The organism is Sporotomaculum syntrophicum (assembly GCF_009932395.1).
In the GTDB taxonomy this organism is placed as follows: domain Bacteria; phylum Bacillota; class Desulfotomaculia; order Desulfotomaculales; family Desulfallaceae; genus Sporotomaculum; species Sporotomaculum syntrophicum.
The window spans coordinates 420741-478411 of sequence record NZ_LSRS01000001.1 but is presented as its reverse complement, the minus strand read 5'-3'; the positions used below and the strand labels follow the sequence as shown (position 1 = coordinate 478411).

General features: G+C 49.0%; 59 protein-coding genes, 2 pseudogenes and 1 riboswitch (1 of these 62 only partly in view). Of the genes and pseudogenes, 47 read left to right on the top strand and 14 right to left on the bottom strand.

Annotated elements, in window-relative coordinates; translation table 11 throughout:
- The 15 genes from def to SPSYN_RS02325 form a co-directional block, all read left to right on the top strand.
- Nucleotides 1-400: the 3' portion of a peptide deformylase gene (def, locus tag SPSYN_RS02395; protein ID WP_161820890.1), read on the top strand. The gene continues 53 nt to the left of window position 1, outside the view; the window shows 400 of its 453 coding nt (coding positions 54-453); its start codon lies off the left edge, out of view; its stop codon occupies nt 398-400.
- Nucleotides 401-435: 35 nt separating this feature from the next.
- Entirely contained in the window at nt 436-1407 is a 972-nt protein-coding gene (gene fmt / locus SPSYN_RS02390) for a methionyl-tRNA formyltransferase (RefSeq protein ID WP_161820889.1), read from the top strand.
- Nucleotides 1408-1465: 58 nt separating this feature from the next.
- On the top strand, nt 1466-2284 hold the full coding sequence (locus SPSYN_RS02385; RefSeq protein ID WP_423828271.1) for a DUF116 domain-containing protein: 819 nt from the start codon (nt 1466-1468) through the stop codon (nt 2282-2284).
- Nucleotides 2181-3542 (top strand): 16S rRNA (cytosine(967)-C(5))-methyltransferase RsmB, encoded by a 1362-nt coding sequence (rsmB, locus tag SPSYN_RS02380; protein WP_161820888.1) that lies wholly within the window; start codon nt 2181-2183, stop codon nt 3540-3542. The genes SPSYN_RS02385 and rsmB overlap by 104 nt, the downstream gene beginning before the upstream one ends.
- A gap of 70 nt (nt 3543-3612) precedes the next feature.
- Nucleotides 3613-4659, top strand: a complete 1047-nt coding sequence (gene rlmN, locus SPSYN_RS02375; protein WP_161820887.1) for a dual-specificity RNA methyltransferase RlmN — start codon at nt 3613-3615, stop codon at nt 4657-4659.
- A 14-nt stretch (nt 4660-4673) separates the two neighbouring features.
- On the top strand, nt 4674-5423 hold the full coding sequence (locus tag SPSYN_RS02370) for an FhaA domain-containing protein (protein ID WP_161820886.1): 750 nt from the start codon (nt 4674-4676) through the stop codon (nt 5421-5423).
- A 2-nt stretch (nt 5424-5425) separates the two neighbouring features.
- Nucleotides 5426-5962: an FHA domain-containing protein gene (locus tag SPSYN_RS02365; RefSeq protein ID WP_161820885.1), complete on the top strand. Its 537-nt coding sequence runs from the start codon at nt 5426-5428 to the stop codon at nt 5960-5962.
- Entirely contained in the window at nt 5913-6629 is a 717-nt protein-coding gene (locus SPSYN_RS02360; protein ID WP_161820884.1) for a Stp1/IreP family PP2C-type Ser/Thr phosphatase, read from the top strand. The genes SPSYN_RS02365 and SPSYN_RS02360 overlap by 50 nt, the downstream gene beginning before the upstream one ends.
- A gap of 1 nt (nt 6630) precedes the next feature.
- The gene (locus tag SPSYN_RS02355; RefSeq protein ID WP_161820883.1) at nt 6631-7887 is read left to right on the top strand and encodes an FtsW/RodA/SpoVE family cell cycle protein; all 1257 of its coding nucleotides are present in this window, start codon (nt 6631-6633) and stop codon (nt 7885-7887) included.
- Complete coding sequence (locus SPSYN_RS02350) at nt 7884-9266, top strand: peptidoglycan D,D-transpeptidase FtsI family protein (protein WP_161820882.1); 1383 nt, start codon at nt 7884-7886, stop codon at nt 9264-9266. The genes SPSYN_RS02355 and SPSYN_RS02350 overlap by 4 nt, the downstream gene beginning before the upstream one ends.
- 144 nt (nt 9267-9410) lie before the next feature.
- Entirely contained in the window at nt 9411-11282 is a 1872-nt protein-coding gene (pknB, locus tag SPSYN_RS02345; protein ID WP_161820881.1) for a Stk1 family PASTA domain-containing Ser/Thr kinase, read from the top strand.
- Between the two features lie 10 nt (nt 11283-11292).
- Nucleotides 11293-12171 (top strand): ribosome small subunit-dependent GTPase A, encoded by an 879-nt coding sequence (gene rsgA / locus SPSYN_RS02340; protein WP_161820880.1) that lies wholly within the window; start codon nt 11293-11295, stop codon nt 12169-12171.
- 1 nt (nt 12172) lies between these two features.
- Nucleotides 12173-12835 carry a ribulose-phosphate 3-epimerase gene (gene rpe, locus SPSYN_RS02335; RefSeq protein WP_161820879.1) on the top strand — a complete coding sequence of 221 codons (663 nt, stop codon included), beginning with the start codon at nt 12173-12175 and terminating at the stop codon, nt 12833-12835.
- Nucleotides 12836-12939: 104 nt separating this feature from the next.
- Nucleotides 12940-13587 (top strand): GntR family transcriptional regulator, encoded by a 648-nt coding sequence (locus SPSYN_RS02330; RefSeq protein ID WP_161820878.1) that lies wholly within the window; start codon nt 12940-12942, stop codon nt 13585-13587.
- Nucleotides 13588-13876: 289 nt separating this feature from the next.
- Nucleotides 13877-14554, top strand: coding sequence for a hypothetical protein (locus SPSYN_RS02325; RefSeq protein WP_161820877.1), 678 nt, complete (start codon nt 13877-13879; stop codon nt 14552-14554).
- Nucleotides 14555-14700: 146 nt separating this feature from the next.
- Here SPSYN_RS02325 and SPSYN_RS02320 read toward each other — a convergent pair whose 3' ends face one another.
- Both SPSYN_RS02320 and SPSYN_RS02315 read right to left on the bottom strand, forming a co-directional pair.
- Entirely contained in the window at nt 14701-14946 is a 246-nt protein-coding gene (locus SPSYN_RS02320) for a hypothetical protein (RefSeq protein ID WP_161820876.1), read from the bottom strand.
- A gap of 85 nt (nt 14947-15031) precedes the next feature.
- Nucleotides 15032-15301, bottom strand: a pseudogene (locus SPSYN_RS02315) (DUF6449 domain-containing protein); the annotation flags it as partial.
- Between the two features lie 282 nt (nt 15302-15583).
- A riboswitch (FMN riboswitch) is annotated at nt 15584-15710 on the top strand.
- Between the two features lie 164 nt (nt 15711-15874).
- On the opposite strand from SPSYN_RS02315, the gene ribD reads away from it, so the two are divergent.
- The 4 genes from ribD to ribH all read left to right on the top strand — a co-directional run bounded on the left by ribD (nt 15875) and on the right by ribH (nt 19748).
- Nucleotides 15875-16978, top strand: coding sequence for a bifunctional diaminohydroxyphosphoribosylaminopyrimidine deaminase/5-amino-6-(5-phosphoribosylamino)uracil reductase RibD (gene ribD / locus SPSYN_RS02310; protein WP_423828270.1), 1104 nt, complete (start codon nt 15875-15877; stop codon nt 16976-16978).
- A 167-nt stretch (nt 16979-17145) separates the two neighbouring features.
- Complete coding sequence (locus tag SPSYN_RS02305) at nt 17146-17814, top strand: riboflavin synthase (protein WP_161820874.1); 669 nt, start codon at nt 17146-17148, stop codon at nt 17812-17814.
- Nucleotides 17815-18019: 205 nt separating this feature from the next.
- Nucleotides 18020-19237, top strand: coding sequence for a bifunctional 3,4-dihydroxy-2-butanone-4-phosphate synthase/GTP cyclohydrolase II (locus SPSYN_RS02300; RefSeq protein WP_161820873.1), 1218 nt, complete (start codon nt 18020-18022; stop codon nt 19235-19237).
- 40 nt (nt 19238-19277) lie between these two features.
- Nucleotides 19278-19748 (top strand): 6,7-dimethyl-8-ribityllumazine synthase, encoded by a 471-nt coding sequence (ribH, locus tag SPSYN_RS02295; protein WP_161820872.1) that lies wholly within the window; start codon nt 19278-19280, stop codon nt 19746-19748.
- A gap of 163 nt (nt 19749-19911) precedes the next feature.
- Here the strand turns inward: ribH and rpmB are convergent, their stop codons facing one another.
- Entirely contained in the window at nt 19912-20103 is a 192-nt protein-coding gene (gene rpmB, locus SPSYN_RS02290; protein WP_161820871.1) for a 50S ribosomal protein L28, read from the bottom strand.
- Between the two features lie 122 nt (nt 20104-20225).
- Here rpmB and recG point away from each other — a divergent pair, with 122 nt between their 5' ends.
- Nucleotides 20226-22313: an ATP-dependent DNA helicase RecG gene (recG, locus tag SPSYN_RS02285; protein ID WP_161820870.1), complete on the top strand. Its 2088-nt coding sequence runs from the start codon at nt 20226-20228 to the stop codon at nt 22311-22313.
- A gap of 113 nt (nt 22314-22426) precedes the next feature.
- Nucleotides 22427-22672, top strand: a complete 246-nt coding sequence (locus SPSYN_RS02280) for an alpha/beta-type small acid-soluble spore protein (RefSeq protein WP_161820869.1) — start codon at nt 22427-22429, stop codon at nt 22670-22672.
- Nucleotides 22673-22825: 153 nt separating this feature from the next.
- Here SPSYN_RS02280 and gpr read toward each other — a convergent pair whose 3' ends face one another.
- Nucleotides 22826-23752, bottom strand: a complete 927-nt coding sequence (gene gpr, locus SPSYN_RS02275) for a GPR endopeptidase (protein ID WP_161820946.1) — start codon at nt 23750-23752, stop codon at nt 22826-22828.
- 231 nt (nt 23753-23983) lie between these two features.
- Between gpr and rsmD the strand changes: the two genes are divergently transcribed.
- Genes rsmD through SPSYN_RS02260 form a run of 3 tightly spaced genes read left to right on the top strand, consistent with a single transcriptional unit; the run spans nt 23984 to nt 25525 of the window.
- A complete protein-coding gene (gene rsmD / locus SPSYN_RS02270) occupies nt 23984-24535 on the top strand; it encodes a 16S rRNA (guanine(966)-N(2))-methyltransferase RsmD (RefSeq protein ID WP_161820868.1) in 552 nt (183 codons plus the stop codon).
- 41 nt (nt 24536-24576) lie between these two features.
- Nucleotides 24577-25059: a pantetheine-phosphate adenylyltransferase gene (gene coaD / locus SPSYN_RS02265; RefSeq protein WP_161820867.1), complete on the top strand. Its 483-nt coding sequence runs from the start codon at nt 24577-24579 to the stop codon at nt 25057-25059.
- A 13-nt stretch (nt 25060-25072) separates the two neighbouring features.
- Complete coding sequence (locus tag SPSYN_RS02260) at nt 25073-25525, top strand: ATPase (RefSeq protein WP_161820866.1); 453 nt, start codon at nt 25073-25075, stop codon at nt 25523-25525.
- 46 nt (nt 25526-25571) lie between these two features.
- Here the strand turns inward: SPSYN_RS02260 and ylbJ are convergent, their stop codons facing one another.
- Nucleotides 25572-26810, bottom strand: coding sequence for a sporulation integral membrane protein YlbJ (ylbJ, locus tag SPSYN_RS02255; protein WP_243152875.1), 1239 nt, complete (start codon nt 26808-26810; stop codon nt 25572-25574).
- A gap of 256 nt (nt 26811-27066) precedes the next feature.
- Between ylbJ and SPSYN_RS02250 the strand changes: the two genes are divergently transcribed.
- From SPSYN_RS02250 to ftsY, 12 genes are all read left to right on the top strand, one after another.
- On the top strand, nt 27067-27582 hold the full coding sequence (locus SPSYN_RS02250; protein ID WP_161820865.1) for a YceD family protein: 516 nt from the start codon (nt 27067-27069) through the stop codon (nt 27580-27582).
- A gap of 21 nt (nt 27583-27603) precedes the next feature.
- The gene (gene rpmF / locus SPSYN_RS02245; protein ID WP_161820864.1) at nt 27604-27780 is read left to right on the top strand and encodes a 50S ribosomal protein L32; all 177 of its coding nucleotides are present in this window, start codon (nt 27604-27606) and stop codon (nt 27778-27780) included.
- Nucleotides 27781-27919: 139 nt separating this feature from the next.
- The gene (gene fapR, locus SPSYN_RS02240) at nt 27920-28510 is read left to right on the top strand and encodes a transcription factor FapR (protein ID WP_161820863.1); all 591 of its coding nucleotides are present in this window, start codon (nt 27920-27922) and stop codon (nt 28508-28510) included.
- Nucleotides 28494-29498, top strand: a complete 1005-nt coding sequence (gene plsX / locus SPSYN_RS02235) for a phosphate acyltransferase PlsX (RefSeq protein ID WP_161820862.1) — start codon at nt 28494-28496, stop codon at nt 29496-29498. Before fapR ends, plsX begins: the two co-directional genes overlap by 17 nt.
- Nucleotides 29499-29502: 4 nt before the next feature.
- On the top strand, nt 29503-30525 hold the full coding sequence (locus SPSYN_RS02230; protein WP_161820861.1) for a beta-ketoacyl-ACP synthase III: 1023 nt from the start codon (nt 29503-29505) through the stop codon (nt 30523-30525).
- Nucleotides 30526-30527: 2 nt separating this feature from the next.
- Nucleotides 30528-31475, top strand: a complete 948-nt coding sequence (fabK, locus tag SPSYN_RS02225) for an enoyl-[acyl-carrier-protein] reductase FabK (RefSeq protein ID WP_423828269.1) — start codon at nt 30528-30530, stop codon at nt 31473-31475.
- Nucleotides 31475-32410, top strand: coding sequence for an ACP S-malonyltransferase (fabD, locus tag SPSYN_RS02220; RefSeq protein WP_161820860.1), 936 nt, complete (start codon nt 31475-31477; stop codon nt 32408-32410). The genes fabK and fabD overlap by 1 nt, the downstream gene beginning before the upstream one ends.
- A gap of 4 nt (nt 32411-32414) precedes the next feature.
- Nucleotides 32415-33158, top strand: a complete 744-nt coding sequence (fabG, locus tag SPSYN_RS02215) for a 3-oxoacyl-[acyl-carrier-protein] reductase (RefSeq protein ID WP_161820859.1) — start codon at nt 32415-32417, stop codon at nt 33156-33158.
- Between the two features lie 22 nt (nt 33159-33180).
- The gene (gene acpP / locus SPSYN_RS02210) at nt 33181-33414 is read left to right on the top strand and encodes an acyl carrier protein (protein WP_161820858.1); all 234 of its coding nucleotides are present in this window, start codon (nt 33181-33183) and stop codon (nt 33412-33414) included.
- A gap of 92 nt (nt 33415-33506) precedes the next feature.
- A complete protein-coding gene (fabF, locus tag SPSYN_RS02205; RefSeq protein WP_161820857.1) occupies nt 33507-34760 on the top strand; it encodes a beta-ketoacyl-ACP synthase II in 1254 nt (417 codons plus the stop codon).
- Nucleotides 34738-35472: a ribonuclease III gene (gene rnc, locus SPSYN_RS02200; protein WP_243152873.1), complete on the top strand. Its 735-nt coding sequence runs from the start codon at nt 34738-34740 to the stop codon at nt 35470-35472. Before fabF ends, rnc begins: the two co-directional genes overlap by 23 nt.
- 45 nt (nt 35473-35517) lie before the next feature.
- Nucleotides 35518-36453 (top strand): signal recognition particle-docking protein FtsY, encoded by a 936-nt coding sequence (gene ftsY / locus SPSYN_RS02195; RefSeq protein ID WP_161820856.1) that lies wholly within the window; start codon nt 35518-35520, stop codon nt 36451-36453.
- Nucleotides 36454-36606: 153 nt separating this feature from the next.
- Here ftsY and SPSYN_RS02190 read toward each other — a convergent pair whose 3' ends face one another.
- Together SPSYN_RS02190 and SPSYN_RS02185 are read right to left on the bottom strand one after the other, a co-directional pair.
- A complete protein-coding gene (locus tag SPSYN_RS02190; protein WP_161820855.1) occupies nt 36607-37986 on the bottom strand; it encodes an S-layer homology domain-containing protein in 1380 nt (459 codons plus the stop codon).
- 490 nt (nt 37987-38476) lie between these two features.
- The gene (locus SPSYN_RS02185) at nt 38477-38791 is read right to left on the bottom strand and encodes a putative quinol monooxygenase (RefSeq protein WP_161820854.1); all 315 of its coding nucleotides are present in this window, start codon (nt 38789-38791) and stop codon (nt 38477-38479) included.
- 340 nt (nt 38792-39131) lie between these two features.
- Between SPSYN_RS02185 and SPSYN_RS02180 the strand changes: the two genes are divergently transcribed.
- Nucleotides 39132-40247 carry a DUF5050 domain-containing protein gene (locus SPSYN_RS02180; RefSeq protein ID WP_161820942.1) on the top strand — a complete coding sequence of 372 codons (1116 nt, stop codon included), beginning with the start codon at nt 39132-39134 and terminating at the stop codon, nt 40245-40247.
- 99 nt (nt 40248-40346) lie between these two features.
- On the opposite strand, the gene dtd is transcribed toward SPSYN_RS02180, so the two are convergent.
- A complete protein-coding gene (dtd, locus tag SPSYN_RS02175; protein WP_161820853.1) occupies nt 40347-40799 on the bottom strand; it encodes a D-aminoacyl-tRNA deacylase in 453 nt (150 codons plus the stop codon).
- Between the two features lie 396 nt (nt 40800-41195).
- On the opposite strand from dtd, the gene SPSYN_RS02170 reads away from it, so the two are divergent.
- The 3 genes from SPSYN_RS02170 (at nt 41196) to SPSYN_RS02160 (ending at nt 43908) form a co-directional block, all read left to right on the top strand.
- Complete coding sequence (locus SPSYN_RS02170; protein WP_161820852.1) at nt 41196-42389, top strand: Ger(x)C family spore germination protein; 1194 nt, start codon at nt 41196-41198, stop codon at nt 42387-42389.
- 90 nt (nt 42390-42479) lie between these two features.
- Nucleotides 42480-42926 (top strand): hemerythrin domain-containing protein, encoded by a 447-nt coding sequence (locus tag SPSYN_RS02165; RefSeq protein WP_161820851.1) that lies wholly within the window; start codon nt 42480-42482, stop codon nt 42924-42926.
- Nucleotides 42927-43149: 223 nt separating this feature from the next.
- The gene (locus SPSYN_RS02160; RefSeq protein ID WP_161820850.1) at nt 43150-43908 is read left to right on the top strand and encodes an NRDE family protein; all 759 of its coding nucleotides are present in this window, start codon (nt 43150-43152) and stop codon (nt 43906-43908) included.
- Nucleotides 43909-44038: 130 nt separating this feature from the next.
- On the opposite strand, the gene SPSYN_RS02155 is transcribed toward SPSYN_RS02160, so the two are convergent.
- Together SPSYN_RS02155 and trkA are read right to left on the bottom strand one after the other, a co-directional pair.
- On the bottom strand, nt 44039-45481 hold the full coding sequence (locus tag SPSYN_RS02155) for a TrkH family potassium uptake protein (RefSeq protein ID WP_161820849.1): 1443 nt from the start codon (nt 45479-45481) through the stop codon (nt 44039-44041).
- On the bottom strand, nt 45478-46830 hold the full coding sequence (gene trkA / locus SPSYN_RS02150) for a Trk system potassium transporter TrkA (RefSeq protein WP_161820848.1): 1353 nt from the start codon (nt 46828-46830) through the stop codon (nt 45478-45480). Before trkA ends, SPSYN_RS02155 begins: the two co-directional genes overlap by 4 nt.
- A 539-nt stretch (nt 46831-47369) precedes the next feature.
- On the opposite strand from trkA, the gene SPSYN_RS02145 reads away from it, so the two are divergent.
- Both SPSYN_RS02145 and SPSYN_RS15835 read left to right on the top strand, forming a co-directional pair.
- Nucleotides 47370-48329, top strand: a complete 960-nt coding sequence (locus tag SPSYN_RS02145; protein ID WP_161820847.1) for a polysaccharide deacetylase family protein — start codon at nt 47370-47372, stop codon at nt 48327-48329.
- A 143-nt stretch (nt 48330-48472) separates the two neighbouring features.
- The gene (locus tag SPSYN_RS15835; protein WP_207708544.1) at nt 48473-48739 is read left to right on the top strand and encodes a hypothetical protein; all 267 of its coding nucleotides are present in this window, start codon (nt 48473-48475) and stop codon (nt 48737-48739) included.
- A gap of 160 nt (nt 48740-48899) precedes the next feature.
- Here the strand turns inward: SPSYN_RS15835 and SPSYN_RS02140 are convergent, their stop codons facing one another.
- Complete coding sequence (locus tag SPSYN_RS02140; RefSeq protein ID WP_161820846.1) at nt 48900-50009, bottom strand: 4Fe-4S binding protein; 1110 nt, start codon at nt 50007-50009, stop codon at nt 48900-48902.
- Nucleotides 50010-50416: 407 nt separating this feature from the next.
- On the opposite strand from SPSYN_RS02140, the gene pstC reads away from it, so the two are divergent.
- The 5 genes from pstC to SPSYN_RS02115 all read left to right on the top strand — a co-directional run bounded on the left by pstC (nt 50417) and on the right by SPSYN_RS02115 (nt 54597).
- Nucleotides 50417-51316 (top strand): phosphate ABC transporter permease subunit PstC, encoded by a 900-nt coding sequence (pstC, locus tag SPSYN_RS02135; RefSeq protein ID WP_161820845.1) that lies wholly within the window; start codon nt 50417-50419, stop codon nt 51314-51316.
- Nucleotides 51313-52161, top strand: a complete 849-nt coding sequence (gene pstA / locus SPSYN_RS02130; protein WP_243152872.1) for a phosphate ABC transporter permease PstA — start codon at nt 51313-51315, stop codon at nt 52159-52161. Before pstC ends, pstA begins: the two co-directional genes overlap by 4 nt.
- 25 nt (nt 52162-52186) lie before the next feature.
- The gene (gene pstB, locus SPSYN_RS02125; RefSeq protein ID WP_161820844.1) at nt 52187-52948 is read left to right on the top strand and encodes a phosphate ABC transporter ATP-binding protein PstB; all 762 of its coding nucleotides are present in this window, start codon (nt 52187-52189) and stop codon (nt 52946-52948) included.
- A gap of 13 nt (nt 52949-52961) precedes the next feature.
- Nucleotides 52962-53657, top strand: coding sequence for a phosphate signaling complex protein PhoU (gene phoU / locus SPSYN_RS02120; protein ID WP_161820843.1), 696 nt, complete (start codon nt 52962-52964; stop codon nt 53655-53657).
- 64 nt (nt 53658-53721) lie between these two features.
- Nucleotides 53722-54597, top strand: a complete 876-nt coding sequence (locus tag SPSYN_RS02115; RefSeq protein WP_161820842.1) for a phosphate ABC transporter substrate-binding protein — start codon at nt 53722-53724, stop codon at nt 54595-54597.
- Between the two features lie 125 nt (nt 54598-54722).
- On the opposite strand, the gene pnpS is transcribed toward SPSYN_RS02115, so the two are convergent.
- The 3 genes and pseudogenes from pnpS to SPSYN_RS02100 form a co-directional block, all read right to left on the bottom strand.
- The gene (gene pnpS / locus SPSYN_RS02110; RefSeq protein ID WP_161820841.1) at nt 54723-56501 is read right to left on the bottom strand and encodes a two-component system histidine kinase PnpS; all 1779 of its coding nucleotides are present in this window, start codon (nt 56499-56501) and stop codon (nt 54723-54725) included.
- Between the two features lie 9 nt (nt 56502-56510).
- On the bottom strand, nt 56511-57221 hold the full coding sequence (locus tag SPSYN_RS02105) for a response regulator transcription factor (protein WP_161820840.1): 711 nt from the start codon (nt 57219-57221) through the stop codon (nt 56511-56513).
- Nucleotides 57222-57351: 130 nt separating this feature from the next.
- Nucleotides 57352-57671, bottom strand: a pseudogene (locus SPSYN_RS02100) (IS1634 family transposase); the annotation flags it as partial.

Genomic DNA, 57671 nt, shown 5'->3' with positions numbered 1-57671 from the left:
GATTACGGTTACCAAGTTGGGTCCCCATATTGATAAATTGCTGGATAATATGCGCGATACCATGTACGCTAATCAGGGTGTGGGACTAGCTGCTCCGCAAATTGGGGTACCTAAGCGAGTGATTGTGGTTGATATAGGCAAAGGTTTAGTTGAGTTTATCAATCCTGTACTGGCGGAAAAAGATGGCCAGCAAATTGATAGCGAAGGATGCCTGAGTATTCCCGGCTTGGTGGGCGATGTTGTCCGGGCTGAGTGGGTTAAGGTAAAAGGCTTAAACCGGGCTGGAGAAGAAACTGAGCTTGAGGCAACCGGCTTTTTGGCCCGGGCTCTGCAGCATGAGATAGATCACTTGGACGGAATTTTATTTATTGATAAGGCAAAGAATTTAAAAAGAGTGTAGTTATCTTGGTGGGGTTTTGAAGGGGTTTAATGAATATGCGAGTTGTGTTTATGGGTACACCGGATTTTGCAGTGCCGGCGCTGCAGGCCTTGTTGCAAAATAATTATGAAGTGGTCGCTGTGGTAACTCAGCCGGATAAGCCGGGCGGGCGGGGGAAAAAACTGCGCCCTTCACCGGTTAAAGCGGCTGCCCTCGCGTCGGGATTAGCGGTTTATCAGCCGGAAAAGGTGCGTGAGCCCGATTTTATTGAAGTGCTTAAGGAGCTTAATCCGGATATCATTGTAGTGGCCGCCTTTGGGCAGATATTGCCGGCGGAGATTTTAGACCTGCCCCCGTATGGCTGTATAAATGTACATGCTTCGCTTTTACCTGCTTACCGGGGGGCGGCACCTATTCATCGGGCCATTATCAATGGGGAGCGGCAAACCGGAGTTACCATTATGCAAATGGACCGGGGACTGGACACCGGTGCCATGCTGCTGCAGGGCGAGTTGCCGATTGGCTCGGAGGACACGGTAGGGCTGGTGCATGACCGGCTGGCTGAGCTGGGCGGGCGCCTGCTGGTGGAAGCGCTGGAACTGATAAAAAACGGCCAGGTCCAGTTTGTACCTCAGCAAGATCACCTTTCCTGCTATGCTGCCATGCTTACCCGGGAGGATGAACTGATTGACTGGAAACAGGATGCGATGGCCATCAAAAACCAGGTCCGGGGTTTAAATCCCTGGCCTGGCGCTCGTACCTCCTTGGCGGATAAGCTGCTAAAAATATGGCGTGTATCCGTGATGGAGGATTACCCGGCAAGCTCTGCCGAGCCTGGCCAGGTGCTGGTTGCCGGCGGCAACCAGGGTATTTTTGTACAGACCGGCAATGGCGTGCTGAGGATTGATGAATTGCAGCTGCAGGGTAAAAAACGGATGCAGGCGGCCGAATTTTTACGGGGAAACCAGCTGGCTGCCGGCAGCAAGCTGGGCGAAGAAGAGTCATCGGCAGGTGGCGGTGGTGTATAACGTGGTACCGCTCCACACGCACAAACGGTTGTTTATTGGTTTACTGGTGGCTAGCCTGATGGTGGTGGGTTTACTGGCCTTATCCATTTGGTTCCTTATTTTTAGCCCCGAACGCTCTTTTGTCTATAAACTAGTGCTGTTAGCGGTGGCCCTAATGCTGCTGGTTATTATTATGCTGGCAGGCTTTGGTCTAACCGCTATAGTTTTAACCATCATCCGTGCAAAACCGTTTGCCCTGTTACAAGGCCCCACACGGGTGGCACTAAATACCTTTTTCCCTCTGGTCTTAATGCTGGGCAGACTTTTAAAAATAGACATGGATCGGATAAAAAGTTCATTTATTGAAGTGAACAATAACCTGGTGCGGGTTAAGCAAATTACTGTTGCACCGGAACAATTGCTGCTGTTGGCTCCGCATTGCTTGCAAAACAGTGACTGCGTGCATAAAGTAACGGGTAATGTGGATAATTGCCGGCGCTGTGGCGGCTGCATGGTTAACGATCTATTGCAGTTCCGAGACCGGTATGGTATTGGCGTAGGGGTAGCTACCGGGGGCACCCTGGCCCGCAAATATGTACAGGATTACCGTCCCAGGGCTATCGTGGCCATAGCCTGTGAGCGGGATTTAACCAGCGGTATTCTAGATGCCAACCCCATTCCGGTGCTGGGCGTCACTAATTTAAGGCCTTACGGTCCCTGCCAGGACACGCGGTTTTCGATACAGTGGGTAGAAGAAGCGATACAATATTTTATAAACACGGAAGTGATCGCAATTGAATCATCAGACAAGCCCCAGGGAGGCGGCTCTTCAAGTACTGTTGGCGGTGGAAGAACGGGAAGCTTATGCCAATCTGGCGCTGGGCGTGTTGTTGGATAAGCTAGAACCAGGAAAATTAGACCGGTCGTTTATCACCGAACTAGTTTACGGGACCTTACGTGCTCAAAATACACTGGACTGGGCTTTAAGCCACTATCTGCGGCGGCCGCTGTCCGGCCTGTCTTCAGCAGTGCGCAATATTTTGCGCTTAGGCGCTTACCAGCTTATATTTATGGACCGGGTACCCGATTCGGCTGCTGTTAATGAATCGGCTAAGCTAGCTCGCCGGCATGGGCATGAAGGCATTGTAAAATTTGTCAACGGTGTGCTGCGTAATTTAGCCCGGGGCAAGGAGCGTTTAAGCTACCCTGACCCGGGTGATGATCCGGTGCGTTATATCGCCTTGCGCTACTCGCATCCGGATTGGCTAGTGCGCCGGTGGCTTAAGGATTTTGGTTATTCGGAAACAGAGGCCTTGTGTGCCGCCAACAATCAACCCGCGCCTAACACCGTGCGGGTTAATACATTAAAAACCAGTGCAGCCGAGTTGATGGAACGGCTGACCGGCCTGGGCGTAACATCACAAAGAGGCCAATATGCTGCTGACTGCCTTCAGCTGCAGGGTTTTGTCTCCCTGGGTTCCCTAGCGCCCTTTAAAGAAGGGCAGTTCCAAGCCCAGGATGAAAGCTCTATACTTGTGGGACAAGCCGTAAATCCAACACCAGGTTCCCAGGTACTGGATGTGGCCAGCGCCCCCGGCGGTAAAGCCACCCACCTGGCCCAGCTGATGCAAAACCAGGGCGAAATCCTGGCTTTGGATGTGCACGAGCATAAAATAAAGCTGATTACCGAAAACTGCCGGCGGTTGGGTGTTGAAATCGTGCAGCCAGTGCTGGCCGATGCCCGGCAGATACCAGCCCGGTACACCGGATGGGCTGATTACGTGCTTGTGGACGCCCCCTGCTCAGGGTTGGGCGTATTACGCCGACGCCCGGATGCCAGGTGGCGCAAGCAAGAAGAACAAATTGCCGCTTTAGCTGAGCTGCAAGCACAAATTCTAGCATCGGCAGCGGCGGCGTTAAAGCCCGGCGGGGTTTTAGTCTACAGCACCTGCACCATTACACGGGAAGAAAACCTGGGGCAGGTGGAGTTGTTTTTAGAGCAACATCCGGAATTTAAATGGGATACCCTGGCTGGATTATTACCTGGCGCACTTGATCAGGATGAAACCTTAGACCGGGGTTACCTGCAAATACTGCCACATGTCCATGGTCTGGACGGGTTTTTTATGGCCAGGCTGGTCAAAAGCGGTAATTAGCGATTAACCCGCTAAGCAGGATTTGGCTAACGTAATGTAGAATAGCAAAACATGTCGACGGGGGATTTTTATGCCTGGATTAGTCAATATCAAAGATTTATCGCTGGAAGAGCTGGGAGGGGAGGTAACCGCTCTTGGCCTGGCTAAATTCAGAGCCGCACAGATAGCTGACTGGATGCACCGCAAAGGGGCGGCCTCTTTTGACGAGATAACCAACGTGCCTAAAGAAATGCGGGAGAAGTTAGCCGGTAAATTTAGTCCGGGCGGGCTGGTGGTGCTGGATAAAAAGGTTTCCAGTGGCGGCGAAGCGGTCAAGTTTCTGCTGCAGCTGGGGGATGGCCAGGCCGTAGAAAGCGTGTTGATGTTATATCATTATGGTTATACCGCCTGCCTCTCTACCCAGGTAGGCTGCCGCATGGGCTGTAAGCTGTGCGCCTCAGGACTTAACGGGCTGGTCCGTAACCTCACCCCGGGTGAATTAATTGACCAAATTTGGGCTATGCAAAAGGCATCTGGCCAGCACATCGGTCGTATAGTATTAATGGGTTCAGGTGAACCCCTGGATAATTATGCTAACACAATTAAATTTTTAGGGCTGGTTAGCGCACCCTACGGGCTGGGTATTGGCCAACGACACATTACCTTATCCACCTGCGGTATTGTGCCGCGCATTTACGATCTACTGCAGCTGCATCTGGCCATTACCCTGGCGGTTTCTTTGCACGCCCCCAATAATGCGCTGCGCAATCAACTGGTGCCGATTAACCGGGTTTACCCGCTAGAAAAACTGCTACCGGCCTGTCGCGCTTATGCTAAAGGTACCGGACGGCGGGTTTCCTTTGAATATGCTTTACTGGGCGGGGTTAATGATCAAGCAGCCCAGGCTAAAGAACTGGCCGGTATCTTGCGTGGCATTCACTGCCATGTGAATTTAATTCCGGCTAACCCGGTGCCCGAGCGCGGAATCGCGAGCAGCGGAGCCAGGGAAGTACAAGCTTTTAAGCAGATTCTGGAAAAAGCCGGTTACCCGGTCACTGTGCGACGAGAAATGGGCCTGGATATTGATGCAGCCTGCGGCCAGCTGCGCCGGCGAATAATGGGGAGCGATAAACCTTAACGAGGTGATCTACAGTGGGGTTTTTTTCAGAGCTGGAAGGTAACCTGGAGAAATATATTGAGGGTTTTTTTAAGGATAAATTTGGCAGCGGTGAATTGCAGCCGGTTGAAATAGCCAAAAAACTGGCGCGGGAAATGCGTGACCGGCGACGGTCCGGACTTAAAAATATTTTCGTGCCCAACCGGTTTGAAATCTCTCTGGCACCAGGGGACTTTGCCACAATTGAACCGCTGCTGGACCGGTTTACCGCCGAGATGAGCGAGTATGTAAAAAACAAGGCGGTTGAAAAAAAATATACCATGCTGGGGCCGGTGGCAGTATCCTTTATGGAACACCAGGATTTGCCCCAGGGAGAGCTGCAGATAAAAAGTTTTTTTGATGAGAGCGTGGAAGCAGCGCCGGACCAGGAGCAGTTGGAAGTTGAGGATACGCTGCGTTTTACCCCGGTGCGCGATGTACCTGAAGTAATTCCAAAAACCGGTTTGCTGGAGGTAGTAGAGGGCACGTTTATTGGTCAACGTTTTGTGCTATCCGGCAACCAGCTAGTCATTGGTCGCGGAGAAATTTGCGATATTTGTCTGCCGGACAGCAGTATATCCAGACGTCACGCTGTAATTACCCGTACCGGCCGGAAGCTTATGATTAGTGATCGTTCCAGCACAAATGGGACCTATGTTAACGGAGTGAAAATTGCCCAGCACGAGCTGGCCGATGGGGATATGATTAAAATGGGCAATACGGTATTGATCTTTAAGGTGGAATGATTTTGGATATTATTTTATTTGTATTGCGCACCTCTTTTACGGTCTTAATTTACGTATTTATATGCATAGTTTTAACTTATTTAATTAAGGATTTACATAACACTGCAAAGCATCAAAAAACAGCCCATGCTTTTACGCTGGATGACGGTGAGCAAATTTACCTCCCGGCTGCTACTGAACGAAATGGTCCGGGACTGTTGCGGGTTGAATCTGCGCCGCAAGAATATGCTCTTGAGGGTTTGGAGTTTGCCCTGGACAGGGAGCTTAAGTTAGGTCGTGGGCCGCAAAACGAAATTATTTTGCCTGACCGGTTTGCTTCAAACAACCATGCCAGGTTGTATAACCGGGACGGACAGTACTGGCTGGAAGATCTGGGCAGCAAGAATGGTACTTATTTAAATGGTAAGCCCCTTGCCGAGACCACTGTACTGGCCAATGGTGATCAAATTAGAATCGGTGAGATTATTTTCAAGTTTGTGAGGTGGGGTTATGAAGTGGAGTCAGATCACCGAGTGCGGCCCGGTGCGCCGGAGGAATGAAGATTGGCTCTGTGTTTATCCTGATTTAGGTTTATTTGCTGTGGCGGACGGTATGGGCGGCCACCTGGCCGGAGATGTCGCCAGCCGGATGGCCCTTGAGGTACTGGAACGGTATTTGAGAGAAAACCAGGCTAATATTAAGTCCGGTCGTGAAAAGCTGGCCAGAGCGATCCAGCAGGCCAATGACGCCATTTACCAGGCGGCCAGGGAAAACCCCCAGCGGCAGGGGATGGGCACCACGATCACCGCCTGTTTGATCGAAGGTGCTAAGATCATTGTGGCCAATGTGGGTGACAGCCGGGCATTATTACTGCGGTCAGGTAAAATTAATAAATTAACTATCGACCACTCGCTGGTACAGGAGCTGATTGATTGGGGCGGCATTTCCGAAAAGGAAGCCATGCAGCATCCCCGGCGCAATGTTTTAACCAGAGCGCTGGGTATCGGCCCCCGGTTGGTTGCCGATATCTTTGAATATGAACTGGCTTGGGGTGACCGGTTGCTCATTTGTACTGATGGACTAACCGGCTTTGTCCCGGAGCAGCGTATTGGCGATTTAATGCTGCAGGCCTTAGACCCTGAAGAAGGTGTGCATCTGCTACTGAAGGAAGCCATTGCCTGCGGGAGCAACGATAATATAACCATTATTTTTCTGGCGGTGGATTAATTTGTACAGGCGTGGTAAAGAGCGTATATTGCTGGCAATGGTTTTTCTGTATACCTTGACCGGGGGGAGCATCCTCTACCTGAAGGAACCCACCGGAACGGATGGAAAATGGGCTATAGCCGCAGCACTGCTCATGTTTACCGGATTTATGCTGCTCAGTGTGCTTTGGCAGTGGCGTCGGGTCAATTTTGACCAGTACATCGTACCTTTAATCAGCTTCCTGGCCGGCACCGGGGTGGTCTTTCTGTTTCGTTTAAATCCTGGTTACGGGTACAGGCAGTTGTCCTGGGTGGTTATTGGCCTGGCTGCCTTGTACCTGACCACCACCTTGCTGCGCCGCTACCGGGAATTGGCAGACTACAAGTACTTGGTGGCTTTAGCTGGTATTTTAGCTTTGCTGCTGCCGATATTTTTTGGTATTGAACAGGGTGGGGCGAAAAGCTGGTTAGACCTGGGTCTGTTCCACTTTCAGCCATCAGAATTTGTAAAGCTGCTGCTGGTTTTTTTTCTGGGCAGTTATTTAATGGAAAGCCGCATGCTATTGCAGGGAGGTGAGCAGCGGGTCTATATTTTACCCGGTGTTCAGCAATGGGGACCGCTGGTTGGGATGTGGCTGACTGCGCTGTTAGTGTTGGTGTTTCAAAAAGACCTGGGCACAGCGCTGATATATTTTGGCACCTTTCTCGCTATGGTTTACATTGCTACAGCCAGGTGGATGTATAGCCTGTTGGGTGCTTTAATGTTTTTGGCCGGGGCGGCAGCGGCCTACCTGCTGGTGGATCACGTACATACCAGGGTAGCTATCTGGCTGAACCCCTGGGCTACTGCCCAGGAATCAGGATATCAAATTATCCAGTCCCTTTATGCGATCAAAAATGGCGGTATTTTAGGCGCCGGGCTGGGGGCCGGATATCCCGGCTTTATTCCGGCGGTGCACACTGACTTTATTTTCTCAGCCATTTGTGAAGAAACCGGCTTGCTGGGCGGGGTTGGTATTTTGATTTTGTACATGCTGCTGATTTACCGAGGCTTTAAAATCGCTCTGGCAGCAAGGGATGAATATGCCGGGTTGATGGCGGCCGGCTTTACGGCCATTTTAGGTTTACAGGTATTGATTATCATTGCCGGTGTTACTAAATTGTTACCCATGACGGGGATCACTTTACCATTTATCAGTTACGGAGGTAGTTCAATGGTGGCCAATTTTATTTTGGCCGGGATGCTGCTTAACATATCAGGTGAGGCTGATAGCCTATGAAGGGTAATGTGTGCAAGTTGGCCTATGTCATCCTGGCGGGCCTGGTTGTGATCTGTGTGTACCTGGGCTGGATTCCGTTTTTTATTGACCGTGTGTCCAGCAGCGGCCTTGCGCCGGCGGACCCGCGCATAGCTGTCCTAGAAAGCCAAATTAAGCGGGGGAATATTGTGGATAGGCAGGGCACAGTACTGGCCCGCAGCGTAAAGATGGTTGATGGTTATGCCAGGGAATACCCGCTGGGCAATGCTGCTGCGCATATTGTGGGCTATCAATCCAGTAAATATGGGGCTGCCGGTATTGAAAAGTCTATGGCCAAAATTTTGCTGGGTCTGAAGGAAGATAGTGTATCTACTCTGCGGGATCGAATACTAGGCCACCCTGGTATTGGTAATGATGTGAGCCTGACAGTTGATGCCGGACTGCAACAAAAGGTCACCAGTTTGTTGGCTGGTAAAAAAGGAGCCATAGTAGTGCTGGAACCTTCTACCGGTGCAGTACTGGCTATGGCCAGTTACCCGGACTATGACCCTGTCAAGTTGGAAAACTATATGGACCGCTCAGATGCACCGATGCTAAACCGGGCTACCCTGGGTGCTTATCCGCCAGGTTCTGTTTTTAAAATTGTTACCGCAGCGGCGTACCGGTCCAGTTTACCTGATCGGGTGGGGGATACTATAAACTGTGCAGGGCAGTTAAAGATCACCGGTTTTACCCTGCGTGATAATGGGGTACATGGTAGGGTGGATTTCCGGGAAGCCTTTGCCAAGTCGTGTAACGTAGCTTTTGCGCGATACGGGTTGGCTGTAGGCACGGAGGAATTTACCAGGCAGGTGCAGGCCTTTGGCATTGGCAAAAATTTTACTTTTTCACTGCCGATATATCCTGGTAGTATTACCGCAGCCGGTAAAATGGACGGCCCGAACCTGGCCTCCAGTGCCATCGGGCAGGGCGAAGTATTGATTAGCCCTCTTCAGGCCGCTGTGCTGGCTGCAGCTGTGGCTAACGATGGTGTCATTATGCAGCCGTATATCGTATCAGGATATAGTGGCGAGGCCAACGGTCAAGTAGAAATACAACCGAAGGAATGGCTGCAGGCCATGGATCCGTTGGTGGCTGCTGCGATCAACGAAGACATGGTGGCTGTGGTCAGACAGGGTACTGGCAAGGCGGCGGCGCTGCCTGGCATCACGGTGGCCGGTAAAACGGGCTCTGCGGAAAACCCGCATGGTCAGAGCCATGCTTGGTTTGTTGGTTTTGCGCCGGCCCAGGATCCTCGGGTTGCGGTAGCGGTGTTGCTGGAAAATGCCGGCGGAGGTGGAGCCGTGGCTGCCCCGCTTGCCCGTGAGGTTATCCGGCAGGCGCTGGAGCTATCTATCTAATTCTGCTTTTTTTAAACCGCAAGATTAATCTTCGGGCACGTGATGGCTCAGCGTCTTGAGCACAATAGCTTAGCTGCAAGTGAGGCAAAAACCTCATCACTAAAAAGCGCTAATCGAACAGTAGAATGTTGAGGAGAAATAATTATGATAGGCAAAATGCTGGGAAACAGGTATGAGATACTGGAAAAACTGGGTGGCGGAGGTATGGCCATTGTATACAAGGGCCGGGATACTTATTTAAACCGTTATGTAACCATAAAGGTTTTACGCCCTGAGTTTACCTCAGACGAGGATTTTATACGGCGTTTCAAACGCGAAGCCCAGGCCGTGGCCAGCCTGTCCCATCCCAACATTGTCAATATTCATGATGTGGGCCAGGAAGAGAATATTCACTATCTGGTCATGGAATACGTCCAGGGTGATAACCTAAAGAACGTTATTCGTAAAAACGGCGTACTTGCACCTGAGCAGGCTGTGCGTTTCGCTATGCAAGTTTGTGAAGCGCTGGAACATGCCCATGAAAACCATATTGTGCACCGGGATGTTAAACCCCACAATATTTTAATTACCGAAGGTGGGCGGGCTAAGCTAACCGATTTCGGTATTGCCCTGGAAGCTACCGCGTCAACAATCACCCGCACGGATACAATTGTAGGCTCGGTTCATTATTTAAGTCCTGAACAGGCTAGGGGTGAGATTCCTACCACCCAATCAGATATTTACGCTGTGGGTATTTTGTTATACGAAATGCTAACCGGCCGGCAGCCTTATAGCGGTGATAGTCCTATAGCTATAGCCATCAAGCACATTCAAGAAACCCCGCAGCCAGTTAATGAAGTTAACCAAGACGTACCTGCGGAATTGGCGGCGGTAGTGATGAAGGCCATGGAGAAGAAGCCTGAAGACCGGTATAAAAGTGCCGGGGAGATGGCCCGCTATTTGGAACTCGCGCTGGAGGATACAGGGCAGGCCACAATGGTTTTGCCCACCGAAGAAATCATTGCCATGGCGGGAGCCGGGGCAGCCAACAAAAAGAATATCGATGAGCCGCCCACTAAAACTGGAGGACGAGATCGGCGATACTGGCTTTGGGTTGTGGTAGTAATGCTGGCCGGCCTGCTGGCCGGCGGTCTATATGGTTTATATGATTTATTGAATACTCCGACCTTAAAAGTACCCAGTGTCGTTAATATGACCAAAGAAATGGCCAAGTCGAAGCTGGAAGCGCTGGACCTAACGGTTAGCTTTATTGAAGCCTATGACCCGGAAATAGAAAAGGGCAAAGTTATTGCCCAGAGCATTGGACCGGAGGATGCTGCCGTTAAACCGCCCCGGGAGGTTATCCTGACAGTCAGCAAAGGCCCGGAAATGAGGGAAGTGCCTGATTTATACAATGTGAGTGATTTTGAGGCGGAATACAGGTTAAACGAGGCAGGTTTAAAGTTGGCCCGTCCCTATAATGAAATATTTCACGATGAAGTAGCCAAGGGCAAAGTAGTGCTGCAGTCGGTAACCGCCGGCAAGCAGGTGCCCAAAGGTACGGAGATCAAGATTACCATCAGTAAGGGTCCGGAGCCCAGATTACAAAAAGTACCCGATTTAATTCGCCATACCCTGGATGAGGCCAGGCTAATTTTAAAGGAGCTGAATTTACAGCTCAATGAAGATGATGTCGAACAAGAATTTGCCCCCGGTTTTTTAAAAGGACAAATTATCAGCCAGAAACCGGTTTCCGGTACTGAGGTTGAAGAAGGAACGCAGGTCAGCGTGGTAATAAATAACGGACCCGGACCGGTACAAAGATCGGCAGAGGTTAAAATATCGGATGAAATACCGGATGACGGAAATACCCACGTGGTGGAAATAATAGTAGAAGATATCCAGGGACGCCAGGTGCAGTATGCCAACTCACATGTGGCTGGTGACCGGATTGTGCAGGGAATCACATACCTGGGCAGTGGGGTGGTAGAGGTATATATCGACAAAGAATTAATCTGGGAAGAAAATTTAAAATAGGAGGGCCTTTATGGACGGTGTGATAATAAAGGCCTATGGTGGTTTTTATTTTGTCTTGGCTAAAGATCGGGTTCTACGATGCACCATCCGGGGAAAAATTCGCCGTCAAAGCGGGCAAGCGTTGGTGGGTGACCGGGTTAATGTGAAGCAGATTAATGATACAGAGGGTGTGGTGGAGGCAATTCTTCCACGCAGTACAGAACTAATCAGGCCACCGGTGGCTAATGTTGAGCAAGCAGTGATTGTTTTTGCCATCAGTAACCCGGAGCCAAGTGCGGTACTGCTGGACCGTTTTCTGGTGCAGGCTCAGGCTGCCGGCATTAGCCCGGTGATTTGCTTTAATAAATTCGACTTATCCGGTCTGGCTGAGACTGAGCAACCTGACATAGTAAAAGAGTACCGGAAAACAGGGCTCCCGGTGTTTGGAGTTAGTGCCAAAACGGGAGTCCACATGGATAACCTTCGGGCGGTTTTAAAGGAACGGATTACCGTGTTCGCCGGTCCTTCCGGGGTGGGCAAGTCCAGCCTGTTAAATGCTCTGCAGCCCGGTTTAGCGCTAAAAACCGGGGATATCAGTACTAAGTTAAAACGGGGTAAACATACCACCAGACACGTGGAGTTACTTCCCCTGGCCGGCGGTGGTCTGGTTGCAGATACCCCCGGTTTTTCCAGTATGCGTCTGCCGGCCATGCGGCGGGAGGATTTAGCCGGTTATTTTAATGAGTTTGCCCAGTTCGAGATAGGGTGTAAGTTTACCGGCTGTCTGCATAACCGGGAACCGGGCTGTGCGGTTAAGGCTGCTGTGGAGCGGGGGAAGATTTCCTCGCTGCGTTACCGGCATTACCTGGATTTTTTAGCAGAAGTAATGGAGGAGGAAAGGAGATATTAGTTTGCTTAAAATTGCCCCGTCAATTTTGTCGGCTGATTTTACCGCCTTGGGTGACCAGGTGCGGGCTGTGGAGCAAGCCGGCGCGGAATTTTTACATATTGATGTCATGGATGGGCATTTTGTGCCGAACCTAACCATTGGACCCCTGGTGGTTCAGGCGCTGCGGCCGCTATCCGGTATGGTTTTTGATGTGCACCTGATGATTGAAAACCCGGACCGGTATATAAATGACTTTATTGATGCCGGTGCCGATATTATCACTGTACACGTCGAAGCATGTCCTCATTTACACCGTACTTTGCAAATGATTAAACAAGCCGGCAAGCAGGCCGGCCTGTCCTTTAATCCGGCCACACAGCCAAGTGGGCTGGATTATGTTTTGCCCCTGCTTGATCTGGTACTGGTAATGACCGTGAATCCGGGTTTTGGCGGCCAAAAGTTTATACCGCAAATGCTCTCGAAAATACGGCAGCTTAGCCGGTATATAAAGGAACACAAACCGGCTGTGTGGCTGGAGGTAGATGGCGGGATTAATACCGATACTGCCCGCAGTGTAACTGAAGCCGGAGCCAATGTGCTGGTAGCCGGCTCGGCAGTATTTGGCACAACTGACCCGGCTGCCGCGGTACAGGCCATCAGGGAGGCAGCCAACAGCGGCAAGTAGCGCGTAAACGAGTGAAATACACCAAGCAGTCCAAAATAACAATTTAAATGATGGCAAGCCTGAGCTTGCTGGTTAAATTATTAAAAAAGAGGAGAGCGTAACTAATGCGGGAACAACAACATGTCCACCTTGCAAGATACATTACCATTGCCGTGGATATCGCTACCCATATAGTGCGGGGAGAGTACCGTATCGGCCAGAAGATATTCGGCCGATCCACGCTGGCCGGTAAATACAATGTTTCGCCGGAAACCATTAGACGGTCGTTAACGCTGCTTCAGGAAAGGGGTATCGTTGATGTTATGCCCGGTGTAGGAGTGGTGGTGAAATCAGATTCTGCAGCCCGGGAGTACCTGGCGGACTACAACCAGAAAAAAGTTTTGCTGGATATTCAGGAACGTTTAACTGAGCTGTTAAAGGAAAGAGAAAAGTTGAACACTGAGATCGATCACCTGACTAATGAGCTATTAGATTATACCTTTAAAATGGCCGGGCGGCTGCAAAAGCTGGATGAGGTAACTGTGCCCAATAACTCACCTTTACTGGGTAAATCCCTGGCTGAAACTGATTTTCGGGTGCGTACAGGGGCTACCATATTGTCCATTTACCGTAACGGTCATGAAATGCTATCTCCCGAAGCCAAAACCATCCTGCAGGCTGGTGATGTGCTTCTCATGGTGGGCACTCATGACTCCGCTAATAGAGTGTATCAAATGGTCAACGGCGAAGAAATACTCCCTGAGGATATTTAGGGAGGCAAATTATATTCGTAACCCGGAAACTTAAAGTGTAAAATCAAGCAGCTCTCCCTGGATATGGGATGGCAGAGGTAACGGTTTGCACAGGATAATATGCATGCGATCTGGATAAGCTAAACAAGCCACCGGTTAAGAAACGGTGGGTTTTTTTTGTACTATAGGGAATAGCGCTTGCCATATTTATGGCAAGCGCTAAGGATTAAAGTACTGAAAATCGTGCGCAGAGGTAACCGAATGGGTGCGATTTTCTTGGAACAACCGGTAGGGTTTTTGGGGTGATTGCATGAATGTCAACAACCTGTCGAAAGCTGCATCCAGCCGTTGGCTGCGTAAAGTGCTACGTTCGGTCAAGATGGTTTTTATCTGCCTCCTCATGATCTTCAGTCCGGTAATTGTCTGGGTAATTTTATCCTTAAACAGGGAACTGATTGTGATTTTAGCCAACTGGGAGTGGCTTTCCAATGCCCTCCCCGGCCTGTTACATACCCTGGGTGAGCATGTAAATACACCGGAATTTGCCAGGGGGTTTAACGAGGCCGCGTTGGGTGGCCTGCTGACTTTGTTTGGCGTGATTGTGACCGTCTGGTATTATCAGGTAATTAGGGTCCAGGAGGTGACTGAAAAAAGGCTGTTTATCATTGATGAACTGCTGGAGGAGCTCAAGAAAAACCGATCCATTATCAATGACCTGGCAGCCGGGAATAGCGAGTCTTATAATCAGTATCATGATCAGTACAGCAAGTCCATTTTTTTTACTGAAGCCTGGCATAAGCTGGGTGGTGATGTTGCTTTACTACCCAGAAGGCTTTACTTGCGCTTGAGCGTTTTATACAGTTGTCTTAACCGCTGTACCGATGGACAGAGCTACTGGAAAAATAAAGCTACTATTGACAGGATCAACGGCATCATTTCTGATTTGCATAAATACAGAGGCAGCTTGAGCAAAACTGAGATAGCCTAACATATCCTGGTGCTGTCCAATAAAAAAATTTCTTATCTTTGAAGCGTTAAGATAGGAAGAGCACCGAGTATCTCGGTGCTCTCTGTTTTAGACGGGGTTTTAGATTACAATTTACTCAGGTTTCCGGTTTGTTGATATCGTGATAGTTAATCTTTAAAATGTACTTTAACAAAATCAGGAACATTATTTTCTGCAAAACTACCATAACCAAAATTTTCATTATCTTTGCCATAAAAACCAATAATGTAACTATTATTAGTCAAAAGCCATTCAGAGCGATGTTCTCTTAAGCATGTTTCATTTTGGCCTTTATCTCTAATTTCTAATCGCTTAACTTTTTTATCAGCTGCATTTTCATCTATCATATATCCTGTTCTTCTTTTTTCTTCCACTGGTCCCGACTTTCAACTTTCTCTATCACAGCATAGGCTATTTCTTCAGGAAGAATTCTAGCTTTTTGGTAATAACCTTTCTTTTTCAACCAGTTTTCCAACAAATAACGGATTTTTCCCAGGAAGCATTTATTTGATCAACTCCTGCTTCTTCTACATCAGTTGGCTCCAATATTACTAATTCTTTATGTTTACCGGTGCTCATATTTGGCCTTAAGGTTATTTTTTCCACATCATCCGGATTGACTTGTAGAATATCATAATGCATTTTCTTATATTCTTCGGATTCGTAAATGGGTTTTAGAAAGTTGGCATATTCGTCATATATAATTTGATAATCCCTGGTCATTGTAGTTCCATTATTTAATTAAGCATTTTGCATACTTGCTGTAGCATAAAATTCAATGCTAAAATTAGAACTACAATTGCATTAACTCAACACAGTTTTGTAAGTTGCTATGCTAAATGTTTGCAGGTAAGTGAAATGTATAGCATTTGAGGGATAAAAACATGTTTTATTACTGAGGAAAACGAAAAATGTGGGTGTGATATAGGTGATATTTTAATACATTATCTTTTAATTATTCGTGAATATTGACATACCGTATGCAGGTTACTATAATAATAATAAAAAATATGTAACCTTCAGGGACTGGTGAAATTCCGTACCGGCGGTAAGGTCTTATCCGAGCCCGCGAGCCCTAATGGGTTGATCCGGTGTAATTCCGGGGCCGACAGTAAAGTCTGGATGGAAGAAGGTTGTAAAACGATTGGGTTCATTTTGCTCCGGGCGCGGGGCTTAATGTGCTTGATGTGTTTATGCATTCCCTGAAGAAGCTCGATTTCTTCGGGGATTTTTAGTTTTCTACGCAAAAAATTAACGTAGCTAACCTGATGTTAACAGGCTAAAGAGGGTGGATAATTGAGCATTGAAGATAAGCTATACATGCAGATGGCATTGGACCTCGCGGCCAGAGCGATGGGACGTACCAGCCCTAATCCCATGGTGGGCGCCGTGGTGGTTAAAGATAACCGGGTGGTTGGCCAGGGTTATCATGCCCGGGCCGGAACGCCCCATGCTGAGATTCACGCTCTGAGGGAAGCCGGAGAACTAGCCGGAGGTGCGACCTTGTATGTGACTTTGGAGCCATGCTGCCATCATGGCCGAACCGGGCCTTGTACTGAAGCCGTCATTCAGGCGCGGGTTAGCCGGGTGGTGGTGGCTATGACCGACCCAAATCCTCTGGTGGCCGGTCAGGGTATCCAAAAGCTTAAGGACGCCGGTATCGCGGTAACTAGTGGTGTGCTGGAGTCGGACGCCTGCCGGCTTAATGAAGTGTTTATTAAATATATCACCACCCGCCTGCCTTATGTTGTTTTGAAAACCGCTATGAGTATGGATGGCAAAATAGCCACCGTCCGGGGGGAATCCCAGTGGATTACCGGGACAGCGGCCAGGGCATATGTACACCAGCTGCGGGACAGGTATGATGCCATTTTAGTGGGAGCAGGCACTGTACTGGCCGATGACCCGGCTCTCACTACCCGGTTACCGGAAGGCGGGGGTAAAGACCCAGTCCGGGTGGTGCTGGACTCCCAGGCCAGAACCCCACTTTCAGCCCGGGTGATTAACCAGCATTCGGAAGCTCCGACCATTATTGTTACAGTCCCTGGAGCACCACCGGAGCAAGTCCGAGCGTTACAGGAAGCCGGGGCCCAGGTTTTAGAAGTGCCCGGTGGAAAAGACGGCATTGATTTAGCAGTTTTGTTGCAGGAATTGGGGCAGCGTGAAATTACCAGTGTGTTAGTGGAAGGTGGTGCCCGGGTTAACGGTGCGTTTATTACCGGCCACCTGGTGGATAAAGTCTACTGGTTTATCGCCCCCAAGATTATCGGCGGTACATCCGCACCCGGACCGGTGGGCGGTCCGGGAATAGTCCACTTGCAGGATGCGCTGTCCATACAAGACATTAACTTAACCCGATGTGGGGAAGATATTTGTGTCGAAGGTTACACGGTTAAGCTTGACTAACTTGGAGCAAGTATCCCACTTAATCGTCAGGGGATACACCTTTTCAAGGAATGTCCCCATTAATGTGGGAGTACAAAGCCAATTAAGTCATGCATTTGCAGTTCAAAAGTTCAAGTGGAGTTGAATCTCCCCTTGAATTAAGAACTTGCTTCAACGGAGTGATTAAAATGTTTACCGGATTAGTGGAAGAAAAAGGGCAAATGATTGCGTTGCGCCGGGGGGCCGACTCAGCCCGTTTGAAGATCAAGGCCGGGTTGATTATGGATGGCATCCAAGTGGGCGATAGTATAGCCGTTAATGGTGTTTGTCTCACAGTTACGGCATTTGATGTGGGTTCCTTTACCGCTGATGTAATGGCCGAAACACTGGCTAAGACCAATCTGGGCATGCTGCAGCCAGGTGACAGGGTTAACCTGGAGCGTGCGCTGCGGCTGGGCGACCGGCTGGGTGGCCACTTGGTCAGCGGCCATATTGATGGGGTAGGGACCATTTCCCGCCTGGAAAAACAGGATATCGCTACTTTGATTACTATTGCTGCACCGCCGGAGGTAATGCGTTATATCGTTACCAAAGGCTCGGTGGCTGTGGATGGCACCAGCCTAACAGTGGTTGACCATAATGATGATACTTTTAGAGTGTCTTTAATTCCCCATACTTCCCACGCTACTGTTTTAGGGCAAAAGAAACCGGGGGAGCAGGTTAACCTAGAAGGTGATATGATTGGCAAATACGTGGAGCGCTGGATGGGCGCGACCGATCGCCAGGAAAACGAAGGCTCAAAAACAGGGCCGCGCGGCGTAACTGCGGACCTGCTGGCGGAACACGGATTTATCTAACCTGACTAACTTAGCGTAAGTCTCCCACATTAATTGGGGACATTCCTTGAAAAGGTGTGTCCCATGACCGTTTAAGTGGGAGTACAACGCCAACTAAGTCATGCATTGTTCTAAAATTCAGAGGAGTTAAATCTCCCCCCGAATTAAGAAATTGTTAAAATGATGATGGCTGCCTGCAATTAATTAAACGGAAGGATGAAATATAATGTTTTGCACTACCGAAGAAGCTATTGAAATCATCAGACAAGGCAAGATGTTAGTGGTGGTTGATGACGAGGATCGGGAAAATGAAGGGGATATTATTGTGGCAGCCGAAAAGGCCACCCCGGAGGTCATTAATTTTATGGCCACCCACGGCAGAGGTTTAATTTGCGTGCCCATGTCCGGGAGCAGATTGGACGAACTGGATTTACCGGCCATGGTAACACATAATACCGATGCGCATGGTACGGCCTTTACCGTTTCCGTTGACCATAAGGATACCACCACCGGCATATCCGCCCATGAACGGGCGGCCACGGTGGCTGCTTTAATAAATCCCCATACCAGGCCTGAGGATCTCCGTCGTCCAGGTCATATATTTCCTTTGCGTGCCAAAGAGGGCGGTGTGCTGCGGCGGGCCGGACACACCGAAGCATCGGTGGATTTAGTGCGGCTGGCCGGTTTGTATCCGGCAGCGGTGATTTGTGAGATAATGAAGGAAGACGGTACCATGGCCCGTATTCCGGAACTCATTGAATTTTGCCGGCTGCATGATTTAAAGTTGGCCACTATCGCCGATTTAATTGAATACCGGCGCCGGCACGAAAAGTTAATCCGCCGGGTGGATTCTGCCAATTTACCTACCAGGTATGGCAAATTTACGGCAGTAGCTTATGAGAGTCTGCTGGACAATGAAGAACATATTGCTCTGGTTAAAGGAGATCTAGCCAGTGTGGAGGCTCCGCTGGTCAGGGTGCACTCGGAATGTTTGACCGGCGATGTTTTTGGCTCTACCCGCTGCGATTGCGGTGACCAGCTGGCCACGGCTTTGGAAATTATCGAAGACGAAGGTGTCGGTGTGCTGCTGTACATGCGCCAGGAAGGACGGGGGATTGGACTGAGTAATAAGATCAGAGCCTATAAATTGCAAGATGAAGGTAAAGATACAGTGGAAGCCAACGAGGCGCTGGGTTTCCCCGCCGATTTGCGGGATTATGGTATTGGTGCCCAGATCCTGGCGGATTTAGGCTTAAACAAGATTAGATTGATGACCAATAACCCCAGAAAAATAGCCGGTCTTGAAGGACACGGTCTGCATGTGGTAGGCCGGGTGCCCATCGAGATTAGCCCCGGGCGTGAAAATAAATTCTATTTGAGTACCAAGAAACGAAAATTGGGTCATTTATTATCTGTGGAAGATGTAAATAAAAAATCATCGTAACCATTGTCTAACAACTTATTAACGTGAGGAGAGGATCTTGTTGCCTAAGTTTTATGAAGGCCACCTGGTTGGCGAGGGCTTAAAGGTAGGTATTGTTGTCGGGCGTTTTAATGAATTTATTACTAGTAAATTGCTATCCGGGGCCCTGGATGCCCTGAAACGTCACGGTGTGGCTGAGCAGGATGTGGAAGTGGCCTGGGTGCCGGGGGCTTTTGAAATTCCGATGGTAGCCCGCCGCATGGTCGACCTGGCCAAATATGACGCGGTGATTTGTCTGGGGGCAGTCATTCGTGGCGCCACTCCGCATTTTGATTTTGTCGCCGCCGAGGTGTCCAAGGGAATCGCCAAGGTAGGTCTGGATACCGGTACCCCCACCATTTATGGTGTGGTTACCACTGATACAATTGAACAGGCGATTGAGCGGGCAGGAACAAAAGCGGGCAATAAAGGCTGGGATGCTGCCGTAACCGCTATTGAAATGGCCAATTTAAACAAAACCTTTGGGTCGTAATCTGCCATAGCCGCCCTGCCGCTAAACTGACCAAGCGTTGCCGGTGCCTGAACGAACAGGAGCCGGCAGCGCAATATAACTCGTGAGTTACATAAAAAAGTTATTAACTAAAAGTAAAAAACGGCTTACGCCGTTTTGTTGTTTTACCTTTAGTTGTTGAATATTAAATGGCCCGCTGTACCTTCCCGCTACGGAGGCACCTGGTACAAACCATAATTCTACGCGGTGAGCCATTTACAATAGCTTTTACCCTTTGCAGATTGGGTGCCCAGGTTCTTTTGGTGCGGATGTGGGAGTGGCTGATTTGCATACCGACAGCAACACCTTTACCACAAATTTCGCATTTCCTGGCCATAGTCAACACCTCCTCCTTTACAACACTTATTTATTCTATCAGATATCGGCAAGCTGTGCAAGAAAAGCTTAACCGGTGAAGTTTACTATGCAAAGACATTAAATGCTGGGGAGTAATGCGCAATGAGTAATTGGGAAGCCGGAGATCCTTATACTATCCAGGTTCAATACGTGAAAATGGTTGGACCCCGAAGAGCAGAGCAGCTGGCCCGGCTGAAATTGTTTACTTTGCATGACCTGCTGTATCATTTCCCCAGAGAATATTTAGACCGCAGTCAGCTGCGCTCACCTTTTGACCTGTCTTCTGGGGATAACGTAACTGTGCTGGGCCGGGTGCTCAGCTGTCAGGAAAACCGGACCCGCAAAAATCTAACCATCACCAAGGCAGCGTTGGAAGGTGACCGGGGTGTTTTCTATGCCGTTTGGTTTAACCGGTTGCACTTGAAAAAAGCATTAAAACCGGGCACTCAGTTGTATATCAGCGGCAAATTAAAAAGGAACTTTGGCCATCTTGAGGTGCAGGTACAGGACTACGAAATCATCACCGGTGAAGGTGATGCAATACATGCCGGGCGCATTGTGCCGGTTTATCACACCACCAGCGGAATTACCCAGCGGATGCTGCGCACCTTTATGCACGCTGCCCTGGAACAATGGCAGCACAGCTACCGGGAATTCTTGCCCAGCCAGGTGCTGGAGCAGGTGGGTTTAATGGCCTTGCCCGAGGCCTTAAAGCAGGTACACTTTCCGGACAGCCATGCTTTAGCCGAACAGGCCAGGCGGCGCTTTATTTTTGAAGAGCTGTTTTTATTTCAACTGCAGCTTGCTCTGCTGCGCCACCAGATCGTGCGGGTGGAAAAGCAGCACCGATATGGCCCGGACAGCAGGCTGACCCGGCAATACCTGGCTGGCTTAAAATTCACCTTAACTACCGCCCAGAGCCGGGTGGTGGGTGAAATTATGGCCGACATGGCCAGTCTCCACCCTATGAACAGGCTGCTGCAGGGTGATGTGGGCTCGGGCAAGACGGTGGTAGCCGTGCTAACCCTGCTCAAAGCGGTGGAAAACGGCATGCAGGGGGCGCTCATGGCGCCCACCGAGGTGCTGGCTGAGCAGCATTACCTGGCCATGGATAACGCTTTAGCCCCCCTGGGTGTGCGAGTAGCTCTGTTCAGCGGCGGCCTGCCTGCCCGGGAGCGCCGCGCCCTGCTGGAACAGCTTGCGGCAGGGGAAGTGGCCATTGCGGTAGGCACGCAAGCGCTGTTACATGAAGATGTGGTTTTTAAAAAACTGGCCGTGGTGGTTATAGATGAGCAGCACCGCTTTGGGGTGAGACAGCGGGGCATTTTGCAGAAAAAAGGCGTGTATCCCGATTTATTGATTATGACCGCTACACCGATACCGCGCACCTTGTCCATGACCGTTTACGGTGATTTAGATGTATCGGTAATTGATGCTCTGCCTCCCGGCAGGCAGCCAGTGCGTACTTATTTTGTTGCACCCGAAGAACTGCCTAGGGTTTTTACATTTGTAGCCCAACAGGTTAGTAAGGGACACCAGGCTTATGTGGTCTGCCCGCTGGTGGAGGAGTCGGAAAAAGTGGACCTACAGGCAGCTGTGGATTTATATGAACAGCTTGCTGTAGGGGCACTGCATAGGTGCCGGGTAGCGTTACTGCATGGACGCATGAAAAGAGCCGACAAGGAAGTGATTATGCAGCAATTCAGAGCCGGTCGGCTGGATGTGCTGGTCAGCACCACTGTGATTGAAGTGGGGGTGGACGTGCCTAATGCCAGTGTGATGGTCATTGTCGACGCTGACCGGTTTGGCCTTGCCCAGCTGCACCAGCTTCGAGGCCGGGTGGGGCGTGGCGCCGAGCAGGCGCATTGTATATTAGCAGCCCGTTTACGCTCCCGGGAGGCAGCGGAGCGTATTAAAGCTATGAAGACCAGTCAGGACGGGTTTTACCTTGCGGAAAAAGATTTACAGATACGGGGACCTGGCGATATGGCCGGGGTTAGACAATCCGGCCTGCCCGAATTTAGGCTGGCTAATTTGCTCCGGGACCGGGAGTTGCTCAGGGAGGCCCGCCGTCAGGCCAGAGCTTTAATTAGCGCTGATCCCGACTTTAGGACCGGGGAATATCATTTGCTGCGGCTTGCTTTGGAACGCTTTAATCAAGAGGGGAGCAGTTATCTACATATCGGTTAAAAAAAACGATTATATTTTTTACGCAAACAAAACCAGTCTGCACAAAATGTACCGCTCATAGATAAGCGCAAAAATCACATACTAGTTCCATCAACAATAAGGAGGTGTCAAGCATGGCTCAAAATCGTAACAGAAAGCTAATACCTTCTCAGGGTATGGAACAATTTAAATGGGAAACTGCCGGTGAACTGGGCGTACAGGTTCCACAGGGTGGTTACATGGGTGACCTGCCTTCCCGGGTTAATGGAGCGATTGGCGGCAATATGGTTAAGAAAATGGTTGCTGCTTATGAACAGAGTTTGGCCCAGGGACAGCAACCGGCTACCCCACAGGTTACCAACCAGCAGCCTACCCCCTAATGGTTAAGATTAAGATTGCAAGTATCAAGTTTCATGTCGCGTAAATAAAAAATTAGGCCTCTGTCAGGTGGCTGGTCCGAGTTTAGTTTAAGTTTGGTCGCCTGGCAGAGGGCAAAACACAAGCGGTAAGGCGCTTGTTTTTTCTTTTCCGGGCTAGTGCAGGTAATACCCGTAATCCTCCGGGCTGATGCCGGGATGCATAGCCATATTAATGGCGCCGGCAATAATTTGAGCGGTATCCTCAATTAAAATGTCAATTTCCTTGGGAGTGACCGTGAGGTTGCTGCCAAAAGGTTCCAGTACATTTTTGATGGCTGAGCTGGCATCTCCGGGCTGGCCTCCGGTGCTATTAATGTACTTTTCGATGGCATCCTGAGCGATAATCGCCGCGTGGGTCACTGTGGGCACGCCAATGGCAATAACACGTACACCCATGGTTTCCTGGTTAATGCCGGCCCGTTTATTGCCGATACCCGAGCCCGGGTTGATTCCGGTGTCGGCCACCTGAATGGTGGTAGCTATACGGTCGACGCTGCGGGCGGCTAGCGAGTCAATGGCTATGATTAACGAAGGACGTGTTTTTTCCACCACTCCGCGGACTATTTCAGCGGTTTCGATACCGGTAGTGCCCAGTACCCCAGGGGCCAAAGCACTAACAGGTCGCATGCCGCCCTGGAGTTCCTGGGGCGCATAATTATATAGATGCCTGGTGACCAGACACTGGTCGACAACTTTAGGCCCCAACGCATCCGGCGTGGCGTTCCAGTTACCCAGTCCAATTACCAGAACGTTTAATTCCATGGGCAGATTAATCAGATTTTTTAATTGCTCAGCCAGAATTTCAGCTACTTCCCGGTGCGCCTGCTGGTTATTTTCCTTAATCACCGGTGCCTCGATAGTTATGTATTTACCCACTGGTTTGCCCATAATTGTCTGGGCGTTCTGGTCTTCAATATGCACCGTGGTTACGGTGGCGTGATCATAAGTATCTTTGTCCACTCGCACGCCCGGAATTTCCTGTCCGGTTTCCCCACGGATAATTTCCCTGGCCTCCAGCGCTAGATCCAATGATATATTCATCGCGTTTAAAAATTTGCTGTCGAGCACTGTTTATTCACCCTTTTTCTACGTATCTAAAGATGAGTTTTTGTAAAGCCTGATGGTAAAGTCAGTTTTTATTCTCTACTTGTCAATTATATTTACCCTTATCAATAATTATATGCAGTTTTTTTGATGATTCTGACTTTAAATTATTTGCTTCAAACTTTTTATGATATAATTAATAAGATTTGATGGAAAGGTAGGATAGTTTTGCGAGTAATTGCCGGAATTGCCAAAAAAAGGCGATTAAAATCGCCTGGTAAACTTCCGGTTAGGCCTACGTCGGACCGGGTTAAAGAAGCCTTGTTTAGTATCCTCGGCAGCCGGTTGACTGCCAGCAGCTTTGCGGATCTGTATGCCGGCACTGGCAATGTGGGCATAGAAGCGTTGAGCCGCGGGGCCGCCAAGGTTTTATTTGTGGAAAAAGACTCCCGGGTTCTACGTATCCTTAAGGATAACTTGGCTATTACCGGGCTAAGCGGGAGCGCCGAGGTTGTGCTGGGCGATGTTGATACAGCCTTGGCTGCGGCCATGCGCAAACAAGATACTTATGATATTGTATTTGCAGACCCGCCATACCGGCAGGGACTGGCGGCAGGTGTGTTGAATACTCTAAATCAATTTCCTGTATTGCGTTTAGATGGCTTAATTATTATAGAAATTGGGGCAGATGAAGAGATGCCTGACCATGCAGGCCTGTATCAACAGCAGCGCCGGCTTAAATATGGCGATACAGCCCTGGTTTTTTATCAACAGCATTAGGAAAGGTTTAATAACCTGATATTCTGAGGTGGGCAAAAGTCTTGCGAGTAGCAATTTATCCGGGCAGTTTCGATCCAGTTACCTATGGACACCTGGACATAATTGAACGTACGGCAATAATGTTTGATAGGTTAATTGTGGCTGTATCGTCAAATATATGTAAAAACCCGCTTTTTACTACAGAAGAACGGATGGACATGATTAGAGAAGTAACCCGGCCATATTACAATGTGGTTGTGGACCACTTTCATGGGTTGACAGTTGAATACGCTAAACAAAAGAACGCCCAGGTAATTATCAGAGGCTTGAGAGCTTTATCAGACTTTGAAACTGAATTTATGATGGCTTTGACCAATAAAAGCTTGCAGTCTTCAGTAGAAACTGTTTTTCTAATGACCAGGGCTGAATATTCTTATATCAGCTCCAGCGCAGTCAAAGAAGTGATCACTTTTGGCGGTAATGTGAATAAATTAGTGCCGCCAGTAATCCGGGAAAGGTTGGAGGAAAAATTTAGAAACCGTTAGGGAGGTGCCTGTTTTGGATTTATTTAATGTGATCAATGAAATGGAAGAATTAATTGAAAGCAGTCCCAAAGTTCCCATGACTAAACGGGTTTTAGTAGATGAAGACAGGTTACTTGATTATTTAGATCAGATCAGGGCATCCTTGCCGGAAGAGTTGCGTCAAGCCAAGTGGGTTCTGCAGGAAAGGGATAAGGTAATCACTGACTCCAAACGCGAAGCTGTGCGCATTATCGAGGATGCCCAAATGCAGCTGGAAAAAAAGGCGGTGGACTCGGAAGTTACCCGTAAGGCACAAGAAATAGGCGAAGAAATTCGCCAGCGCAGTGAAGAAGTGGCAAGGCAAATCAAGCAGGGAGCAATAGATTATGCTGATGAAATTTTAGCCGAACTGGAGGAAAGCATAAATAGCATCCTGGTCCAGGTACAGGTCAACCGGTCTGAATTAAAAGGTTCTCCCAAGGAATAAGGAATAGCATACAAGCATACATAGCATTGCCAGGGGATCGCCGGAGCTAAAATTTTATCCGGTGATCCCTTTGTATAAATGAAGCAATAGCGTGATAAAAAACACCAATCAAGGTTAGAAATATTAGAATAAACGTCATGGCCAGCAATAAATGCAACGAAAAAACCCAGGTATGAAATTGGGACCAGGTAATCACAGGGGCGACAACCGGTACGGTTGAAAGGCTGACCGTGCTAATTGGTTGATAAAAAAGCCAGGTCAAAAAAGCAGCTAGCATGGCGTGGGTGATCCGGGTAGCCACAAAAACTCCCATGCGCAGGTCAGTCTGAGCTATCATACTGGCCACCTGGGCGTGGATTGAAAGACCACTCCAGCCCAGAATCATTCCCACTGCCATCAACTGCTGCAGCTCTGTGGCCGCTGCCTCCGAGGCTAATTTATTGCCAATTGTCATTTCAAATAAGCCACTAGCCAGAGCGATTAAAATATCGGGTGCAAAGCCCAGGGGACCTAGTATCAGGCCTATCACGGCGGCGATTCGTGCGATGATTCCAACTTCATTAAGCAACTGTATAATGACGGCAAATAAAATAATAAAACCACCGATATTAATCAGCTTAGTGATTGATGATGCCACCGATTCACCCAATAATTTACCCAGGGGCTGCTGTTCGGCCCGCTGGTGCTGCAGCAGGGCGTTAAAGGCGCTGCGCACCGACCAGAAACCACCTGTTGTCAGCGGCTGGGTCCGCTCGTTGCGCCCGTAAAAGCGCAGCGCCAAACCGAGCAGAAGATTGGCCAGGTAATGTGAGCCGGCGATAACTAAGCCCAGCTCGGGCTTGCCAAACATGCCTACAGACACAGCTGTCAGCATGAATAATGGACTCGAATTATTTGTGAAACTCATTAGCTGCTCGCCTTCCACCCTGGTGCATAAGCCTTGCTGGCGCAGCTGGGCGGTGACCATGCCGCCAATAGGAAAACCGGAAGTAAAACCAACTACCATTACAAAGGCACCGCTGCCCGGTACATTAAATAAGGGTCTCATAATGGGCTCCAGCAAGACTCCTAAGAATTTAACAAAACCTAAGCGCATCAATATTTCAGCGGAAATAAAAAACGGTAGCAATGAAGGAAAGACATAGTTCCACCAAGTTTTTAGTCCCATGGTAGCACCCTGGAACACATCCTTGGGATGGGTAATCATTGCCACCATAAATAATAAAGCGAGAGCTGTCCACAGCAGTGAGGCAGGAATTTTTTTTTTCGAATGCTGCCTAAACAATTTTGAACCCCCTTGCAAGTGAGACCTTTTATAGATTTATGTGCAAATGCCTGCCCTGATTACTAATTCAACTTATTATTACTAATAAGTGTTTCGTTTGGCGATTTTACCATTTATAGAATTGTAAATTGATAATAAGTGCATTAATTGTTCAATTAAAAATGGGTTGATATGGTGATGGTGAAACCGGTTGCCCCTTGACAAATAACCTCCATATTTTATATAATTTTACCTGTTGAACTATGGAGGGGTGTATATGCCCTTTTTAAATGTTGAGCGTTTGAAAAAGGTTAAAGGTGAACGCCGGAAGGTAACTTTTACGGACTCATTACCTGCGTTGCTGCTTGATGACAACGAGTTTATCTTCGTGGAACCGGCGCAGTTTGCACTTACCTTAACCAATGTGGGCAATAGTGCAATTAATGTCGAAGGGGAAGTGCAGGTTGCCCTGAAAGTACCATGTAACCGCTGTTTGCAGAATTTTGTACTAAACCTGAATCTTCCTTTTAGTGAAACCTATTACGAAAAAAATCAGCCAACCCACAGTGGTCAAACTGAAGAATGGATAGCCTATTCAGGTGATGTCATCAATATTACGCCGGAGGTAATGACAACAGTTATTATGAACCTGCCCATGCGGTTTATTTGTAGTGAACAGTGCCAGGGCTTATGTCCTGTATGTGGTGTGGATCTAAACCAGGAGCAGTGCAGCTGCATTCAACAGGATATTGATCCGCGCCTGGCTAAACTACAAGAATTAATGAAGTCATAAATAAAAGGGGGTGGATGAAGTATGGGTGTACCAGCGAGGAGAGTATCCAAGCAAAAAAAACGGCAGCGCAGGGCACATTGGAAAATTGACGCCCCCGAGCTGACAAACTGCCCGCAATGCCATGAACTGATGGCACCGCACCGGGTTTGTCCCAGTTGTGGTTACTATAAGGGAAGAGAAGTAGTGGCTGTAAAATAAAACAAAATTTTCCGAAATAAGCTCTAAATAGGGCTTATTTTTTTACACCCAAACAGGTTGCTTTTTTTTCCCAGTTTTGATATACTCTGATTTGATACCTGGTGCTAAAGTTACAGGTACTATGGTAAGGTGTTTGATAATGGGTAGAAGCAATGTTGTAAAATCTGAACGACACAGTTTATTAATGAGGTATCTGACAAACAACCCATTTTTAACCGATGAGGAATTGGCCCAACTGCTGGGAGTAAGTATTCAAACTGTCAGGCTGGACCGGGCGGAACTGGAGATTCCCGAGATGCGGGAGCGCGTCAAAAAAATGGCCCGGGGAGCCTATCCCAAACTGAGAGCCATTGAGGATCATGAGGTAGTGGGTGAGTTGGTTGGCTTGGAAATTGGCCAAGAGGGCATGTCCATGCTTAAAGTTACCGAGGATATGACCTTGCGCAAGACTAGGGTACTGGATGGGCAGTATTTATTTGCTCAGGCTAACTCACTGGCCCTGGCCATGATTGATACCGAAGTGGCGCTTACCGGTACCTCAAAGGTCAGCTTTAAAAGACCGGTTTTCCAGGGCGAAAAAGTAGTCGCCCGGGCGCGAGTCACACGAAGAAAAAACAATAAATATATGATTAGAGTCAGTTCCCATGTTCAGGAAGAATTAGTGTTTCAAGGAAAATTTTTAGTGTTTGACCTATCCGAGGAGGTAAACCGGCTTGAAAATAGCCATTGATGCTATGGGTGGCGATTATGCCCCCCGGGAAATTGTGCGGGGTGCTTGGCAAGCTTACCAGGATACCGGGCAGCAAATTATCTTGGTCGGGAACCGCAGTATCTTAATAAATGAATTAAAAATGCTGGGTGATAACTGCGCCGGTTTAGAGATTGTACATGCCGATGAGGTAATTGCCATGGATGATGCACCTGCCGTGGCGGTGAGGCGCAAAAAAAACTCCTCGATGGTGATGGCTGCTGAGCTGGTCAGGAATGGTCAGGCCAGCGCGTTTGTTTCTGCCGGTAGTACCGGTGCTACAATGGCTGCAGCGTTGCTGCACATGGGACGCATTCCGGGCATTGCCCGACCGGCTGTGGCCAGTGTGATGCCCACGGAAGGCGGAGTGACCGTATTGCTAGATGTGGGTGCCAATGTGGATTGCAAACCTAAACATCTGGTGCAATTCGCAATCATGGGATCTCTTTTTGCCCATAAGATTTTAGGCATTGAAAATCCCCGGGTGGGTCTTTTGAACGTAGGCGAGGAAAGCACCAAGGGAAATGAACTGACTCAGGAAACTTACCCGCTGTTGCGTGAGGCGTCGCTGAATTTTTATGGTAACGTAGAAGGCCGGGATATTTTCAAGGGTATCGTTGATGTGGTAGTATGTGATGGGTTTATTGGTAATGTGGTTTTAAAAACCAGCGAAGGTTTGGCTGACTTTTTAATGAAATTGATCAGTCAGGCTATACGGCAGAGTAATCTGGCTAAAATTGGCGCTGTTTTGACATTACCAGCTCTAAAAAAATTAAGCAAAAAGTTAAGTTATTCTGAATACGGCGGTGCGCCGCTACTGGGCATTAATGGGGTAGCCATTGTTTGCCACGGTAGCTCCAAAGCGCTGGCCATTAAAAACGCCGTATACCGGGCACGGGAATCCGTTGAAAATGGGCTGATCAGCGCCATCAGCGATAGCTTTAACAATAATGAGCACAAGGTGGGGTAAGCCGATGGCAGTTGAAACAATTCGCGCTGGTATTGTGGGCATTGGTACTTATGCTCCGGAACGGATATTAACTAATTTTGATTTAACTAAAACCCTGGAAACCAGTGACGAGTGGATTTTTTCGCGTTCAGGTATTCGTGAAAGACGAATCGCGGCCGATCATGAGGCCACATCCGACCTGGCTGTAATTGCCTGCCAAAGGGCGCTGGAGGATGCCGGTGTGCTTCCTGAAGAAGTAGATTTGATAATTACGGCTACCAACACACCTGATATGCTTTTCCCCGCCACCGCCTGTTTGGTGCAAGACAGGCTGGGTGCTACTCAGGCTGGGGCATTTGATTTGCTGGCAGGATGCACCGGGTTTATCTATGGTGGGGTTGTCGGGGCGCAGTTTATTTCCGCCGGAACGGCTAAAACTGTTCTGGTTGTCGGCGCGGAAACCATGTCACGGGTAATTAACTGGAGAGACCGCAACACCTGTGTGCTTTTTGGCGATGGCGCCGGTGCCGTAGTGATGCGCCAGGTACCTCACGATCGGGGTATTTTATCTTCTATGCTGGGTTCCGATGGCAGCGGCGGCAAATTTCTCGATATGCCGGCAGGTGGTTCCCGCCTGCCGTCGAGCAGCGAAACGATAGCGCAAGAATTAAATTATTTGCGCATGAATGGCCGGGAAGTGTTTAAATTTGCGGTGCGGGCAATGGAGAACGGCGCTGTCGAGGTGCTGCGCCGTGCAGGGTTAACCAACGATGATGTGGATTTTTTAGTACCGCACCAGGCGAACATTCGGATTATCGAGTATGCAGCTAAAAAGATGAAACTTCCTATGGAACGAGTAGCTGTCAACGTAGACCGTTATGGCAACACATCCACAGCCTCTGTTCCGCTGGCCTTAGAAGAAGCGATAAAGGGCGGTAAAATAAAAGACGGCGACAATGTGGTCCTCATTGGTTTTGGTGCGGGACTTACTTGGGCCGGCCTGCTGATTAAGTGGTATGATGCTAAAAGCAGGGGTAGGAGGGAATAGGTATAAGGACACGCGTATGCGATTTACTGGGCATAAAGTATCCTATATTGCAGGGTGGGATGGCCTGGGTAGCCACCGCTGAGCTGGTTGCCGCCGTAAGCGAGGCCGGTGGGTTGGGGATTATCGGCTCAGGCCAGGCCACACCCCAGTGGGTGCGGAAGCAGGTGCACAAGGTCAAGGAGTTGACCGGTAAACCCTTTGGGGTTAATGTCATGCTGCTTTCGCCTTACGCGGAGGAAATTATCAACCTGCTGGCGGAAGAGAGGGTAGCGGTGGTGACCACCGGAGCCGGCAACCCGGGCAAGTATTTAAATTTACTGCATAGCGCTGGAAGCAAAGTAATCCCGGTGGTCTCCTCGGTAGCTTTGGCGAAAAGGTTGTCCCGTTCAGGAGTGGATGCGCTGATAGCAGAAGGTATGGAATCCGGCGGACATGTGGGCGAGATAACCACTATGGTGCTGGTGCCCCAGGTCGTGGATGCCGTTAAAGTACCGGTGATTGCCGCCGGTGGTATTTGCGACGGCCGTGGGATGGCCGCAGCTTTGATGCTGGGGGCGGAGGGCGTGCAAATGGGTACTCGCTTTATTTGTGCTTCTGAATGTACTGTCCATGAAAATGTTAAGGATGCGATCATTAAGTCCAAGGACCGGGATTCTATTGTTACCGGGCGGCCTACGGGTCATCCCGTCAGGGTGCTAAAAAACAAACTCACTAAAAAATTTATCGAGTTTGAAGAAACCGGCGCGCCTGCGGAAGAATATGAGAAGTTGGGCGTAGGGCGTATGAAACTTGCTATGGTTGATGGCGACATTGATATGGGTTCGGTCATGGCCGGGCAGGTATCTGCTATGGTGCAGAAAGTTGAGCCCGCCCGGGATATTATTAATAGTGTTATAAATGAGGCAGAAAGAACTATTCGTTTAACTTATAGCAGCAAGGTGGTGGATTAATGATGTTGGCTTATGTGTTCCCTGGCCAGGGCTCACAATTTGTGGGTATGGGTAAAGATTGGTATGATAGATATGATTTTGTCCGTGAAATATTTGATACAGCCGATCAGGCGTTGGGTTTTTCCCTTACAGAGCTGATTTTCCAGGGCCCGGCAGAGGAGTTGCAAAAAACAGCTAATACACAACCCGCTATTTTAACCGCCAGTGTCGCTATGCTACAGGTGCTCAATAAGGCCGGTATCCGGCCGGCGGCAGCTGCAGGGCATAGCTTGGGCGAGTACACCGCGCTGGTGGCGGCTGGAACCCTGACGTTTTGCGATGCGGTGCGGTTGGTACGGCTGCGCGGGAAATTTATGCAAGAAGCCGTCCCCCTGGGCCAGGGTGGGATGATGGCAGTGCTGGGACTGGATGCTGACAAAGTGGTGGAAGGCTGCCGATTGGCTGCCGAGGCCGGCATAGTAGAGGCTGCCAATTTTAACTCCCCGGGACAAGTGGTGGTGGCTGGAGAAATTAGTGCACTGAAAAAAGCACAGGAAACCCTGAAAAGCTTGGGCGCGAAGCGCTGCATGATGTTACCGGTGAGCGCTCCTTTCCACAGCAGTCTGATGACCCCGGCTGGTGAAAGGCTGGCGGTTGAGCTGGCCAAGGTAGAAATCAAAAACCCGGAGATCCCGGTGTTGGCTAATATCAATGCGGATTATTATACCACTGCGGAGCAGGTACGGGACGGACTGATCCGCCAGGTTTCCAACCCGGTATTATGGGAACAAAGCATACGCCGGTTCGTCGCCGACGGCTATCGAATGTTTGTAGAAATCGGGCCTGGCAATGTATTGGCCGGTCTGCTGAAAAAGATTGACAAATCAAGCGGAATCATTAATATAAACGGTGAAGGGGATCCGGAACCGCTGATTACACGCCTGAAGGAGGCATAAGCAGATGGATCTGGGCGGTAAAGTTGCCGTGGTTACCGGAGCTTCTCGGGGCATTGGCCGGGCAGTAGCCGTGACCTTAGCCGGGCTGGGCGCCCACATAATAGTGAATTATGCCGGCCATGTCGAGGGGGCTAAGGAAACGTCCATGCTGGTGCGTGATCTGGGGGTAAGAGCGCTGATACACCAGGCCGATGTAGCCAACCAGGAGCAGGTGGACACCATGATGCAGCAGGCGTTGCAGGAATTTGGGCGTATCGATATACTGGTTAATAATGCCGGTATTACCCGTGATAACCTCCTGCCCCGGATGCGTGAGCAGGACTGGGATGCGGTACTGGATATCAATTTAAAGGGAGCTTACCATTGCACCAAGGCGGCACTGCGGCCTATGCTCAAAGCGCGCTGGGGCCGCATCATCAATATTAGCTCAGTGGTGGGCTTGTCCGGTAACGCAGGCCAGAGCAATTACGCGGCTGCTAAAGCAGGCCTTATTGGTTTTACTAAAGCTCTGGCCAAAGAATTTGGCACCCGCAATATCACAGTCAATGCTGTGGCACCAGGCTATATTTCCACGGATATGACAGCGGATTTTTCGGAAGAGAATAAAACCCAGCTGTTGAGCGGTGTACCGCTGGGCCGGTTGGGCACTACGGAAGATGTAGCAACGGCAGTAGCTTTTCTGGCCAGTGAATGGGCTGGTTATATAACTGGACAAGTTATTGTTGTAGATGGCGGTATGTCCATGTAAATAAGTGGGAGGGGGTGAAATAATGGCAGATGTTTTTGAGCGGGTTAAGGATATTATTGTTGAACAATTGGGTGTAGAACCTGAGGATGTAAAACCAGAAGCATCCTTTGTTGATGACCTGGGAGCGGATTCTCTGGATATAGTGGAATTGGTTATGGCTTTGGAGGAAACATTCGACCTGCAGATCCCGGATGAAGATGCAGAAAAGATACACAAGGTGGGCGAAGCTGTACAATACGTGTTGGATCATCAGTAAAGTGAAAAGCCCCGCCGGTTCACCGGTGGGCTTTTTTCAAGTCATATATATATACCCATTTATTTCAATTTATAACCCCGGGAGGTTTTGTGTTGTTTAAAAGAGTAGTAATTACCGGTATCGGGGTGGTAACTCCGGTAGGTAACAACCTGGAGAATTTTTGGGAAAATTTAACCAGCGGCATCAGCGGCGTGGGTCCGATTACTCGGTTTGATACCACAGGATATAGTAGTACTATTGCGGCCGAAGTGAAGGATTTTAAGCCGGCTGATTATATTGACCGCAAAGAGGCCCGCCGAATGGATCGCTTTACCCAGTATGCCGTAGCGGCTAGCCGTATGGCCATCGAAAACGCCGGGCTGGATCTGGCTGCCATTGATCGTGTTCGGGCCGGCGTAATTTTAGGTTCCGGCGTAGGTGGTATCGAAACCTTGGAAGAACAGCACAAGGTGCTTATGGATCGCGGCCCTGGCCGGGTGAGCCCGATATTTATCCCAATGATGATTGCCAATATGGCTTCCGGCCAGGTGGGCATAAATTTCGGTTTGCGCGGCTGCAACGTGACTACCACCAGCGCCTGTGCTTCCAGCGCCAATGCCCTGGGGGATGCCTTTAAAATCATCCAGCGCGGGCAGGCTGATTTAATGATTAGCGGGGGCACTGAAGCACCGCTAACCCCGCTGGCCGTGGCCGGCTTTTGCTCCATGAAGGCCCTTTCCACCCGCAATGATGACCCGGCGGGGGCTAGCCGTCCCTTTGACAAAGGTCGTGACGGCTTTGTTATCGCTGAGGGCTCTGTTATCTTGATTCTGGAAGAAATGGAGCATGCCTTAAACAGGGGTGCTCAGATCCTGGCTGAAATTACCGGTTACGGCGCCTCCTGCGACGCTTATCATATCACTGCACCCGATCCCGAAGGCAAGGGTGCTGCGCAGTCCATGCGGGCGGCTTTGGCGGATGCGGGGCTTGCCCCGGAAAAGGTGGATTATATTAACGCGCACGGCACTTCCACAGATTTGGGTGATAAGCTAGAGACAATGGCCATCAAAGAAGTATTTGGCGAACATGCCCGCAAACTGGCTGTCAGCTCCACCAAGTCCATGACCGGACACCTGCTGGGCGCGGCCGGCGGCCTGGAAACTGCGGTATGTGTGCTGGCCATTAAAAATAGCTTAATTCCTCCAACCATTAACCTAAACGAGCCGGATCCTGAATGTGATCTGGACTATGTGCCCAACACAGCCCGCAAGACTGATCTAGCTGTGACCTTGACCAACTCCTTTGGCTTTGGCGGTCATAACGCGACTCTGGTGATAGAAAGGTATGTTGCGGAAAGGGATAGCTAAGATGGAGCGTTTTACTGATATAGTTAAAGATTTGCAAACCAAATTGCACTACGCCTGGCGCAATCCGGAACTTTTGCGCCTGGCGTTGGTGCACAGCTCTTTTACTTATGAGAACAGAGGCCGGGAAGAGCAAAATAATGAACGGCTCGAGTTTTTAGGTGACGCCGTTCTGGAATTGGTTATAAGCGATTATTATTACAACCAGTTACCCCACAAGTCAGAAGGCGAGCTAACTAAAATGCGTGCCCTGACGGTATGTGAACCATCTCTGGCCACGGTAGCCCGTCGCCTGGAATTGGGGCGTTATATTTTTATGGGACGGGGCGAAGAGCGCTCCGGCGGACGGGAAAGACCTGCTTTACTGGCGGACGCCTTTGAAGCCCTGCTGGGTTCTGTTTACCTGGATGCGGGCTTTGAAGAGGCCCGCCGGGTGGCGCTGCAGCAGCTTGCCGATATTATTGAAGAGGTAAAATCAGGTCATACTGTGCGTGATTATAAAACCGACCTGCAGGAAATGCTTCAGCGGAAAAGCGCCGATCCTATCCAGTACTCGATTATTGACGAAGAAGGCCCCGACCATGATAAAATCTTTACTGCAGCGGTAGACTACCAAGGTAAAAGAATGGGTTGGGGCCGCGGCCGGACGAAAAAAGAAGCGGAACAGCAGGCGGCCAAGATGGCTCTGATCAATTACGCGCCCAAGATTCTTTAACCGTGCAGTAGCGTGATGGCACAGGATTAACCGGGAGGTTTATCAATGGGATTTTTCGGTAGATTAAAGGAAAGCCTGAGCAAGACCAGAAAAAACTTTGTTGAAAAAATTGATTCTATTGTCACCGGCCGCAAGGTAATTGATGAAGAACTATATGAGGAGCTGGAAGAAGCCCTGATCCAGGCGGATGTCGGCATTGATGCTTCGCTGGAACTAGTTGAAAATTTACGGGCTGAGGTTAAATCACGGCGGATCAGCAACCCGGAAGACCTGTATACCGTGCTCAAGGAGTTGATCCAGGATATTTTGGGCGTTGCATCCACCGATATTAATATTAACAGCGCCCAGCCGGCCGTCATTATGGTGGTGGGGGTCAATGGCGTGGGCAAGACGACTACCATTGGTAAGCTGGCCCATTATTTTAAGGCCAACGGCAAAAGTGTACTCCTCAGCGCTGCAGATACCTTCCGGGCGGCTGCTATTGACCAGCTGGAAATATGGGGTAACCGGGTGGGAGTGGCGGTAATTAAGCATTCCGAGGGCTCTGATCCCGCCGCAGTGGCATTTGATTCGATGCACGCCGCCCAGGCCAGGAAAATTGACGTGCTGATAGTGGACACCGCTGGCCGGTTACACACTAAAAGCAATTTGATGGAAGAATTAAAAAAAGTACACAGGGTGATAGGCCGGGAAATGCCGGACGCCCCCCACGAAGTTTTGCTAGTGCTGGACGCTACCACAGGACAGAACGCCATTAGTCAGGCCCGCCTTTTTAAGGAGGCCGTGGGAGTAACAGGGATCGCTCTGACTAAATTGGACGGTACTGCCAAGGGCGGAGTTGTGATTGCTATAAAACAGGGTTTAGATATTCCTATTAAGATGATCGGTGTTGGGGAAGGCATTGACGATTTGCGTCCCTTTGACGCCCGGGAATTTGTGGATGCCCTCTTTGCCAGAGATAATAAACCAGCGGAGCAGTAGGTTGTATTAAATCATCGACTAAGGACACGAGACGCTGCAAGGCGTCTTTTTCTTGGACCGGACATTCTGTAAGTAATATTGGAAGCTTATCTCACAATAATAAGGGGATAGCCATTCTTCAGGCTATCCCCATTGCTGCTTCCATTCAATCCCTTATAATCTAACCAGCAATTCTTTGCCGATGTCATATTTATAGCTTTTAATCAGCTGTGATTTATGATCATAAAAACTAATGGTAACGGTTGTGGGCTCAACATCAGCCAGGCGATAAAATTCTGCGGCGATCTTTTCACAGATGCCGACCACATTATCTTTAATGTCATCGCTTTTCATTACATCCCAGGGGCTGGTGATAAAATATTTTAAGGCCGCTAAATCAACGGTAATTTCATCATTCTCGGCGTAGTTAATAAAAACAACCGCGAAAGTGATACCGCCGATATCAAATCTATCGCCGTCTACTTTAGCCTCAACTTCAAACACATCATTCACCGAAAGGTCGTTATAATTTCCCGCCAGGTCGCCGGCTCCTTTTTTAACATATCTAATCACCGTGTCATTGTTGTGGGTATTGATAATTTCGCACTTAACGACAGTCTGCTTGGCTAACTTGTTGTGGATATCGCGGATCAGGTAATTCAACCAATTTTTGATATAATTTTTCTCTAAATCATCCCACTCATCCGCATAAGTGACCAGGTTCACATAGACCTTCACCTCGGCCCGGTCAGCACCGCCGTCCAGCGTGAGTTTTTCCACCGGTATATATTTAATGGCGGCATGATGGCTCAACAGGTAGCTTTCTAGTTCGGACTGGGCGGCTTGAGCAGTTTCGCCATCATCTTCCTGTTCTAAATCGACCTGAATTCTGGCCATAATGGCAGCCATTTCGCCCCTGGTGATGCCATTCTGGGGTAGGAATTTATTGCCAGGTGTACCATTAATATAGCCTGCCTGGTACATAGCTATAATGTATTTTAAATCATCCTCGTCGATCATTGAACTATCCGCAAAGGTTGGACTGGCGTATTTAACCGGCTCCAACAAACCCTTGGCCTCCAGCGCTTTGGCCAACGCCAAACAGGTTTGCAACCGGGTGGCCGGCTGGTCAGGCTGGAACTGGTCCAGGCTGATTATTTTTAAAGCGACAGCTTGCTGCACCGCAGTTTTAGCCCAGCCAGGCACTGCCTGCAGCTGGATACTGTCCGTAGCCTCGCCGGCAGTGCCATTGAGTTCCACCAATCTCATCAGCAGAGTAATCATCTCTGCTTGGCTTGCGTTTTTGTGCGGTCTGAAACTGCCGTCAGTGTAGCCGCTGATCAGCCCTACATCTGCCATCTGCTGAATGGAAGCACTGCACCAAAGATTTGCAGCATCCTTAAACTTGTTACCCATCATCTGAATTTCGCTGTCTGCAATGGTCTTGTCCTGGCTCCCTGCCTTTGCTGCATTGTCCGGCACGGCCCAGGCAGCACTTATCGATGATGTTATAAGCAGCAGTCCTGTGATCAGGAATAGCGTGATCCTTTTCAAGTGTCAAACCTCCCTTTTGGCTTTATTGATGCAAATCCGGAACAATACCAAGCCCCCAGGCAGTATAAGCGGCTCATGGATAAAGCTTAGCCGGTTTTTTTTGCCCTTATGCTATGCAGGAGTTTGGTAGACTTCTATATGATTATTTTACCACAATTGCTAATTAAAAGAGTAATAATTATCAGGCTTTCGCTGCGTTGAATACTATGGATAACAAATGCAAAAGGCGGAGCAAACATCTCCCCCTGGGAATATAAGCAAGGACAATCTTAGGTCGGTCATGGCGCTTTGGCCAGATTACGGGCTATTCCAGGTACAGCCAGGTGTAAAAAGAAAATCCGGTAGACAGGAACTGGTTAATTAAGCCAGTGTTCTGCCTAGCGGATTTTTATACCGGGCAAAGTTTTCCATCAAGTAGTAAAGCCCTAAAGCGTGTGGTGCCCTAGGCGGTCCTCGCTTTGTCTATCTGCATCTAATTCAAGACTGCTGTTTAAGCAAGTTCTTTATAGATGTGTACGAGCAGCTCCCCATCCAGGACATCATTATCCTTCTCTTGTACGAACTCAGGTAATTTCTCTTTAACGACCTGAAAATGAGGAGACTGTCTGTGGGCTTCTAAAGCTTCCTCATTGATATATTGTCCGACAATCATTACTTCCAAAGGATTTTCTGAGGAAACATATGGCGTGTACTTTATACAACCTTGTTCATTTTCCTGGGTCTCTTTAGCCAGGGATATAAGAACTTCATTCATCAACCGTTCCATGCCCGGTTTAGCGATTACTTTGGCAATAGCTGTAATCATATAAATGCCCCTCCCCAAAATAGTTACATACTTAGCATACTACAAAAAAAGATAAAACCTTATTTTCTAAATATAAAAACTTTATATGCGGGCAATACACCCATTATGATTCAACCATAGGTAGCAACTGAAATCTATGGTAAGCTTGTTGGGAATCGCAGCTGAGATTTATTTATGAATTTAATTCCAATGACCCCTAAATCGCGGCAGGATTACCGTTATTTTAGCATTGTTCGGTTTTGGCGGCTCGGGTGATGATGAAAATGAACCGGCTTGAATTAAATGTATGAATATGCTACCATCTTATGGTATCATGAGCAGAGAAAGCGGTGATTAGGATATGTTTTGTAAAAATTGCGGCCAAGAGATAGATGACAATAGCCGTTTCTGTAAGCATTGCGGTGCGCAGCTTGATGGCGGTGGAGCAAGGAACGGCGGTGCAGGTTCTCCTGCTCAGGCACCGGCGCCTAAGTCCAGGACCTGGATGACCCTGGTGGTCTTGGTGTTATTGATTGGCGCCGGGTTGACCGCCTGGAAGGTGGGCAGTGGACTGAAAGGTGGTAACCTTGTCCATCTGCCGGTTGAGGACTTGGTCAAAGAGGCTGCCGTGACTATCCACCAGGGCAATAATATTGTCAATGGGGGCCTGGTGGCTCAGCAGGAGGACCGAGTTTTTTATATGAATCCCAGCGCCGGCTTGCGGCTTTATAAAATTAACGCTGACGGCAGCGGGCGCACTCGAATCAACGACGATAAATCAACCTTTATCAATGTGGCGGGTGACTGGCTGTATTATGTGAACGCCAGCGATGGCAACAAACTGTATAAAATTCGCACCGACGGCAACCAGCGCAGCCAGCTCAACAATGATGATATAAGCTTCATCAATGTTGCCGGGGAGTGGATTTATTACAGCAACGCCAGTGATGGCAGCAGGCTCTATAAAATCTGCACCGACGGCAGCGGGCGCACCCGGCTCAATGAAGAGCAAACAACATTCATCAACGTGGCTGGGGACTGGGTTTATTACAGCAACGCCAGTGACAGCGGGAGGCTGTATAAAATCCGCCCTGACGGCAGCGAGCGCACCCGGATCAATAAAGATCACTCAACCTTTATCAACGTGTCCGGGGACTGGATTTATTATGCCAACGCCAGTGATGGCAATAGCATCTATAAAATCCGCCCTGACGGCAGTGAGCGTACCCGCCTGAATATTGATCGGACAGCCGGTCTCAATGTGTCCGGGGACTGGATTTATTATACCAACTCCAGTGACGGCAACAAGCTGTATAAAATTCGCACCGACGGCAGCCAGCGCGCCCTGCTCAATCGTGAGGCGTCGCTGTGTGTTAACGTCTTAGGAGGCTGGATTTATTATCTGAACGACCGGGATGGCGGCATGCTCAACCGGGTCCGCACTTATGGCGGCCGGGATAAGGATCTGGTACAGTAAGCTCAGCTGGGGGCATGCGCTATATTGGGTCCTCTGCTGCCGGCCTCAAATGTCACCATGAAGTTTAAGGCAGGACGCCCTGGCCGAACACTGAAGTGGTTAAAAGGTTTTATCGCTATCCAGCAGAATGGTAACGGGGCCATCATTAACCAGCTCCACATCCATATGGGCGGCAAAAATACCGGCTTGCACCCGGGCAATGCCCAAACTGCTGAGCTTATCCAGCAAGTAATGGTAAAGAGTCCTGGCGGTTTCTGGCCGGGCGGACCCTGAAAAGGAGGGTCGCTTGCCTTTGCGGCAGTCCCCGTATAAGGTAAACTGCGAAACCACCAGCAGCTCACCCTGGATATCTCGCAGGGACAAATTCATTTTTCCCGCGTCATCTTCAAAAATCCTCAACTCGATGATTTTGTTGGCTAAATAATCGGCTGCGTCGGTTGTGTCGGTGCTGCCGATACCTACCAGCACCAGTAAACCTCCGGCTATTTGCGCCACAACCTGTCCATCAACTACCACCTGTGCCTTTTTTACCTTTTGTATAACTGCGCGCATCTTAATCTCCTTTTCCCTGGTCGGCCAGGTTATCTATAATTTTAGCACCCCGATTGATTTGTATATAACATATTCGTGCATTTAATTGTCGAACAATACTATTATATTACAGAAAATTTTACTGAAAAAGGCATACCTGGATCTTCTGCCAATAAACCAAAGTAACGGTCTCAAACCAATGCGGGCCTGTGGCCGGCAGCTATAGCTCCATCTGCAGCCGGGTAAGGTGTGATAGCTGAATTACCCCGGGTATAAATTAACTGGCCTACATAATTATCACTATCCCAGTAAACAATAGCCAATAAATCTAACTTTTTCATTAAGGGATGGAAAAATGGCTGCCGTTGTTGCTTTTATTAAGCGTTGCTTTGGCCAGTGGAAAAGGAGGCCAAGTAAATGAACAAAAAAATTATCATCCTGTTGCTGGTGTTTAGCTTATCTGCCCTAATGGGAGGCTGCTGGAGCCGCAGCGAAATAGTCGAGGAAGCCATTGTGCTGGGTACTGGGGTTGATTGGACGGAAGATGGGCAGATTCGGCTAACCGTGCAGATTGCCAGTCCGGGTGCCTTTATTGCCGGTGGAGAAGCGGGAGTTGGTGGTACACAAGCCCCGGCCTGGGTGGTCTGGGCAGAGGGCAAAACCATTCAGGATGCTGAACGCTACCTGGCCATGAAGGTTCCCCGTGAGATCTATTGGGGCCACAGCGTAATTTTAGTGATCGGGGAAGAGATGGCCAGGCAAGGCACCAGCCTGGTGACCAATTTCTTTACCCGCTTTAGGCAGCCACGGGAAATCATGTGGTTCATGGTTGCCAGGGGAGAGGCCAAAAAAGTGCTGGAAGCCCAGCCCTGGCTTTCCCATACTTCTGCCCAGGCGGTGGGCTTTTTAACCAGGATGGAAACCGGTTTTTCCGTGCATCTTTGGGAATATGGCGCAATGCTGTCAAATAAAGGAGTGCAGCCGGTAGTTACCGCAGTGGCCGTAAAAGAGGTGGCGGAAGCCCGCGGCCCCGGGGCGGAAGGAAAAGCACCTGCCCAGCAAGGTGTAGAACTCTCCGGCGTAGGAGTATTTAAAGAGGATAGGCTGATCGGCTGGCTCGATCCAAATGAAACCAGGGGACTGCTCTGGCTTAAGGGAAAGGCCCAAAAGGGTGCAATTACTGTGCCCAGCCCGGGTGAACCGGAGCGCGAGGTATCCATTGAGATCAGGCGGAGTAGTACGAAAATCGAGCCGGAATATGACGGGGAGAATCTCTGTTTTAATGTCAAGATTTATGTAGAAGGTGACATGGTGGAACAGCAAAGCCGGGTGAATTTAGCTACACCCGAGCACAGTAACGCCCTGGAAAGTGCCATGAGCGAAGAAATTAAGAATAGATGTATCATTACACTGGAGAAAGCACAGTGGGAGTACGGCGTTGACATCTTTGGCTTTGGGGAAGCTTTCCACCGAAAATACAAAAAGGATTGGCTGAAACTGCAAAACAACTGGGACGAGGAATTTTCACGAGCGGGGGTTAATATTACCGTGGAAGCACACGTGCGGGAGATTGGACTATTAACCGCACCGGCAAGTGTGCAGGCAGAATAAAACACACTCCAACTTCATATTACAATTTAGAGGCTGATATATTATAATATTCAATAGTTAAATCAAAAGAATTTTTGAACCGGGGTGATTATGATATATACTGAGAAAATCAAGGAGCAGCATGATGAGATCATTGCTATTATCAGGGAGTTAAGGGAGGATGTTTATTCAGTAGAAGATATTTTTGAAAATACCCTGCTGATCGCCTTAAGACTGGGTCAGCTAAATCATGCCCTTCACTCGCACCTGAAGTTCGAGGATGAATTTCTTTACCCCTGCCTACAAGCCAGCGATAATGACTATACCAAGGAAACCGCCGGTACATTAATAGAAGAAATGGGCGGACTGGCCCAAAAACTCACTGCATATATTAAACAGTATATCGGTAATCCCAATACCATCAGAGAAGACATACCGAAGTTTGCCCTGGATACAACTGACTTATTGGATAAAATTTCAGCGCGCATTGAGACTGAGAATAAAGAACTGGTCGACTTGTTGAATGCCAATCCAGCTTGTAATATAAAACGACCATAAAGCGCATCACTCGGTGTCTACTCCCTTGATCGGGATGGATGCAGTCAGCTTGGTAGTGCCATGATGACAAGCCAGTTACCAGGTTCGCCTTCGGTGTTTTGCCTCATAGCCAGGCCGGCAATGGGGTGCTTTTTTATACTTGCTAAGGATTAAAGTACTGAAAAGCACTCGCAGAGAGAACCGAGTGGGCGTGCTTTTCTTGATAAATTACGAGGTGAGAAGCATGTGTACACTGCTTATGGCATATAAGTTTCATCCCGATTATGATTTTATATTCCTTGGCAATCGGGATGAATATAAAGACAGGCCTGCTCGTGCCGCTCATTTCTGGCCCTCTTACCCGAATCTGCTGGCCGGGATTGATTTAGTTAAAGGCGGGACCTGGACCGGCATTACCAGAGAAGGACGCTTGGCTTTTGTCACTAACTACCGGGATTTTTCTCTACCTAGAAGTTCTACCCTTTCCAGAGGCGCCTTAACCCGGGATTTTTTAATTAAGTCCATTCCACCACTTGCTTACCTGCAAAATGTCCATGTACAGCGCAGTGCTTATGATCCTTTTAACTTAATCGTGGGTACACCCCATGAGCTATATTACTATTCTAATATGGAAAACCAAATTCGCCTGCTGCAGCCGGGGGTGTATGGGTTAAGCAATGCTTTGCTGGACACTCCCTGGTTTAAAGTAACCAAAGCCAAGGAACGCTTAATCTGTCTCTTGGCTACTGATTTTTCCGTCCAACAGCTCTTTGATATATTAGCGGATAGAGAAGTGACTCCGGATGAACAGCTGCCCCGGACCGGGCTTACCCTGGAAAAAGAGAGAGCTTTGTCATCTATTTATGTTGACATCTCTAACTACGGCACCCAATTTCAAACCGTCATCTTGATTAGAACCGGTGGAGAAGTGCAGTTTTATGAGAAATCCTCAGTGGGTGAGGACAAATGGCAGCAATCCTCCTTTTTCTTTAATTTGCAGTAAATAACGGTATTTGGGCCGCCTTCCTAAACTGTATCAATCTACTCCGCGTCATAGTAACCCCTTGCCTTCAAGAAGTGGTCAAGTCCTGACCAGTGCGCTTAAGATAATTATATAGCTTGCCTGCTAACTTCTAAGAACGCCACAGCCGGGCACTGAAGAAGACCAGTATCGTATAGATTTCCAGACGGCCTATCAGCATGCAGATGGCACACAGCAGTCGCCCTGCTTCTGGAATGGCCGTATAATTTGCGGTCGAACCTACCATGCCAAAACCTGGCCCGACATTGCCCAGGGAGCTTGCCACAGCCGATAAGGCACTGAACAGGTCCACGCCCATGGCCGTAATCATTAGGGTGCAGAGAAACAGCAGTCCGAAGTACAAAAAAAAGAAAGATTGCACATTTTCCACCAGCTCCTCCGATATTACACTGCGGCCCAGGCGCACCGGGATGACCGCCTTGGGGTGGATGAGTTTGGCCACCTGGCGGAAGGCACTTTTGGCCAAAATTAAGTAACGCACGTTTTTGATGCCGCCCGCGGTGGAACCGGCACAACCGCCGATAAACATGAGCAGAAAAATTACCCCCTGGCTGAAGGTCGGCCACAGGGTATAGTCGGCGGTGGTTAAGCCGGTAGTGGTTAAAATTGATACCGTTTGGAAAGCGGATTGGCGCAGCGCTGTGCCCACAGAATAGCCTAGCATTGATACTAGGTTAATGCTGATAAATAGGCAGGCGGTTAAGGTCACGGCCAGGTACAGTTTGGTTTCGGGATCTCTCCACAAAGGGCTGAAATTGCCCCGTATCGCATGATAGTGCAAGGTGAAGTTCATGCCGCAGATGAACATGAAAAAGATCATGATATACTCGGCCGCCGGGTTATTTAAAGCGCCTGTACTGGCATTATAATTGGAAAAACCACCGGTGCCTACGCAGCTAAAGGTGTGGATAAAAGAGTCGAACCAATTTAGGCCGGCTATTTTTAAGGCGACAAGGCAGGCGACAGTGACGATAATATACAGTTTGTATAATTCCCGGGCGGTCTGAGCGACCCGGGGCAGTACCTTGCTTTTGTTCGGCCCCGGCACTTCAGCCCGAAATAGCTTCAGGCCGGCAATTTTTAAAGAAGGAATCAGCGCCAGAGTTAACACGATGATGCCCATACCGCCCAGCCAGTGGGTGGTGCTGCGCCAGAACAGTATGCTCTTGGGCAGGCTTTCAATATCTTTTAACACGGTTGCTCCGGTGGTGGTAAAGCCGGACATGGCTTCAAAAAGGGCGTCGATGAACCCCGGAATAGCCCCGCTGACCAGATAGGGCAGTGCTCCAAACAAGGCCATTAGCAGCCAGCTGGCCGAGGCAATCACAAAACCTTCCCGGTACCCGACATCGCTTACGGGAATCTGCCGGCGTGATAAGGGCAGGCCAACAAACGTCAGGAGCAGGATGGTTAGGACAAAGGCGAGATAAGCCTTTTCCTGAAGATAAAGGGCAATGCCCAGGGCAGGCAGCAGGGAGCCCGCTTCAAAGAGCAGCACCAGGCCGAGTGCGCGTAAGACTAGTGGCCTGTTCAAGCCGAAACTCCTCCCAGTCCACACATGGCTTCAATAATGTTTACGTTATGACAAAGAGCAAAGACCACTAAGCGGTCATGCTCCTTGATGATATCATTCCCTTTAGGGATAATTATCTTGTGGTCCCGCATAATGGTGCCAATGATCATGCCGGCCGGCAGTCCGGCTTTGTGCAAGGGTCGACCGACGATTTTGCTGTCAGGCTGAACGATTAATTCAAGGACCTCGGCCTTTTCATTGAGCAGAAGGGAAAGGGAGAGCAGGCGCCCGCCTTTAATAAACCGCAGTACCTCGCTGGCCGTGATCAGACGGGGGCTGATGGCGTAGTCTACACCCAGCTGTTCAACCAGGGGCGCATACCCGGGGCGGCTAACCTTGGCGATCACCCTTTTTGCACCCATTTGCTTAGCCAGTAAGGCCAGCAATAAATTCTCTTCGTCGAGACCGGTAACGGAGACAAAGGCATCCATATCCTTAACGCCTTCATGGCTCAGCAGCTCCAAATCCGAGCCATCTGCACACAAGATGAAGGCTTCGGGTAGCTGCTCGGCCAGCTCCCGGCAACGCTCGCTGTCCTGTTCAATGAGCTTTACCTTCATGCCCTGAGCGCAAAGCCTTTTAGCCAGATAAAAACCGATGCGCCCACCGCCCAGGAGCATCACGTTTTGTACCCGGACGCGTTTCTTTTTCACCCTGGCGCAAATCTTATTGATCGCGTCTGCATGTCCCAGCAGGTAGATGGTATCACCGGGTAAAACAACATCCTGGCCGGTGGGGATAAGCATGCTGCCGTTGCGGGATATCGCTACAACGAGCAGTGAAGGGGGAATATCCAGCTCCATCAGTTTTTTGTTCACTAATAACGACATGCTCTCGCTTACAGTTATATCTGCCAGCTGAACCTTGCCTCTGGCAAAGGGTTCCATATGCACCGGCAAAGCCATGGTGAGGAAACGGTTAATTTCTACCGCTGCCGCGAATTCCGGGTTAATGATCAGGCTAATACCCAACGCTTCTTTGCTGATGATTAAATTTTGGGCATAATCCGGGTCCCTGATGCGGGCGACGGTGCGTGGTATACCCAATTGTTTGGCCGTCATGCAGGCGATCATGTTGACTTCGTCGCTGTTGGTTACCGCAATTAGCAGGTCGGATTTGGCTACGTCGGGTGAGCTGAGGATTTTAGCGGTTGAACCATTACCCCTGATACAAAGGCAATCAAAATCCTCTTCAATTTTTTGCAGTCTCGCTTCGCTTTTTTCAATGATTACCAGGTCGTGCCCTTCTTGCAGTAAGCGCACGGCTATTTCCTTGCCTATTTTACCTGCCCCGATAAGAGTGGTTTTCATGATTGCACCTCATTAGTAGGTCCATAGTGTTGGTATGGCAGCGCGTGTGGCTACATCTATTCATTAGTGTAAACATTTAATGGTTCATATTTAATTTCTCTAACCAGGTAAATACATATACATCTCTCCTGCCGCTTCACCCTTGCTCAATATTTAATTTTTGGATGCCGTATATTCGTCATCGCCGGTTTCCAATTTCCTGCTATTATACTACTAGACCGAAGCTTACCAAAGCTTTATTATCCAAGGAATATCGCTAATATTTATTGAAAATAGCGCGTAGATTGTCTCCAGCACTCTATTGGGATAAATATGGCACTTGAGCTTGAGTAGTTTTGATATACGATGTACGGCTAAGAAAAGACTGATAGACCTATTTACATGTTGAATTAGATATTTAGGTTTCCAAATTATAATGGTGCAAAAAGAATTTTCTTTTCAAATGGTTTTGCTTAAAATACCATGATTAGATTGCTGGTTATCATGGAAAGGTGGTAAAATAATGTCGAACTGCTTCATTAAATGAGGTGTATATTGAAGTGCAACAAAAGGCAAAAAGAAAAAGCAAAAAGCGGTCTGACTACAGTGTCAATAGAAAACTAATCTTTTCCATACTCTTATTAAGCTTGCTAATTATTCTAATTTGGGGCTGCGGCACTCCTGAACCAAACGCTGATATCCCGCAGGGGACATCAGCAGAGCCCGGTTTAAAACCTGCACCTCCAGTAGAGCTAGAACTTGAGCCACAGACTGAGCCGGCTCCGGCAGAAGAACCAACCCCGGTACTGGAGCCTGCTGCAACACCAGCTCCGATCCCGGTGGAAAATCCCGTTCCGGCTCCGGTGGCCAACAATAATACAGACCTGGAAGGAACAGCTTCTAAACTAGTTTGGAGTGGTATCAGCAGCTCCGGGGGCAAACCAATTGCCTTAACCTTTGATGCAGGCTGGGAGTATGCCCAAACCATGCAGCTGCTGGATGTACTGGCGCAACATCAGGTTCAGGCCACTTTCTTTTTAAGAGGGGGTTGGGCCAAGGACCATCCTGATCTTGTCCGAGCAATTTTCGAACGGGGACACTTAATCGGTAACCATTCACTGGCTCATGGCCACATGGCGAGTATGACCAAAGAGCAGATGGCCGCAGATATTGCCGAAACGACCGGGATCATCAAGAACATGGTAGGCTATACGCCTTATTTGTTCCGGCCTCCCTTCGGTGAATACAATAACACGCTGCTCAATGTGCTGGGGCAGCAGGGCTACGCATATACCGTGATGTGGACCGTAGACTCCCATGACTGGGCCGAAGCGATGAATGGCGTCCAGGTTACCGAGCAGTACCTCATCGACAGGGTGCTGAACAATGCCTCGGCTAAGGGTATTGTCTTAATGCATGTGGGAGGCTACCAGACAGTCAGTGCCTTGCCGGAGATTATCACCGGGCTAAGGGCTGCCGGCTATACGCTGGTGAAGCTGGATGAACTGTTGCCCATTTGAGATTGGGTTTAAGAAGAATAGCATGACAGGCCATACTGCTTGTCCATGACCTCGGCGGAAGCCGGCATTGTCCGGAAAGCATCATAACAGGGCGGTTTTCACCTGTAGACTACAGGCTAATTAATTGACGAGGAGGTTTTATTATGATACGTCAGTGCAAAGCTTGTAAGAGGACTCACCAAAGCCCCAAGGGATGTATGTTAAGACCCATGAAAATTAAAGGGATAGAATATCTACCGCTCCCTTACGGCAAGGAGGCGGCATGGGAGCTGTATAAAATAACACCTGAACCCAACTGCCGGGATTGCGGAACACCACTGGGGAAATATCACCATTTAAATTGTTGTGTGGAGCAATGCCCGTTATGTGGTGAACAATGGATTACCTGTAAATGTAAAGTCGATAAATGAAATAAAATGAGATACCTTATATCCCGCAAAACAAGAAAATCTGCCACCTGTTGTGCAATATGTTCCCAGGCCATAGGAACAATCAATTCATATTAGGAACGTCAAAAAGTCCATCTCCATGGGGCTTCAATGTCGAGTTGTTGATGAAGCTACTTAGCTGTTAAGCCCTGCCTTTTTCCCGGGCTATCCTAGAGAACTTTTCTTGGGCATTAGCAGGCGGAACGTGCAGTACCTCGCGGCGGGTCATGGTTAACGCGCCGCTGGGGCAGGCCGAGGCACATACTCCGCATCCTAAGCAGGTTGCTTGATTTACTACCGGCAACTCCGCACCGCTGCTATGCACTTGCATGGTCATGGCCTTGATTTGGCAGTGCTCGGCGCAAATCCCGCACCCGCTGCAAGTTTCTTGGTTAAATTCCGGCATGAAGTTGCTGGGCTGGGTGGCGTATTGGCCGGTCTTATTGATGCCGGTTAAAATTACGCAGCAGCACCCGCAGCAGTGGCAAATGTAAGCAGGTTTGTTCAGCACGTTATCGCAGTTATGCACCAGACCAAGCTTTTCAGTTTCAGACAGTACCTGTAGTAGTTCATCCACCGTGGCCGGTTTGCCCAAACCCCTGCGGATAATCCATTCCGCAGCGCTGCCCAGTGAGGTGCAGACCTCCAGGGGAGCTCCGCAGGACTTGCCCAGGTGAGCTGCTTCATGGCGACAGGGGCAGACAGAAATAGCTCCTCCGCCGGATTGTCGGATAATTTCACTGGCCCTTTCGTACGTAAGCACCTCGGTTTCTACGGCTACCGGGATCACCTGTTCGTAAACCAGGGTGCGCATCATTTTAGTATCTTTACCCGCGAATTCTTCCCTGACCTCCGGGTGGTTGAAGTAAGCTTGAAAGAGCTCACCTAAATCTTTTAGTTTTACGCTATCCTGTACCCGCATGAAGGTATACTCAAAGAAACCCACTACCATCGGGACCAGCATGTAATAATAAGAATCCTTGCGAGGAATGTCCAGCACCAAGCCTTTTTCCGCCATGCCGTCGAGGATGATTTTTAGTTGCCCTTCCTCAATGTCGGTAAGCCTGGCGATTTTACCCAATGCTATCGGTACCATGGGAAATTTGCTGCCCACCATGGCCTCGGATTCAGTGTAAAGGCGGTGCAGGATAGCCATCAGGGTCTCGTTTATAGGCGTCCCCACCGGGTTTCTGTTTAGTCGTTCGGCCAATAGCCGGTAAACCTCGTCTTTGTTATGCACCAAATGCCCCATTGATGAGCCTCCATTGTATTTATTTCATGTCATCCCGCAGCTGAGGCTGCAGAGAATATTTCTATTTCCAGTCAATAATTTAGTACTTTATTAACAGTTAAAATACAACAAATCTATTATAACAGCTAGCTATAGGTTTCGTAAAAGATTAAGTAAATCATGGCAGGAGAATTTTTTTGTTAAAAATAGCTAAGAAACAACGGTTTTTTGCCGGGGCCTGCAGAGCAGGGGCAGCCAAAAAGGTTGCCTTTTTTTATTACATTTATTAATGAAAATTATATATAGCGTTTACAAATCTTACAAACAGTTAATTTGATATTAACAATTATTTGCTAAAGTAGACATGAAGTTAGTAAAGGTTGGAGTTAGGGCAGTTAATCATGATTATGTGTAGTATGGAGGCTCCAATGGAAACAAGGCTGTCTAATTACTATGAAAAAGGCATTAAGTATTTTTTCGGTTTAATTGCGGGAACTTCGATATTGCTTCTTTTCCTGATTTTTTCCCTGTTATTCCGGGAAGGCCTTGGTGTCTTTAGTAACGTAGGCGTGACGAACTTTATTCTGGGCACTAGATGGCTGCCGGTTTCTGAAACGCCTTTTTTCGGGGCGCTGCCGATGATCATAGGCTCGATAATCGTAACCCTGGGCGCCGGTATGCTGGCGATTCCAGCCGGTATTAGTATAGCAGTCTATCTGGCCGAGGTGGCGCCGCGCAGTGTTCGTGAAGTGGCCAAAGCTGTCATTGAACTGCTGGCCGGTATTCCCTCGGTGGTTTACGGTTTTTTGGGCTTGACGGTGCTGGCGCCGGTAATTAAGGATTTGCTTAACCTGCCCAGCGCACTTACCGCCTTTACCGCCGCGCTGGTCCTGGCCATCATGTCGCTGCCTACGGTGGTTAGCATTTCCGAAGATGCCCTGGATGCAGTACCCCGGGAGTATCGGGAGGCTTCACTGGCTCTGGGGGCAACCAAGTGGGAAACGACCGTTAAAATTGTGCTGCCCAGTGCCCGTTCCGGTTTAATGGCTGCCTCGATGTTGGGACTGGGCCGGGCCATTGGCGAAACGATGGCGGTGTTAATGGTGGCCGGGAATGCCATGATTATTCCCCATTTCATTTTTGACCCGGTGCGTACCATCACAGCTAGCATTGCTGCGGAAATGGGGGAAACGGTCCAGGGCGGGCTGCATTACCAGGCGTTGTTTGGGCTAGGTGTGGTATTATTTACCATTACCTTTGTCATTAACTTGATCACAGACCTTATTTTTACCAGAACTTCTTCAGTTAAGAGAGGCACGTCATTATGATGAATAAAAGGTTAAAGGAGAAAGCTGGTTTCGGAGCGCTGGCGGTGCTAACTTTTCTGGCGGTTGTCCCTGTGCTGGCCATAATCGGCTATCTGGTCTGGCAAGGCTGGCCGGCGCTGACCTGGGAGTTTTTAACGCAGCCACCGCGCAAGTTTTTGACCGAGGGCGGGATTTATCCTGCTATTATCGGTACCTTGGCGCTGACGGTAGGGACCATAATGGTGGCTATGCCGCTGGGCATTGGCACGGCTATTTACCTAGTCGAATATGCCGGGGAGAATGTTTTTACCAAGTTGATTAGGATAGCGATTATCAACCTGGCCGGTGTGCCGTCGGTGGTATATGGCCTGTTTGGCATGGGCATGTTCGTGCTGACGCTGGGCCTGGGGCGCTCCCTGGCTGTCGGCGCGCTGACGCTGGGTATTTTAACCCTGCCAATCATTATTTCCACTGCCGAAGAAGCGTTGCTGGCGGTGCCGGACAGCTATCGCTACGCCAGCCTGGCCCTGGGTGCCACCAAATGGCAAACCGTGCGCCGCGTGGTGCTGCCGGTAGCGTTACCGGCTATACTAACCGGGACTATCCTTGGTATTGGCCGGGCAGCGGGTGAAACAGCGCCGATTATGTTCACCGCGGCGGTGGTTTATACCCCCCGGCTGCCTGATTCCATCTATGACCAGGTGATGGCGCTGCCGTACCACCTCTATGCGATATCCACGGAAGTGCCCAACGTATCTCAGCATATGGCCTTTGGGGCGGCGCTGGTGCTGCTGGCCATCGTGGGGGCGATGAATCTGGTGGCGGTGGTTATACGCACGAGGATGAGGCTAAAACGTTTGCGGTAATGAAAATGTGTTAAAGGGTGATCAAATGGGAGATAAAAATAAAATGGAAACCAGGAACCTCAACCTGTATTACAAAGGCTTTCAAGCATTAATTAATGTCAGTTTCCCTGTTAAGGAAAACACGGTCACGGCCTTGATTGGCCCCTCGGGATGTGGCAAATCGACTTTTTTACGCACCTTAAATCGGATGAATGATGTCATTGAAGGGACCAGAATTAAGGGCGAAGTGCTGCTTGATGATGAGAATATTTATGACGCCGAGGTAGACCCGGTGGTATTGCGCAAGCAGGTCGGGATGGTTTTTCAGCGGCCTAACCCCTTCCCCATGTCTATTTACGATAATATAGCCTATGGCCCGCGCATTCATGGCCGTAAAAACAAGGACGAATTAAACGAGATTGTGGAAAAGAGCTTGCAGGCAGCGGCGCTCTGGGATGAGGTCAAAGACCGGCTGCATAAATCGGCGCTGGGGTTATCCGGAGGGCAGCAGCAGCGGCTAGTAATTGCCAGGGTGCTGGCGGTTGACCCGCAGGTCATCCTCATGGATGAACCGGCCTCTGCCCTAGACCCTATTTCAACCGCCAAGCTGGAAGACCTGATTCATCAGTTAAAAAGCAGTTATACTATTGTTATTGTTACCCATAATATGCAGCAAGCGGCAAGGGTTTCTGATTTTACCGGTTTTTTCCTGAACGGCGAAATGATCGAGTATAGTGTGACGAATACGATGTTTACAGCGCCGCGGATCAAGCAAACTGAGGACTATATTACCGGCAGATTTGGTTAAAAGGAGATGCAGTATGGTTAGAGAATCTTTTCAGGAACAGCTAAGCCAATTGAGGAATGACATGCTGCAAATGGGCAATCTGGTGGAAAACGCCATAGATATGACAGCAGCAGCTCTGGAGTACCAGGATCTGGAGATGGCTGAGAAGGTGGTTGTGGAGGATGACAACATAGACCAACTGCAGCTGGCTATCGAGAACAGGTGCTTTTCACTTCTGGCCTTGCAGCAGCCGATGGCCCGTGACCTCAGATTTATTGGTACGGCGCTTAAAATTAACACTGATCTGGAAAGAATGGGCGACTATGCCCGCAATATAAGCAAAATTATGCTGAAAATCGGCAGCGAGCCATTGATCAAGCCGATGGTGGATTTGCCGCGCATGGCGAAGCTGACGCGGCAAATGGTCAGCGAGAATCTGACCGCCTTTGTGCAGCAGGATCGTGCTTTAGCCCTGAAGGCCGCCGGGCATGATCATGAAATTAATAAACTATACAAGAATACTTTTACTGAATTAGCTGCATTAATCACCAGAGATACCAATACCAGTACGGTTACGCAATCCGTCTACTTAATGTTCATTGCCAGGTATTTGGAGCGCATTGGCGACCATGCTACTAATTTAAGTGAATGGATTATCTATATGATTACCGGGGAGAGACTTGAACTCGGTGATATGAGTACGATAGTTATCAACCAACCCGAAGCGTAGCATTTTAAGCCAACCGCATTGGTTCAAGATCAGGTTGAAAAAATTAAAAAGGGGAGAGATATGGATGTTGAAAAAATGGTCACGGATGTCATTAACGTTGGTTAGTTTACTGCTGGCTGCCGGTTTGGTGGTAGGCTGCGGAAACGGAGACAACAAAGAACAGAGACAGCAAAACGGCTCGGAATTTAGCGGTTCAATAGAGGTTAACGGTTCCACCACCGTAACACCCATTGCCCAGGGTTGGGCGGAGACCTTTAATGCGGAAAATCCGGAAGTTGATGTGGTCATCTCAGGTACCGGCTCCGGCAACGGGATTGCTGCGCTGATCAATGGTACCACTGATATTGCCATGGCCTCCCGCGAAATTAAAGACGATGAAAAGTCACAGATCCAAGGTGAAGTTAAGGAATACGTTGTGGGTCTGGATGCCCTGGCAGTTACCGTACACAAGGATAACCCCGTACAGTCCCTTAGCCTTGCCCAATTAAAGGACATCTTTACCGGCAAGATCACCAACTGGAAGGACGTGGGCGGAAGCGACGCGAAAATTCTGGTTTATACCAGGGACAGCAGCTCCGGCACCTACGAATACTTCAAAGAGAGCGTCCTGGAAGACGAAGAATTTGCGGGTAACGCTCGTAGTGCCGCCTCTAATGCTGCGATGGCCAACTCCATAAAAGGTGAAGAAACAGCCATTGGTTATGTGGGACTGGCTTTTGTAGATAGTTCGGTTAAAGCCTTGCCGGTTAGCGCTGAGGGTAAAAGCCCCGTGGAACCGACCGTGGAGAATGCTAAGAGCGGCGAGTACCCCATCGTACGCGAACTGAACATGTATACTGTCGGTGAAGCTGAAGGGATTGCCAAAGATTACTTAGACTTCGGATTAAGCACTGACGGTCAGGACATTGTTGAAGAAGTTGGCTACATTCGTATCGACTAAAAAATAAGAGCGGCTTAATAGGGCATGGCAAGCTACTTTATATAGCGAGCGATGCCCTCTTTTTTGCGCAAAAAGCGGCCACACTGTGCGCTGGCTAGAGCTGAGTACTGCTGCCTTGCCATCTTTTAATTGTTAGCCTTTGGTAAGGTGAAATAAAAGTTGGAGCCTTGGCCCAGCGTGCTTTCCACGCCAACGGTGCCTCCGTGGAAATCAATGAGATGTTTAACGATACTGAGTCCTAAACCTGTCCCACCCATGTCCCGGCTTCTGGCCTTATCCACCCTGTAGAACCTTTCAAATACCCTGTTCCGGTCTTCCGGTGGGATACCGATGCCGGTATCACGTACCCAGACAGTATAGTTTTTTTCTGTTTCGTCAACCTCAATCGTAATCCTGCCCTGCGCCGGTGTGTACTTAATAGCATTTTCAATCAGGTTAAATAAAACCTGCTCCAGCATATCGCTATCCGCTTTAACAGGCATTGTTTTTTCCTGCAAGTCCAGGGATAACTCAATGTCCGAATTCTCGGCATGTCCCTGCAATTTAGAGGCGGTGCTGCGAACAATGGCTAAAAGGTCTACTATTTTGAGCCTGGTATTAACTCTTTTGTGTTCAATTCTGGAGAGATCAAGCAAATCCTGAATTAACCTGCTTAAACGGCCGGTCTCCTGATCGATAATGCCGATAAATTCCCGGCAGGTCTCGCGCTCGTCCATGGCTCCATCCAGGAGCGTCTCAGTAAATCCTTTGATGGCGGTAACCGGTGTTTTTAACTCGTGAGAGACGTTATCCACGAATTCGGTGCGCATTCTTTCTAGTTTTCTGATTTGGGTAATGTCGTGGAGCACGGCTACAACACCGTTTAAATGCCCTTTTTCGTCCAGGAAGGGGGATATGGTTACCTCAAGGGCCATTTCCTGGGGGATGAGTATTTTAAGCTGCTTTTGCACAAGCTTACCCGTTTGCAGGGCTTCATTTATGCCCGAGGACAGTTTCGGGTCCCTGATGGAAGTAGCATGGGGTATATCGGCATCCCTGGGGGCCAAAAAAGCAAGAAACTTTTCGGCGGCCGGGTTAACCAGGCTGATCTGACCTTTCTTGTTGACAAAAATGACGCCGCTGGTCATGCTGGCCAATACTGCTTCTAATTTATTTTTACTTTCGGTAACCTGCTGTACTTTTTCTTGAATGGTACCGGCCATAACATCAAGGGTGTTAGCCAGTTCACCTATTTCATCACTGCTTTTGATACTTACCCGGTGGTCATAATCTCCGCCGGAAATGCGCTTGGCGAAATCTATTAAGGAGCCCAGCGGTTCAGTTACCTTTCTGCCGATGAGCAGGGTTACCGGCAGCGTGATCAGGATCACCAGCAAAATAGCCAGCAGCACCATCGACCACAGGCTAAATAGTGCCTGCCTGGTTGCGGCCAGGGATACAGCGACACGTACGAAGCCCGTCATTTTACCGCCGGCCTGAACCGGGACGGCTACGTACATCATGTCGCTTTTTAAAGTGCTGCTATAACGCACCGCCATGCCCGAACCCTCGGTCAGGACCTGCTGCAGTTCCGGCCTGGTTAGGTGGTTCTCCATCTTAGCGGCGTCTTCTTCAGAATCTCCCAGCACGGTGCCATTAAGATCTATAATGGTCACCCGGGTCTTGATGTCACTGCCCATTTGGTCGGCGATATTTTCCAGGGCAGGTTCGTTCCAGCTATCGGGCAGCCGATCAATCAGGTCGGATATTAACCTGGCTTCGTTGGTCAGCCTGGTTTCTAAATCATGGTAGTAGTATTTTTCCAGCGATTGATGCAGGTAAACACCCAGGATCAGCACGGACAGGATGACCAAACCGATACAGGTGGCGGTAAATTTCCATCTTAAACGTTTAAACTTGAACACTGTTTGTACCTAGTCCCCTTTGAATTTGTAACCCACTCCTCTTACCGTTTTTATATAGACCGGTTTTTTGGGGTTGGCCTCAATTTTTTCCCGGAGGTGGCTCACGTGGACGTCAACAATCCTGGTATCGCCGTCAAAAGCGTAATCCCAGATGTTGTTCAAGAGGGTGTCCCGGGTCATTACTTTGCCGGCATGCCTGGCCAAAACGTACAGCAGTTCAAATTCTTTCAAGGTAACCTCTACCGGTTTCCCATTCACGGTCACCTCATGTTTGCCGGCATCAATAACCAGTCCATCAATGCTGATTTTTTCACCGGGCTCACGTTGCTCCTGGCGTGATGTGTCTTCACGTACTGAGGTGCGGCGGAGCACCGCCTTGACTCGGGCTATCAGTTCCCTTGGGCTGAAGGGTTTGATCATGTAGTCATCTGCGCCAAGCTCTAAACCCAATACCCGGTCGATTTCCTGGTCTTTGGCAGTAAGCATAATTATTGCCACCGGATGGCCCTCCTGGCGGATCCTGCGGCAGACCTCCAGACCGTCCATTACCGGCAGCATTAAATCAAGGATTACCAAATCCGGTTTTTGGTCGTTGAGTAGGCGCAGGGCTTCCTCGCCGTTACCGGCCTGAAAAGTTATAAAACCTTCCTTTTCCAGATTGAAGGTGAGCAGCCTGACAATTGATTTTTCGTCGTCAACAACCAGTACCTTATATGCCATAATTAGGCCTCCGCTGTAGGTTCCCATGTTAATTGGTGTCAGACTCAAGTTTGACAGCACTATCCAAAGGAATTCAGTAATATCAACGGTTTCCGGGCACACCAAATAGACGTACCACTACAATATTCCTTTATATGGTAGATTTGTATCCTAGTATCCTTTTTGGCGGTCTGCTACCAACAGCCTTAAAAATATCAAAGATATTGCCCTTTAACTCTGTGCGCAAAATAAACTCTTCCTGACCGATGGTAAATTTAACAGCATGTAGTTTCCTTAGGTCAAGCATTAAATCTTTAAATCTATGCTTGCTGTCTTTAAGTAGTTTGGCCAGCATAACCTGTAAAACAAAAGCTAAGAAGCAGATAAAAATATGTCCGCGTACACGTTCTTCTTTCCAGTGATAAATCGGCCTTAAATCCAAGCTGCTTTTCATCGTCCGAAAGATTCTTT

What these genes read in the sequence shown, in the direction of transcription:
- SPSYN_RS02305 (WP_161820874.1), top strand. Translation starts at nt 17,146, where the DNA reads ATGTTTACCGGATTAGTGGAAGAAAAAGGGCAAATGATTGCGTTGCGC.
- SPSYN_RS02115 (WP_161820842.1), top strand. Translation starts at nt 53,722, where the DNA reads ATGTTGAAAAAATGGTCACGGATGTCATTAACGTTGGTTAGTTTACTG.
- rnc (WP_243152873.1), top strand. Translation starts at nt 34,738, where the DNA reads ATGTTGCGGAAAGGGATAGCTAAGATGGAGCGTTTTACTGATATAGTT.
- SPSYN_RS02140 (WP_161820846.1), bottom strand. Translation starts at nt 50,009, where the DNA reads ATGGGGCATTTGGTGCATAACAAAGACGAGGTTTACCGGCTATTGGCC.
- SPSYN_RS02250 (WP_161820865.1), top strand. Translation starts at nt 27,067, where the DNA reads ATGCCCTTTTTAAATGTTGAGCGTTTGAAAAAGGTTAAAGGTGAACGC.
- fmt (WP_161820889.1), top strand. Translation starts at nt 436, where the DNA reads ATGCGAGTTGTGTTTATGGGTACACCGGATTTTGCAGTGCCGGCGCTG.
- pstB (WP_161820844.1), top strand. Translation starts at nt 52,187, where the DNA reads ATGGGAGATAAAAATAAAATGGAAACCAGGAACCTCAACCTGTATTAC.
- SPSYN_RS02180 (WP_161820942.1), top strand. Translation starts at nt 39,132, where the DNA reads ATGTTTTGTAAAAATTGCGGCCAAGAGATAGATGACAATAGCCGTTTC.
- ftsY (WP_161820856.1), top strand. Translation starts at nt 35,518, where the DNA reads ATGGGATTTTTCGGTAGATTAAAGGAAAGCCTGAGCAAGACCAGAAAA.
- SPSYN_RS02165 (WP_161820851.1), top strand. Translation starts at nt 42,480, where the DNA reads ATGATATATACTGAGAAAATCAAGGAGCAGCATGATGAGATCATTGCT.
- trkA (WP_161820848.1), bottom strand. Translation starts at nt 46,830, where the DNA reads ATGAAAACCACTCTTATCGGGGCAGGTAAAATAGGCAAGGAAATAGCC.
- rpmF (WP_161820864.1), top strand. Translation starts at nt 27,604, where the DNA reads ATGGGTGTACCAGCGAGGAGAGTATCCAAGCAAAAAAAACGGCAGCGC.
- pstC (WP_161820845.1), top strand. Translation starts at nt 50,417, where the DNA reads ATGGAAACAAGGCTGTCTAATTACTATGAAAAAGGCATTAAGTATTTT.
- SPSYN_RS02350 (WP_161820882.1), top strand. Translation starts at nt 7,884, where the DNA reads ATGAAGGGTAATGTGTGCAAGTTGGCCTATGTCATCCTGGCGGGCCTG.
- SPSYN_RS15835 (WP_207708544.1), top strand. Translation starts at nt 48,473, where the DNA reads ATGATACGTCAGTGCAAAGCTTGTAAGAGGACTCACCAAAGCCCCAAG.
- rpmB (WP_161820871.1), bottom strand. Translation starts at nt 20,103, where the DNA reads ATGGCCAGGAAATGCGAAATTTGTGGTAAAGGTGTTGCTGTCGGTATG.
- SPSYN_RS02160 (WP_161820850.1), top strand. Translation starts at nt 43,150, where the DNA reads ATGTGTACACTGCTTATGGCATATAAGTTTCATCCCGATTATGATTTT.
- fapR (WP_161820863.1), top strand. Translation starts at nt 27,920, where the DNA reads ATGGGTAGAAGCAATGTTGTAAAATCTGAACGACACAGTTTATTAATG.
- phoU (WP_161820843.1), top strand. Translation starts at nt 52,962, where the DNA reads ATGGTTAGAGAATCTTTTCAGGAACAGCTAAGCCAATTGAGGAATGAC.
- acpP (WP_161820858.1), top strand. Translation starts at nt 33,181, where the DNA reads ATGGCAGATGTTTTTGAGCGGGTTAAGGATATTATTGTTGAACAATTG.
- fabD (WP_161820860.1), top strand. Translation starts at nt 31,475, where the DNA reads ATGATGTTGGCTTATGTGTTCCCTGGCCAGGGCTCACAATTTGTGGGT.
- SPSYN_RS02105 (WP_161820840.1), bottom strand. Translation starts at nt 57,221, where the DNA reads ATGGCATATAAGGTACTGGTTGTTGACGACGAAAAATCAATTGTCAGG.
- SPSYN_RS02325 (WP_161820877.1), top strand. Translation starts at nt 13,877, where the DNA reads ATGAATGTCAACAACCTGTCGAAAGCTGCATCCAGCCGTTGGCTGCGT.
- recG (WP_161820870.1), top strand. Translation starts at nt 20,226, where the DNA reads ATGAGTAATTGGGAAGCCGGAGATCCTTATACTATCCAGGTTCAATAC.
- rsgA (WP_161820880.1), top strand. Translation starts at nt 11,293, where the DNA reads ATGGACGGTGTGATAATAAAGGCCTATGGTGGTTTTTATTTTGTCTTG.
- SPSYN_RS02230 (WP_161820861.1), top strand. Translation starts at nt 29,503, where the DNA reads ATGGCAGTTGAAACAATTCGCGCTGGTATTGTGGGCATTGGTACTTAT.
- SPSYN_RS02170 (WP_161820852.1), top strand. Translation starts at nt 41,196, where the DNA reads ATGAACAAAAAAATTATCATCCTGTTGCTGGTGTTTAGCTTATCTGCC.
- dtd (WP_161820853.1), bottom strand. Translation starts at nt 40,799, where the DNA reads ATGCGCGCAGTTATACAAAAGGTAAAAAAGGCACAGGTGGTAGTTGAT.
- rlmN (WP_161820887.1), top strand. Translation starts at nt 3,613, where the DNA reads ATGCCTGGATTAGTCAATATCAAAGATTTATCGCTGGAAGAGCTGGGA.
- SPSYN_RS02280 (WP_161820869.1), top strand. Translation starts at nt 22,427, where the DNA reads ATGGCTCAAAATCGTAACAGAAAGCTAATACCTTCTCAGGGTATGGAA.
- SPSYN_RS02300 (WP_161820873.1), top strand. Translation starts at nt 18,020, where the DNA reads ATGTTTTGCACTACCGAAGAAGCTATTGAAATCATCAGACAAGGCAAG.
- fabG (WP_161820859.1), top strand. Translation starts at nt 32,415, where the DNA reads ATGGATCTGGGCGGTAAAGTTGCCGTGGTTACCGGAGCTTCTCGGGGC.
- pknB (WP_161820881.1), top strand. Translation starts at nt 9,411, where the DNA reads ATGATAGGCAAAATGCTGGGAAACAGGTATGAGATACTGGAAAAACTG.
- gpr (WP_161820946.1), bottom strand. Translation starts at nt 23,752, where the DNA reads ATGAATATATCATTGGATCTAGCGCTGGAGGCCAGGGAAATTATCCGT.
- SPSYN_RS02385 (WP_423828271.1), top strand. Translation starts at nt 1,466, where the DNA reads ATGGTGGTGGGTTTACTGGCCTTATCCATTTGGTTCCTTATTTTTAGC.
- SPSYN_RS02360 (WP_161820884.1), top strand. Translation starts at nt 5,913, where the DNA reads ATGAAGTGGAGTCAGATCACCGAGTGCGGCCCGGTGCGCCGGAGGAAT.
- SPSYN_RS02185 (WP_161820854.1), bottom strand. Translation starts at nt 38,791, where the DNA reads ATGATTACAGCTATTGCCAAAGTAATCGCTAAACCGGGCATGGAACGG.
- pstA (WP_243152872.1), top strand. Translation starts at nt 51,313, where the DNA reads ATGATGAATAAAAGGTTAAAGGAGAAAGCTGGTTTCGGAGCGCTGGCG.
- SPSYN_RS02330 (WP_161820878.1), top strand. Translation starts at nt 12,940, where the DNA reads ATGCGGGAACAACAACATGTCCACCTTGCAAGATACATTACCATTGCC.